The 57,671-nt window shown below is 38.5% G+C and carries 46 protein-coding genes, 10 tRNA genes and 3 pseudogenes (1 of these 59 running past the window's edge); 11 read left to right on the top strand and 48 right to left on the bottom strand.

Annotation, left to right across the window (positions count from 1 at the left end):
- The 22 genes and pseudogenes from L655_RS0110860 to L655_RS0110755 form a co-directional block, all read right to left on the bottom strand.
- A protein-coding gene (locus L655_RS0110860; RefSeq protein WP_024605042.1) for an integrase domain-containing protein crosses the window boundary here: on the bottom strand, positions 1–1,111 show its 5' portion. The gene continues 131 nt to the left of window position 1, outside the view; 1,111 of the gene's 1,242 nt are visible here — the first part of the coding sequence; the start codon lies at positions 1,109–1,111; the stop codon falls past the left edge of the window.
- A 186-nt stretch (positions 1,112–1,297) separates the two neighbouring features.
- Positions 1,298–1,387, bottom strand: a tRNA-Ser gene (locus tag L655_RS0110855).
- Positions 1,388–1,563: 176 nt separating this feature from the next.
- Positions 1,564–2,604 carry a quinolinate synthase NadA gene (nadA, locus tag L655_RS0110850; protein ID WP_002962419.1) on the bottom strand — a complete coding sequence of 347 codons (1,041 nt, stop codon included), beginning with the start codon at positions 2,602–2,604 and terminating at the stop codon, positions 1,564–1,566.
- Positions 2,605–2,745: 141 nt separating this feature from the next.
- Positions 2,746–2,821: transfer RNA gene (locus L655_RS0110845), tRNA-Lys, on the bottom strand.
- Between the two features lie 63 nt (positions 2,822–2,884).
- Positions 2,885–2,960 (bottom strand) — tRNA-Lys (locus tag L655_RS0110840).
- 84 nt (positions 2,961–3,044) lie between these two features.
- Positions 3,045–3,120 (bottom strand) — tRNA-Lys (locus L655_RS0110835).
- 24 nt (positions 3,121–3,144) lie between these two features.
- Positions 3,145–3,220: transfer RNA gene (locus tag L655_RS0110830), tRNA-Lys, on the bottom strand.
- Between the two features lie 83 nt (positions 3,221–3,303).
- Positions 3,304–3,379: transfer RNA gene (locus tag L655_RS0110825), tRNA-Lys, on the bottom strand.
- Between the two features lie 85 nt (positions 3,380–3,464).
- Positions 3,465–3,540, bottom strand: a tRNA-Lys gene (locus L655_RS0110820).
- Positions 3,541–3,624: 84 nt separating this feature from the next.
- Positions 3,625–3,700: transfer RNA gene (locus tag L655_RS0110815), tRNA-Lys, on the bottom strand.
- 70 nt (positions 3,701–3,770) lie between these two features.
- Positions 3,771–3,846: transfer RNA gene (locus tag L655_RS0110810), tRNA-Lys, on the bottom strand.
- Between the two features lie 226 nt (positions 3,847–4,072).
- Positions 4,073–4,792 (bottom strand): tol-pal system protein YbgF, encoded by a 720-nt coding sequence (ybgF, locus tag L655_RS0110805; protein WP_024605041.1) that lies wholly within the window; start codon positions 4,790–4,792, stop codon positions 4,073–4,075.
- 13 nt (positions 4,793–4,805) lie between these two features.
- A complete protein-coding gene (gene pal, locus L655_RS0110800; RefSeq protein WP_002960636.1) occupies positions 4,806–5,348 on the bottom strand; it encodes a peptidoglycan-associated lipoprotein Pal in 543 nt (180 codons plus the stop codon).
- A gap of 34 nt (positions 5,349–5,382) precedes the next feature.
- A complete protein-coding gene (gene tolB, locus L655_RS0110795) occupies positions 5,383–6,741 on the bottom strand; it encodes a Tol-Pal system beta propeller repeat protein TolB (protein WP_024605040.1) in 1,359 nt (452 codons plus the stop codon).
- A 9-nt stretch (positions 6,742–6,750) separates the two neighbouring features.
- A pseudogene (gene tolA / locus L655_RS01000000125475) lies at positions 6,751–7,678 on the bottom strand (cell envelope integrity protein TolA).
- Between the two features lie 4 nt (positions 7,679–7,682).
- Positions 7,683–8,111: a protein TolR gene (gene tolR, locus L655_RS0110785; protein WP_002960641.1), complete on the bottom strand. Its 429-nt coding sequence runs from the start codon at positions 8,109–8,111 to the stop codon at positions 7,683–7,685.
- A complete protein-coding gene (tolQ, locus tag L655_RS0110780; protein WP_002960643.1) occupies positions 8,098–8,802 on the bottom strand; it encodes a protein TolQ in 705 nt (234 codons plus the stop codon). Before tolQ ends, tolR begins: the two co-directional genes overlap by 14 nt.
- A gap of 966 nt (positions 8,803–9,768) precedes the next feature.
- Positions 9,769–10,768: pseudogene (gene ruvB / locus L655_RS01000000125470) on the bottom strand (Holliday junction branch migration DNA helicase RuvB).
- 7 nt (positions 10,769–10,775) lie between these two features.
- Positions 10,776–11,393, bottom strand: a complete 618-nt coding sequence (gene ruvA, locus L655_RS0110770) for a Holliday junction branch migration protein RuvA (protein ID WP_002960647.1) — start codon at positions 11,391–11,393, stop codon at positions 10,776–10,778.
- Between the two features lie 2 nt (positions 11,394–11,395).
- Positions 11,396–11,920, bottom strand: a complete 525-nt coding sequence (ruvC, locus tag L655_RS0110765; RefSeq protein WP_007378888.1) for a crossover junction endodeoxyribonuclease RuvC — start codon at positions 11,918–11,920, stop codon at positions 11,396–11,398.
- Between the two features lie 130 nt (positions 11,921–12,050).
- Positions 12,051–14,552, bottom strand: a complete 2,502-nt coding sequence (locus L655_RS0110760) for an FtsX-like permease family protein (protein ID WP_024605039.1) — start codon at positions 14,550–14,552, stop codon at positions 12,051–12,053.
- Positions 14,542–15,255: an ABC transporter ATP-binding protein gene (locus L655_RS0110755; protein WP_008137049.1), complete on the bottom strand. Its 714-nt coding sequence runs from the start codon at positions 15,253–15,255 to the stop codon at positions 14,542–14,544. Before L655_RS0110755 ends, L655_RS0110760 begins: the two co-directional genes overlap by 11 nt.
- Between L655_RS0110755 and L655_RS0110750 the strand changes: the two genes are divergently transcribed.
- The 4 genes from L655_RS0110750 (at position 15,256) to L655_RS0110730 (ending at position 18,046) form a co-directional block, all read left to right on the top strand.
- The gene (locus L655_RS0110750; protein ID WP_024605038.1) at positions 15,256–15,879 is read left to right on the top strand and encodes an arylesterase; all 624 of its coding nucleotides are present in this window, start codon (positions 15,256–15,258) and stop codon (positions 15,877–15,879) included.
- 111 nt (positions 15,880–15,990) lie between these two features.
- Positions 15,991–16,067: transfer RNA gene (locus L655_RS0110745), tRNA-Pro, on the top strand.
- Positions 16,068–16,671: 604 nt separating this feature from the next.
- The gene (locus L655_RS1000000127975; RefSeq protein WP_024605036.1) at positions 16,672–17,595 is read left to right on the top strand and encodes a YbjQ family protein; all 924 of its coding nucleotides are present in this window, start codon (positions 16,672–16,674) and stop codon (positions 17,593–17,595) included.
- 55 nt (positions 17,596–17,650) lie between these two features.
- A complete protein-coding gene (locus L655_RS0110730; protein ID WP_024605035.1) occupies positions 17,651–18,046 on the top strand; it encodes a hypothetical protein in 396 nt (131 codons plus the stop codon).
- Positions 18,047–18,394: 348 nt separating this feature from the next.
- Here the strand turns inward: L655_RS0110730 and L655_RS0110725 are convergent, their stop codons facing one another.
- The 9 genes from L655_RS0110725 to L655_RS0110680 form a co-directional block, all read right to left on the bottom strand.
- Positions 18,395–19,723, bottom strand: a complete 1,329-nt coding sequence (locus L655_RS0110725) for a VapE domain-containing protein (RefSeq protein ID WP_024605034.1) — start codon at positions 19,721–19,723, stop codon at positions 18,395–18,397.
- Positions 19,720–20,745 (bottom strand): hypothetical protein, encoded by a 1,026-nt coding sequence (locus tag L655_RS0110720; RefSeq protein WP_024605033.1) that lies wholly within the window; start codon positions 20,743–20,745, stop codon positions 19,720–19,722. The genes L655_RS0110725 and L655_RS0110720 overlap by 4 nt, the downstream gene beginning before the upstream one ends.
- Entirely contained in the window at positions 20,738–20,896 is a 159-nt protein-coding gene (locus L655_RS1000000127430) for a hypothetical protein (RefSeq protein ID WP_158000953.1), read from the bottom strand. Before L655_RS1000000127430 ends, L655_RS0110720 begins: the two co-directional genes overlap by 8 nt.
- A 154-nt stretch (positions 20,897–21,050) precedes the next feature.
- Entirely contained in the window at positions 21,051–21,593 is a 543-nt protein-coding gene (locus L655_RS0110705; RefSeq protein ID WP_024605032.1) for a hypothetical protein, read from the bottom strand.
- 2 nt (positions 21,594–21,595) lie between these two features.
- Positions 21,596–21,787: a helix-turn-helix domain-containing protein gene (locus L655_RS0110700; RefSeq protein ID WP_024605031.1), complete on the bottom strand. Its 192-nt coding sequence runs from the start codon at positions 21,785–21,787 to the stop codon at positions 21,596–21,598.
- Positions 21,788–21,867: 80 nt separating this feature from the next.
- Positions 21,868–22,755: a hypothetical protein gene (locus L655_RS0110695; protein WP_024605030.1), complete on the bottom strand. Its 888-nt coding sequence runs from the start codon at positions 22,753–22,755 to the stop codon at positions 21,868–21,870.
- The gene (locus tag L655_RS0110690; RefSeq protein WP_024605029.1) at positions 22,748–24,139 is read right to left on the bottom strand and encodes a tyrosine-type recombinase/integrase; all 1,392 of its coding nucleotides are present in this window, start codon (positions 24,137–24,139) and stop codon (positions 22,748–22,750) included. Before L655_RS0110690 ends, L655_RS0110695 begins: the two co-directional genes overlap by 8 nt.
- A gap of 438 nt (positions 24,140–24,577) precedes the next feature.
- Complete coding sequence (locus tag L655_RS0110685; RefSeq protein ID WP_024605028.1) at positions 24,578–24,826, bottom strand: hypothetical protein; 249 nt, start codon at positions 24,824–24,826, stop codon at positions 24,578–24,580.
- A 92-nt stretch (positions 24,827–24,918) separates the two neighbouring features.
- On the bottom strand, positions 24,919–26,556 hold the full coding sequence (locus L655_RS0110680) for a cyanophycinase (protein WP_024605027.1): 1,638 nt from the start codon (positions 26,554–26,556) through the stop codon (positions 24,919–24,921).
- 262 nt (positions 26,557–26,818) lie between these two features.
- Here L655_RS0110680 and L655_RS01000000125465 point away from each other — a divergent pair.
- The 3 genes and pseudogenes from L655_RS01000000125465 to L655_RS0110665 all read left to right on the top strand — a co-directional run bounded on the left by L655_RS01000000125465 (position 26,819) and on the right by L655_RS0110665 (position 28,818).
- A pseudogene (locus L655_RS01000000125465) lies at positions 26,819–27,405 on the top strand (hypothetical protein).
- A 98-nt stretch (positions 27,406–27,503) separates the two neighbouring features.
- Positions 27,504–28,418 carry a zinc dependent phospholipase C family protein gene (locus L655_RS0110670; protein WP_024605026.1) on the top strand — a complete coding sequence of 305 codons (915 nt, stop codon included), beginning with the start codon at positions 27,504–27,506 and terminating at the stop codon, positions 28,416–28,418.
- A 1-nt stretch (position 28,419) separates the two neighbouring features.
- The gene (locus L655_RS0110665; protein WP_024605025.1) at positions 28,420–28,818 is read left to right on the top strand and encodes a hypothetical protein; all 399 of its coding nucleotides are present in this window, start codon (positions 28,420–28,422) and stop codon (positions 28,816–28,818) included.
- A gap of 23 nt (positions 28,819–28,841) precedes the next feature.
- Here the strand turns inward: L655_RS0110665 and L655_RS1000000126975 are convergent, their stop codons facing one another.
- Both L655_RS1000000126975 and L655_RS0110655 read right to left on the bottom strand, forming a co-directional pair.
- Entirely contained in the window at positions 28,842–31,112 is a 2,271-nt protein-coding gene (locus tag L655_RS1000000126975) for an EAL domain-containing protein (RefSeq protein ID WP_024605024.1), read from the bottom strand.
- Positions 31,113–31,238: 126 nt separating this feature from the next.
- Complete coding sequence (locus L655_RS0110655) at positions 31,239–34,088, bottom strand: UvrD-helicase domain-containing protein (protein WP_024605023.1); 2,850 nt, start codon at positions 34,086–34,088, stop codon at positions 31,239–31,241.
- 282 nt (positions 34,089–34,370) lie between these two features.
- Here L655_RS0110655 and L655_RS0110650 point away from each other — a divergent pair, with 282 nt between their 5' ends.
- The 3 genes from L655_RS0110650 (at position 34,371) to L655_RS0110640 (ending at position 36,711) form a co-directional block, all read left to right on the top strand.
- Positions 34,371–35,108, top strand: coding sequence for a hypothetical protein (locus tag L655_RS0110650; RefSeq protein WP_024605022.1), 738 nt, complete (start codon positions 34,371–34,373; stop codon positions 35,106–35,108).
- Between the two features lie 114 nt (positions 35,109–35,222).
- Positions 35,223–36,146: a M14 family metallocarboxypeptidase gene (locus L655_RS0110645; RefSeq protein ID WP_007580360.1), complete on the top strand. Its 924-nt coding sequence runs from the start codon at positions 35,223–35,225 to the stop codon at positions 36,144–36,146.
- Between the two features lie 145 nt (positions 36,147–36,291).
- Positions 36,292–36,711, top strand: coding sequence for a hypothetical protein (locus L655_RS0110640; RefSeq protein WP_010554021.1), 420 nt, complete (start codon positions 36,292–36,294; stop codon positions 36,709–36,711).
- 25 nt (positions 36,712–36,736) lie between these two features.
- Here the strand turns inward: L655_RS0110640 and ccoG are convergent, their stop codons facing one another.
- The 10 genes from ccoG to L655_RS0110590 all read right to left on the bottom strand — a co-directional run bounded on the left by ccoG (position 36,737) and on the right by L655_RS0110590 (position 50,127).
- Positions 36,737–38,119, bottom strand: a complete 1,383-nt coding sequence (gene ccoG / locus L655_RS0110635; protein ID WP_010554020.1) for a cytochrome c oxidase accessory protein CcoG — start codon at positions 38,117–38,119, stop codon at positions 36,737–36,739.
- Between the two features lie 145 nt (positions 38,120–38,264).
- The gene (locus L655_RS0110630; protein ID WP_024605021.1) at positions 38,265–39,683 is read right to left on the bottom strand and encodes a sigma 54-interacting transcriptional regulator; all 1,419 of its coding nucleotides are present in this window, start codon (positions 39,681–39,683) and stop codon (positions 38,265–38,267) included.
- A 93-nt stretch (positions 39,684–39,776) separates the two neighbouring features.
- The gene (locus tag L655_RS0110625) at positions 39,777–41,081 is read right to left on the bottom strand and encodes an AarF/ABC1/UbiB kinase family protein (protein WP_024605020.1); all 1,305 of its coding nucleotides are present in this window, start codon (positions 41,079–41,081) and stop codon (positions 39,777–39,779) included.
- A 68-nt stretch (positions 41,082–41,149) separates the two neighbouring features.
- Positions 41,150–41,704, bottom strand: a complete 555-nt coding sequence (locus L655_RS0110620) for a DUF1439 domain-containing protein (RefSeq protein WP_002960677.1) — start codon at positions 41,702–41,704, stop codon at positions 41,150–41,152.
- Positions 41,705–42,070: 366 nt separating this feature from the next.
- A complete protein-coding gene (locus L655_RS0110615) occupies positions 42,071–44,752 on the bottom strand; it encodes a DUF349 domain-containing protein (RefSeq protein WP_024605019.1) in 2,682 nt (893 codons plus the stop codon).
- On the bottom strand, positions 44,742–45,023 hold the full coding sequence (locus tag L655_RS0110610; protein WP_007378333.1) for a DUF1315 family protein: 282 nt from the start codon (positions 45,021–45,023) through the stop codon (positions 44,742–44,744). The genes L655_RS0110615 and L655_RS0110610 overlap by 11 nt, the downstream gene beginning before the upstream one ends.
- 1 nt (position 45,024) lies before the next feature.
- Positions 45,025–45,351 carry a hypothetical protein gene (locus tag L655_RS0110605; RefSeq protein ID WP_024605018.1) on the bottom strand — a complete coding sequence of 109 codons (327 nt, stop codon included), beginning with the start codon at positions 45,349–45,351 and terminating at the stop codon, positions 45,025–45,027.
- A gap of 139 nt (positions 45,352–45,490) precedes the next feature.
- Complete coding sequence (locus L655_RS0110600) at positions 45,491–46,993, bottom strand: alanine/glycine:cation symporter family protein (RefSeq protein ID WP_024605017.1); 1,503 nt, start codon at positions 46,991–46,993, stop codon at positions 45,491–45,493.
- Between the two features lie 380 nt (positions 46,994–47,373).
- Positions 47,374–48,501 carry a M14-type cytosolic carboxypeptidase gene (locus tag L655_RS0110595; protein ID WP_024600456.1) on the bottom strand — a complete coding sequence of 376 codons (1,128 nt, stop codon included), beginning with the start codon at positions 48,499–48,501 and terminating at the stop codon, positions 47,374–47,376.
- Positions 48,502–48,684: 183 nt separating this feature from the next.
- The gene (locus L655_RS0110590) at positions 48,685–50,127 is read right to left on the bottom strand and encodes a glyceraldehyde-3-phosphate dehydrogenase (protein WP_024605016.1); all 1,443 of its coding nucleotides are present in this window, start codon (positions 50,125–50,127) and stop codon (positions 48,685–48,687) included.
- A gap of 174 nt (positions 50,128–50,301) precedes the next feature.
- Here L655_RS0110590 and L655_RS0110585 point away from each other — a divergent pair, with 174 nt between their 5' ends.
- Positions 50,302–51,102 (top strand): DUF2989 domain-containing protein, encoded by an 801-nt coding sequence (locus L655_RS0110585; RefSeq protein WP_024605015.1) that lies wholly within the window; start codon positions 50,302–50,304, stop codon positions 51,100–51,102.
- Between the two features lie 86 nt (positions 51,103–51,188).
- Here the strand turns inward: L655_RS0110585 and ihfA are convergent, their stop codons facing one another.
- The 5 genes from ihfA to L655_RS0110560 all read right to left on the bottom strand — a co-directional run bounded on the left by ihfA (position 51,189) and on the right by L655_RS0110560 (position 56,985).
- Complete coding sequence (ihfA, locus tag L655_RS0110580; protein ID WP_002960690.1) at positions 51,189–51,488, bottom strand: integration host factor subunit alpha; 300 nt, start codon at positions 51,486–51,488, stop codon at positions 51,189–51,191.
- A 2-nt stretch (positions 51,489–51,490) separates the two neighbouring features.
- Positions 51,491–53,878, bottom strand: coding sequence for a phenylalanine--tRNA ligase subunit beta (gene pheT, locus L655_RS0110575; protein ID WP_024605014.1), 2,388 nt, complete (start codon positions 53,876–53,878; stop codon positions 51,491–51,493).
- Positions 53,879–53,893: 15 nt separating this feature from the next.
- Positions 53,894–54,874 carry a phenylalanine--tRNA ligase subunit alpha gene (pheS, locus tag L655_RS0110570; protein ID WP_002960692.1) on the bottom strand — a complete coding sequence of 327 codons (981 nt, stop codon included), beginning with the start codon at positions 54,872–54,874 and terminating at the stop codon, positions 53,894–53,896.
- 345 nt (positions 54,875–55,219) lie between these two features.
- Positions 55,220–55,930: a DnaA regulatory inactivator Hda gene (hda, locus tag L655_RS0110565; protein ID WP_024600452.1), complete on the bottom strand. Its 711-nt coding sequence runs from the start codon at positions 55,928–55,930 to the stop codon at positions 55,220–55,222.
- Entirely contained in the window at positions 55,930–56,985 is a 1,056-nt protein-coding gene (locus L655_RS0110560) for a DUF2066 domain-containing protein (RefSeq protein ID WP_010554011.1), read from the bottom strand. The genes hda and L655_RS0110560 overlap by 1 nt, the downstream gene beginning before the upstream one ends.
- Positions 56,986–57,671: the final 686 nt, after the last annotated feature.

Below are 57,671 nucleotides of genomic sequence, written 5' to 3'. Positions count from 1 at the left end.
AACGAACTTGGTTTTTATCTACATGCGCAAGTGCGGCTTCTATCACATCTGGGTTAAACTCATGCTCATTTAATGTTGTACTTCCAAGCGAACGTAAGCCATGACTTACTAACCTACCTTCAAACCCCATACGTTTTAGAGCCATATTAGCTGTTTCATTGTTGATATGATTTCTGGGGTTTCTGTCTGACGGAAAAACAAACTCTCTGTGCCCTGAAATTGGTTTTATTGCCTCCAATAACTCTAAAGCCTGTTTTGATAAAGGAATGACATGCTCTCTGCGTTTTTTCATGCGTTCAGGGGGTATAGTCCAAAGTTTATTACCAAAATCGATTTCATCCCATCGAGTACCGGCAGCTTCACCTGGGCGCGTAAGTGTATGTAACTGCCATTCAATTAAAAAACGAGTTACGCGCTTAATTGATGCTATAGCAAGTGTTTGCATTAATTCAGGCAGCTCCTCTGGTTTTAACGAAGGCATGTTTTGTTTTTGCGGCTTTTTGAAAACCTCACTAATCCCTGCAAGTGGATTAGCATTAATGTAACCACTATTAACTGCGTGTATCATGATCTTTCTTAAATACAGGCATAGCCGCTTAACTGTCTCTAAGGTTCCTTTTGCTTCTATGGGTTTTAAAATCTTAATCACTTGTGGTGCATTGATTTTACCAATGGGGTATTTGCCAATAACCGATAAAATATGCTTGTTTAACGATCGCCAAATATCTTCACCATAGTCTTTGGTTAAACTTTGTTTTTTAACCTCAAACCACTCTAAAGCGACTTTATTTAGCGTTAACTCTTCTTGTGCTCGTTTAAAAGCTAAGGTTTCGTCTCTATGTTCTTTAGGGTCAGTCCCTAGAGCAACCAACTCCCTGGCTTCTTGCGCTAGCTTTCTAGCATTAACAATTGATATATCGGGATACTTACCTAAGCCCATGTTAATACGCTTTTTTGTAATTGGATGATAGTAGTTAAAGTTCCAGAGCTTAGAACCACTCTTTCTAACTTTTACTTGTAGGCCATTACCATCAGATAAAATAAGATCTTTATCCTCTGCTTTTACTTTCTTTAGCGCTGTATCGGTAAGTTGCTTCGCTGATCTTGCCATAAAAAATGAACCCTACTCCAATTTAGTATTCTTTATTATGGCAGTTTATTAAAGGAATACCATATTAGATACTAAAGCTTTGAGCTTGGGTGAAACAGGATGGGACGATATGATACACTAAGTTGTTGATTTTACTTGATTACAGGCACAAAAAAGGACGTCCTGAGACGTCCTAATATTGAATAATGGTGGAGGGAGAGGGATTCGAACCCTCGTTAGGGATAAACCTAAACACACTTTCCAGGCGTGCGCCTTCAGCCACTCAGCCATCCCTCCACGGTGCTGCAATTGTGTAATGCAACAGCGCGCTATAGTATGAAATAGACCCTTAAGGTGCAAGGCATTTTTAAATTTGGGCCTTTAAATGCTTACTAATCAAGCAACACTTACCTATAGGCACAAAAAAACGGCTAAATCTAAGACTTAACCGTTTTTAATTTATACTTTAAAAGTTACTTAGCCATGCTCGCAGTAAACTCAAGCATGCGATTTAAGGATTTAAGAGCGCCTTCGCGTAAATCCATATCAACGAATACTTCTTTGCCTTTAGGACTTATGAGGGCTTCTTCAATCGCTTTTAAGCCATTCATTGCCATCCAAGGGCAATGTGCGCAACTTTTACATGAAGCGCCCTCACCTGCCGTAGGAGCCGCAAAAAACTCTTTATCTGGACATAGTTGCTGCATTTTATAAAAGATGCCGCGATCAGTTGCTACAATAAACTTTTTATTGTCCATTGTTTGCGCTGCTTTGATTAATTGGCTCGTAGATCCAACCGAATCGGCAAGAGCAACTATTTCTGCTGGTGACTCAGGATGAACTAAAACGCCTGCATCTGGGTGTAGCGCTTTCATGTCTTTAAGTGCTTTTGTTTTAAACTCGTCATGTACAATACATGCGCCATTCCACATAAGCATATCAGCACCGGTATTTTTTTGAATATAACTACCAAGGTGCTTATCTGGGCCCCAAATGATTTTTTCGCCTTGCTCATCGAGGTGCTCTACTATTTCAAGTGCACAGGATGAAGTTACAATCCAATCTGCACGTGCTTTAACAGCCGTAGAGGTGTTTGCATATACAACTACTTTACGATCAGGGTGCTGATCGCAAAACGCAGAGAACTCGTCTATCGGGCAACCAATATCTAACGAACATGTTGCTTCAAGCGTTGGCATAACAACCGTTTTATTTGGCGTTAAAATTTTGGCTGTTTCGCCCATAAATTTTACGCCCGCAACAATAATCATATCTGCATCGTGACGTGCGCCAAAACGCGCCATTTCTAGCGAGTCGGCAACGCAGCCGCCGGTTTCTTCAGCAAGTGCTTGAATTTCAGGATCGGTATAATAATGGGCAACAAGTACTGCATTTTTATCTTTTAGTAATTGTTTTATACGCGCTTTATATTCGCCTTGCTCGTCTTGTGTTAACGGTGCTGGCTTAGGGGGAAAAATATAACCTTCAGGCATAATAGTTTGAGCTAGACTCATGTTCTCGACCACTTATCTACAGTGCATTAATTAGGGCGAATTATACGAGAATATGAAAGCAAATAACAGCAAACTAGTAAGGCTGTTTATAAAAAATAAAGTGGGAAATTAAAAAAGAATATAAAAGAAAGTATTAGAGAGTGGTGGGTCATGATGGATTTGAACCATCGACCAATTGATTAAAAGTCAACTGCTCTACCAACTGAGCTAATGACCCGCTCTAATATAAATCTGCTTTGTAAAAAGCTTGCGTAAATCCGCCGATTAAACTGTCATAGAATGGTGGGTTATGATGGATTTGAACCATCGACCAATTGATTAAAAGTCAACTGCTCTACCAACTGAGCTAATAACCCAATCTATGCGCTTATTCAATTATGAATGAAGCTTACGTATATCCGCCGATTGATACCAAACACTATTCACAAGGAATAAAAGAATGGTGGGTCATGATGGATTTGAACCATCGACCAATTGATTAAAAGTCAACTGCTCTACCAACTGAGCTAATGACCCGCTCTTATATAACTTTTCATAGAATGGTGGGTTATGATGGATTTGAACCATCGACCAATTGATTAAAAGTCAACTGCTCTACCAACTGAGCTAATAACCCGCTCTATGCACTTATTCAATTATGAATGAAGCTTACGTAAATCCGCCGATTGATTCCAAACCGTATTCACAAGGAACAAAGAATGGTGGGTCATGATGGATTTGAACCATCGACCAATTGATTAAAAGTCAACTGCTCTACCAACTGAGCTAATGACCCGCTCTATTGTTGCATTTAAATGCAACTTACTACTTTGCGTAAATCCGCCGATTGGAACCAATCATTATTCACAAGGAATAAAGAATGGTGGGTTATGATGGATTTGAACCATCGACCAATTGATTAAAAGTCAACTGCTCTACCAACTGAGCTAATAACCCATTCCAGTTGCTAACTTATTACTAAGTTAAAGCTTACGTAAATCCGCCGATTGATGCCAAACCGTATTCACAAGGAATAAAGAATGGTGGGTCATGATGGATTTGAACCATCGACCAATTGATTAAAAGTCAACTGCTCTACCAACTGAGCTAATGACCCGCTCTGACGTTGCGTTTTATAACAACTTAGTATTGTACGTAAATCCGCCGATAAAAGACCATTCAAATAATGGTGGGTTATGATGGATTTGAACCATCGACCAATTGATTAAAAGTCAACTGCTCTACCAACTGAGCTAATAACCCGCTCTTTTTGTCGCATTTCGAGTGGGGTAACCATTCGTTTGCTGCGGGCGCTTATAATACTTATTTATAAAATGAGTGCAACCGAAATTGTCTCTTTTTTTAAGTTTTTATGTCTAGATGCACAAAATTAAACCGTTTGTGCTCAAACTACATGCAAATCCAAGATTCTTCGAGAGTTTCCATGTAGTTTGCTCGCCTTAACTAGAAATTTAATCGCTAGTGAACTTTAGTTTCCTAAACGATCAGTTGCTAGTTTTGCAGCGGTAGTACTTGGGTATTGATTGATAAGATCGCTCAATATTTTTTGTGCTTGCGCCGCTGAACCTTGATCTTGTAAAAGTGTGCCTAACTTTAGCATTGCATCTGGGCGTTTATTAGAATTTGGAAATTCGTTAACAACCACTTTAAAATGCTCCACCGCTTTTACGCCATCATTTTTAATAGTAAGCAACTGCCCTAACCAATAATGCGCGTTAGACGCATATACAGAGTTTGGATAGGTAGTTAAAAACGTTTGAAATTCAGGAATCGCTTGATCATAACGTTTATCTTTCATTATTAACGCAACAGCACGCTCGTACGCTTCATTTTCAGATAAGTCACTGCTGTAGCTCTGTGCATCGTTTGGCTGCGCCTGATCGACTACTGGAGCTGCTGTTGGCTGTGTATAAGCTTGGCTCACGCGGTTTTCAATCTCTTGATACAACTCACGCTGACGCTGCAGTACTTTTTCAAGTTTGTAGCTTTGCTCTTCAGTTACACCGCGAATTTGACTTACTTCGTCTTGTAACAAGTTAAGTTGTTGCTGTAACTCTACTTGTAAAAAGTTACGCGACTGCATCATATTCTCAAGCGACGCTAATCGCTTCTCAATACTTGATTGTGAACTTGCAGCTTCTGAAACAGGAGCGGGAGCAGCCANTGCCAAAATAATTTTCGGCTTCATAATATCTCTTATCTTAGTAAACTAGTACCGCACGGCGGTTTTTAGCGAAAGCTGATTCAGTGCGAGATTTAACCATTGGCTTCTCTTCACCGTAGCTTACCACTGACATTTGGCTAGCTGAAACACCTAAGCTTAATAGGTATTTTTCAACTGCTTGGCCACGGTGCTCACCTAGTGCAATGTTGTACTCTGGAGTACCGCGCTCATCTGCGTGGCCTTCAATTAGTACTTTAACTGATGGGTTTTGAACTAAAAACTCAGCATGTGCACGAAGTAAATCAGCGTACTTACCTTCAACAGTTGCTTTATCAAAGTCAAAGTAAATTACTTGCTCTTGACGAAGTGCTTCGTACTTTTGACGAAGTTGCTCTTCTGCTTGTTGCTCAGGAGAGATTGTAGCTACTTCAACTGTATCAGTGTTAGTTGATTGCTCAACAACGCCTTGATTTGATTGGTTTGCAGCACCTTCATCAATATCAGAAGATGAGCTACAAGCTGCTAATGTCATTACTGGCACAGCAATTAGCAGGCCTTTAAGTATTTTGTTAAGTTGCATTGAGTAGATTCCTATTTTGAGTAAACCAGTAATATTACTGTAAGTATGGCGACCAAGCTGGTGCCTTTACTTGTCCGTCTAGCACAGGTAACCGTGCTTTAAAGCGGCCGTCCATCGATACTAGCGCAAGTACCTGTTTATTATTATGGAGCGTGCTGTATATAATCATCGAACCATTTGGCGCTATGCTCGGTGATTCATCTAGGCGTGTTCTCGTTAATACTTGAAACGCACCTGTAGCCAGCTCTTTCTTAGCAAGATGGTACTGCCCGTTGGTACGGTTAACCATCACTAATTCTTTTCCATCTGGTGTTATAGAACCAGCAAGGTTCATATCACCATCAAAGGTGAGTCGTTGTGACCTACCTGTTTTTAAATTTAACTTATAAATCTGAGCATTACCACCCCTTTCAGATGTAAACACAATATCTAGGCCATTAGGGTACCAAGATGGCTCAGTATCTATGCTACGATGATTTGTTAAGCGTGTTTCTTTACGTGTAGCAAGGTCAAGCATGTAAACTTCTGTCGCACCCGTCTTATCCTTAGAAAGCACTAATAATAGCTTTTTACCATCTGGCGAAAACTGCGGTGCACCATTAATACCACGGTAGCTTGCTATTATTTCACGCTTACCTGTGTATATATCTTGAATGTAAATTTGGCTTTGACGGTTTTCAAACGTTACATACGCTAGTTTAGTACCATTTGGTGACCATGCTGGCGACATTAATGGTTCTTTTGAACGAAGTAATACCTGTTCGTTAAAACCATCGTAATCGGCAACGACTAGCTGATAAGGTTTAGGCTCGTTATCACGTACTATTACATAAGCAATTTTAGTCAAAAATGCGCCTTTCTCACCAGTCAGTTTTTCATATATAACGTCACTGATTCGATGAGAGTAACGGCGAAAACCGCTTTCACCAATAACACTTTCGCGCGCTTCTAAAATATGATCTTGGCTTTTGATTAACTTACCATTACTCATCATTTGTGTGTTGCCACCAGTAATTTGGCCACGAATCACGTCAACTAACTCATAACGCACTAAGTAACGCCCATCAGTTTGCTGCTCAACTTCGCCCACTAATACAGCCTCCACACCTTTATTAACCCAAGATGCGTAATCAATTTCGCTATCTTTGGTCGGCTGTTGTGGCATTTGCGCTACATCAACAGGTTTAAACTTACCACTGCGCATTAAGTCGGCAGCAATAACACTGCTTAATTTTTCAGGGATTGGACCAACACCTTGGTATTTAAAAGGCACTATAGCAATAGGCCTTGCACCATCTACACCCTCAGTTATTACAATTTCAAGCGCTGCATTAGCAACACCCACAAACCCAAACAGTAAAACTAAACAGGCTATTTTTATTTTGTTGAACATATCATTCCTTTAAAACTCTGGCTTGATTGTTAAATTAATATTCTTAAGTTGTTCGAATACGTCTTTATCTTTAGATACCGGTAATGTGTCAGCCATGCGCACTGCTCTTAATGCAGCTTCACACACTAACTTATCGCCACCTAATGATTTAACTTGCGTTACTAAACCATTAAAGCCTAAACGAATATTGACTCGGCACTGTTGGTTTTTCATTTTTTCATCAATCAATAAGTTTTGTTGAATACGCGCCATAATTAATGCACGGTACTTATCAACTTCGCTCACCACTTGTTGCTGACGTATTTTACTACGGGCAGCCTGCTCTTTTGCAAGTTGCTCTTGTAGCATTTGCTCTTGCATCGCTTGCTGGCGTTTACGTTCTGCCTCGGCTGCACGCTCTTTTGCCTCGATTTCACGTTTTTTACGTTCAGCTTCTGCTTTTTTAAGTGCGTCTTCTTCGGTTTTACGTTTATCAGCAGCAGCTTTAGCTGCACTTTCAGCTTCTTGCTTTTGTTTTTCAGCTTGCTTAGCTTTAGCGCGCTCTTTTTGCTCAATAGCACGTGCTTTTTTAGCTTGTGCTTGAGCCTCGGCTGTTTCTTTTTCTTTAGCTTTGCGTTCTTGCTCTAGCTTTTTAATATGCCTAGATTCAGATTCGCGTTGCTCACGTGCATTTGCCGCCCTGCGTTCTAAATCACGAATACGTTTGTCTTCAGCACTTTTTTTATCTTTTTCTTTCTTTTGAAGCTCAGCAATTTTTTGCTCAACTTGCTTTTGATCAACTGTAACAGCCGNNNNCCGCATTATCTGGGGTGGGTATAGCCGAATTAAGCGTTACTTCCATTACCTTAGGCGCAGGTGGGTGAATGTTTGCAGACGCATACAAAAAACCACCTATGCCTAAATGAAGTACTATCGATTTTACTACTGAACTATTCATACAGCTACTTCCCCTCAAAGGATTCAGTCATTAATCCTACTGATGGTACGCCTGCATTTTTCAAAAAATCCATTAGTAATAATACTTCTTGATACGACACCTTACCAGAACCTTTAATCATTACTGGTACGTCAGGGTTTTTCATTAATTGTAATTTTATAACCGCAGCAACATCAAGTGCTTCCATAGGCTCTTCAGGATCAGTACCTACACTCACGTAATATTTACCTTGTGCATCTATTGAAGCAATAATAGGCGGAGTATCTTTAGTATCAACTAAATCAGACTCTTCCATTTTAGGTAAATCAACTTTTACACCATGCGTAATAAGCGGTGCTGTAGCCATAAATATTATAAGTAGTACCAACATTACATCAATGTAAGGTACTACATTAATCTCTGCGACCGGACGGCGCTTTTTACGCTGATACATTCGCTTGTGCCTCTATTTGTGTAGCTGCTTGACGGTGTAAAATATTAGCAAACTCTTCCATAAAGTTAATATAGTGAGACTCAAGCTTTTCAACACTGTTTGAAAAACGGTTATAAGCAATAACAGCAGGGATCGCCGCAAATAAACCCATAGCAGTCGCAATAAGTGCCTCTGCAATACCTGGTGCTACCATTTGTAATGTAGCTTGCTTAACTTCACCTAGTGCAATAAAGGCATTCATTATACCCCACACTGTACCAAACAAACCGATGTACGGACTTATAGAACCTACTGTTGCTAAAAACGATAGACTAGATTCCATTTTTTCAATTTCACGAGAAAGCGCAACACGCATAGAGCGGTGCGTTCCTTCCATAACAATACTCGCACTTTGAAATGTATTCTTTTTATGGCGAGCAAACTCTTTAAAGCCCGAAGTAAACAAAGCTTCAATGCCTTGAGACTGACCGCTGCGTGACGATATCTCGTTATATAATTTGCTTAAATCAATACCCGACCAAAACTTTTGCTCAAATTTCTTAGCATTTATTAGCGCATCCGATATTGCTTTTTTACGTTGAAATATAATTGTCCACGACATTACAGACATGGCAACTAGCCCTAACATTACTAATTGAACAAGCAAACTTGCTTCTAAAATTAGATCTAAAAAATTAAGCCCTGATCCCACGTTAAACTCCTAAATAATTTCAAAATACTGCAAATTGGTTAATTTGTGTAAATATGACCGCTTACACGGCCAAAAGTTGCATCTAGTGTATCTAGTCCATTTCAAGCTGACAACGGTATTGCTATGAATAGGCAACAAAAAACGTTAAAAAACAGCTTTAGTTGGCATTTCCCTTTGCCTCAGTATTTTATTTAAACTTTTAAACAAACTCGCTAACTGTAAATATGCGTAAATATATACATGAAACGTCTTAAAATGCGCCGTTTATTCAAAATAAGAGCATAAACACTCAAAACCTATAAGCCTCACCTGTACGTAATAGTAAAACTAATACCGAGCTATAACGAAATAAATTACTTAAGTTATAAATTTCATAAACTTATAAATTTAACGATTCATTAACGCACAAGATTCAAACAACAATAAAATTCACTAAATTAGTTTTTCTAATCTGAAAATACAAATTTTCTAGTTTGAACAAAAAAGTAAACTTACGTATTATTCTCCCATACCGAGCTAGCGCACTGAATGAGATAGTTTCATTAAGCCAAGTTCTTAGTAATAGGATATTTTATCGTATTACATTGTTTTACTCTTTGTGGATAAAACCAAATTTAGTAAAACGTAGTTCCCCTGGATTACTTCCTTCAACTTGTTGTTTGCCCGCATTTTTTGCGGGCTTTTTTTTGCCTGCAATTTAGTGCGCTACATATTTTACTTATAAACTAATAATTGCCCTACCTAATTTACAATAAGTAATTCCTTACTAGTTTGAATGGTACGCAGGATAGCTTCGCGAGTCTTAACGCCCTGTGAATTAACAGTTAACTATAAAGCGTATTAGTATTTTGGAATAACATTTGCAACAGAGTGTTGAGGTTTTGAGTATAATAACTTGATACAAAGGGATACTGAGACAATTACCTGCTGCGCAATAAACCACAGCAAGTAATGTATATGATGAGGCTAATCTTTTTTAGGAAGTAAACCAAAGTGATAGTATGCACTGTCAGACACTATGCGCCCACGTGGTGTACGCTGAATAAATCCTTGTTGGATCAAAAATGGTTCTATCACATCTTCTATTGTTTCGCGCTCTTCGCCAATAGCAGCCGCTACATNCTACAGGACCGCCCATAAATTTTTCGATTATGGCGAGTAAATACTTGCGGTCCATATAATCAAAACCACTTTTGTCTACGTCAATCATATCAAGGGCTTGCTTAGCTACATCGGCGTTTACTGTGCCGTCAGATTTTACTTGAGTGTAATCGCGTACACGGCGCAATAAGCGGTTTGCAATACGCGGTGTGCCGCGCGAGCGCTGAGCAATTTCGGTAGCGCCATCATCACACATCTCTAAATCAAGGTAATGTGCAGAGCGCCCTACTATGTGCGATAAATCTTCTACAGAATAAAACTCTAATCGCTGCACAATTCCAAAACGGTCACGCAGTGGCGATGTAAGAGAGCCTGCTCGTGTGGTTGCACCAATAAGTGTAAATGCAGGTAAGTCTAATTTAATAGAACGCGCAGCTGGGCCTTCACCAATCATTATATCAAGCTGGTAGTCTTCCATTGCCGGATAGAGTATTTCTTCAACTTGTGGGCTTAATCTGTGTATTTCATCAATAAACAGTACATCGCCTTCTTCTAAATTGGTAAGTAGTGCGGCTAAATCGCCTGCTTTTTCAAGTACAGGGCCTGATGTTGTTTTAATACTTACGTGTAATTCATTGGCTACAATATTTGCAAGCGTGGTTTTACCAAGCCCAGGTGGGCCAAATATTAATAAATGATCGAGCGCTTCACCACGGGTTCGGGCAGCTTCAATAAAAATTTCCATTTGCTGCTTAACATGAGGCTGGCCTCTATAGTCGGCTAAAAGTTTTGGTCTTATTGCACGATCTATAGAGTCTTCATTTGTTTTTTCAGTCGCATCAATTAAGCGATCCGCTTCAATCATGGGTTACTCACAACATAGATTTTAAAGATTCTCTAATAAGAACCTCAGTAGACATATCGGGTTTACTTATCGATTTTACTGCTTTTTGAGCTTGTGGCAATTTATAACCTAATGCAAGCAGTGCCGATACGGCATCATCCGCTGCATTATTAGCAATTGTCGCATCGCTCATTGGCTCTATTACTGCGCTGTCGCTAAATGGCGTAAATAAATCATTACCCCAATCTTTTAGCCTGTCTTTCATTTCGAGTACTAAACGCTCGGCTGTTTTTTTACCTACACCGGGTAATTTAACAAGCGATGTTGAGTCTTCGTTATTTACACAACTTACAAATTGTTTTGCTGACATGCCCGATAAAATAGCTAAGCCAAGTTTTGGCCCTACGCCATTTGCTTTTAATAGCTCTCTAAACAAGGCACGTTCAACTTTATTGTTAAAACCAAACAATAGTTGAGCATCTTCACGCACTACAAAGTGAGTGTAAACAATCGCATTTTCACCAATTTTTGGTAAATCGTAAAAACAGGTCATTGGCATTTGTACTTCGTAACCTACACCACTTACTTCGAGTAATATTTCTGGTGGTTGTTTTTCGACTAAAATACCATTTAAGCGGCCTATCATAGTTATTTCCTTAAACGTCCTCTAACGGTTTTGCTTGCGCTGCCCGCTAGTTTAATTAAATTTTGTTCTGAATGGGCGTGGCAAATCGCAATAGCGAGTGCATCCGCTGCATCGGCCTGTGGCGTACCGGGTAGTTTTAAAATATTTTTTACCATGTGCTGCACTTGTGTTTTATCTGCGCCACCGTTACCCACTACTGCTTGCTTAATTTGCCTAGCTGAGTATTCAAATACGGGTAAGTCGGCCATCGCAGCGCCAACAATCGCAGCGCCTCTAGCTTGACCTAGTTTTAAAGCTGAATCGGGGTTGTGCGCCATAAATACTTTTTCAATGGCAAAAGTTTCTGGCGAAAACTGCTCAATAAGCTGTGTAATGCCTTGGTAGATCATTTTAAGCCTAATCGGAAAAGGATGATCGGCTAGCTTAATACAGCCACTGCCTAAGTATGTAAATTTAGAACCTTGATGGGCAACAACACCATATCCGGTCAAACGTGAACCAGGATCGATCCCTAAAATGATGGCCAAACAGCGCTCCATTGTTATTATTTTTAAATTACGCCAATAATGCCAGAGCACTGTATAAATTACCAGTACAAAGAAAAACAAAAATGCCCACGTACTAGGTGGGCATTTACAGGAGCATGTTAGTTTAAGCTTACCCTAGGGCACGCACTAATCCTTGGGTGTTTTGTTTAAGTTTTCGGGCAATCATTAAATAACCTAAACCTGCCACAAATACGCCGCCAGCTACCGGCCCAATAATCCATATATGTGGGTGTAACTTACCTGCTAAATCAAACATTTGTTGCTGCACAATTAAAAGCGCTATATCACTAAAAAATGCGGCAACTAAGCCAGCTAAACCGCCTAGTAATAAAAACTCATACAGGGTCGCGTTTTTAATTAATCGGCTTTTAGCGCCAAGCGTTCTAAGTATTACAATTTCTTGCATACGCTCACCTAGACTAGCTTGCACTTGCGATATAAGTACAAGCGCGCCACACAGCACAACAATTGCAAGTACAAAGCCAATGGCGAGCGATACTTGCGAAATAGTTGTTTGTATTTGCTTAACAAAGTTATCAATATCAATCGCTGTAATAGTAGGGTAAGTACGTAATAACTGGCTAAAGTCACGTTTTTGATCTGGATTTATACGTACCGACGAAATATACGTCGCCGGAAAATCTGCAAGTACATCAGGACTTAAAATAATAAAAAAGTTAGGTTTAAGCGTGGCCCAATTTACTTTGCGCACACTGGTGATTTTAGCGTCGAACGACTGCGAACCAATTAAAAATGTAAGCGTATCGCCTATCTCAACATCTAAACGCTCAAGCATCGACTCTTCTACTGAGGCTTCAGCCATCGCATTTTCACCAAACCACGTGCCTTGTGTTACTTCATTTTGATCAGGCACATTTTTAAGCCATGTTAGATTTAGCTCACGACCAATACCTGCACGTGCTTCTTCGTCTTTTTTCTCGTTGTCTTGCAGCGATACAGAACGTGCTACCAACTCGCCGTTCACCGCATTTACGCGCCCACGAATAGTTGGATAAAACTCTGATACCTGAATGTCTTTTTGAGCTAAATATTCATTAATTGGCTCAAGCTCATTTTGCGTAATATTAACTAAAAACGCATTAGGCGCGTCGCTTGGAAGTTGCGACTGCCAATCAGATATCATGTCGTTTTTAAGTACCACTAAAAACAGCAGTAATTTAATCGCTAACGAAAAACTAATTAACTGTACCGCGTTCACATTGGCACGCTTTTGAATAGATGCAATTGCAAGCGACCAACTATTACCTGGCTTTAATCCTAGTTTTCGACCACCACCAAATATTAATTTAGATACTAAAAACAGCACACCAATTAGCGCAAGTGTTGATATAAACAAAATAAGCGTTATTTTTATGTTGTTACTAAATAACCACATTAATAAAAACACGGTTAGCGCACTCATACCTAAATGCACACGACTTACTGCCAACTTGTCGCCTAAGTTACGACGCAGTACTCTAAGCGGTGGAATATCAAATAAATCAAATAACGGTTTAATAGAAAACATAACAGCACAAATTACGCCAGTGCTTATAGCCACCAGCCAAGGTTTAAAGCCACCCAAGGGTAACTCTGTGCCCATACTTTTTGATAAGTAACTTGTTGCTATTTCTTGCAAGCCATAACCAATTAACAGCCCTATACTTACCGCCATTGCACATACAAGCAATAAATGAAGCATGTATATTTTGCGGATCATTGAGCGGCTACCACCTAACGTTTTCATCATCGCTACTGGGTCGTATTGGCGTTCACAATAACGTTTTGCTGAAACAGCTATAGCCACTGCAGCCAAAATAATACCTAGTAAACCAGCAAGTAATAAAAAACTCTCAGCGCGGTTTAAGCTGTTTGAAATGGGTGATTGGCGGTCTTTAACGCCATACCATTGTTGGTTTTCTTTCATTTGTGGTTTAAGCCACTCGTAAAAGCTATTTATATCGGCCTCACTACCTGCATAAAGTTGGCGATAATAAACACGACTACCCGGCTGCACAACTTCAGTTTTTGCCACATCGTCAATATTAATAAGCACACGACGGCTACTTGAAAATACATTAAATGGCGCGTCAGGCTCTTCTACAATAACTTTTGAAACATTAAATAATGCCGCGCCAAGCTCTACTTGCGCGCCTATATCAATATTTAAACTGTAAAATACCGATTCACTTAGCCACACATTACCCGGCGTTGGCCCGCTATTAGCAACTTTAGTTTCACCGGTTAGTGTATCTTTAACTTTTAACTGCCCTTTTAGCGGGTACGCATTAGATGCCGCTTTTACTGAGCTAAACTGCATTTCATCATCGGCAAACAACATAGTGTCGAAATACACCATTTGCGCCGTTTTTAAATTTTGGCTCTGTGCTTGAGTAATAAAAGCGGTGTCCAGAACATGGTCGCTTGCAAGTACACGGTCTGCTGCAATAAAAGCACTGCTTTTTTGCGCAATACTTTGCCCTATTCGCTCAGTAACCATCGACAGTGTAAGCACGGTTAAAACAGCAAGGGCGATAGCTGCGCTTATAACCGTGAGCTCACCACGGCGAAATTCTCGTGAAAATAATTTAAGCGCTAACTTAACCCACATTAGCAACGTCCTCTACTTGGCTTTTTACCAGTAAACCCGCTTCTATTTGAATAATGTGCTCACATTTTTGTGCAAGCCCTTCATCATGAGTTACTAAAATAAGCGTAGTGCCGTGTTGCGTGTTTAAATCAAATAATAAGGATTCAATCATTTTACCGTTTTTGCTGTCTAAATTAGCCGAAGGCTCATCAGCAAATAGTATTTTAGGTGTACCAATAAATGCTCGCGCAATAGCAACACGTTGCTGTTCACCGCCAGAGAGTTGCGACGGATAATGATCAATTCGATGGCTCAAGCCTACTTTTTCAAGCAAAGCAATTGCTTGCTCTTTTGCATCACTTTCACCAGCGAGCTCTGCTGGCAGCATAACGTTTTCAAGTGCTGTTAAGCTTTGTACTAACATAAACGATTGAAACACAAATCCAATTTTAGCCGCGCGCAGTGCAGCACGCTCTTCTTCATCTAAATTGTGTAATGGCTCGCCATCTAAAAATATTTCGCCGCTGCTTGCGGTATCCAGCCCCGCTAATAAACTGAGTAACGTTGATTTACCAGAGCCCGATGTGCCAACTATAGCAACAGACTCGCCATGCTTGACATTAAAGCTGATGTCGCTGAGGATGGGCAGCTCACCTTCAAAGGTAGAGACTACTTTAGACAAACCATTAACCTGAATTATATTTAATTGAGAAAGCGCTGACATATGACTCATTCAATCCTTCGTTTAGTATTCATTTTATTTTTAGTTATCAAACCGCTGAGCGCAGCAGCCGACAACACGATTTTAATACTCGGTGACAGTTTAAGCGCAGCCTACGGACTTCAACAAGAAGAAGGCTGGGTAAAATTGTTACAAGATAAATACGATGACGAACAAGCCGACATTGAACTTATCAACGCCAGTATTAGTGGCGAAACATCTGGTGGAGCCCTACGCCGTTTAGATGCATTGCTTGAGCAATACGAACCCACTCATGTACTTATTGAGCTAGGTGCTAATGACGGTTTACGTGGTTTCCCAGTTAAAAAAATGCAAACTAACTTAACGTCTCTTATTCAAAAAAGCCAAGCAGCTAATGCGATGACCGCCTTAATGGAGGTTTACATTCCCCCTAATTACGGCCCGCGTTACAGTAAAATGTTTACTGACACTTTTTCGCGCGTTAGCGAAGAGACAAATGCGCATTTAATGAACTTTTTTATGCTAAACATTGCCGGCCAACCTGAATTAATGCAAAACGATAGTTTACACCCTAACAAAAAAGCTCAGTTATTAATACGCGATGAGATGTATGACTCGATCAAAAAGTGGTTAAATAAAGACTAGCCAATTAATACACCGCAAGAGTGCCTTTTTAGGTCTCTTGCATAATAAACACCCAAACAAACAATCGCTTATTGATTTTTAAAAAAATACACGTACTATTGCATACAACGTCGGTATGTGGCGCAGCTTGGTAGCGCACTGTCATGGGGTGGCAGGGGTCGAGAGTTCGAATCTCTCCATACCGACCATTTAATTCAATATCTTACCTCAACTTATAAATCTCTCGTTAAAACCTAAACTGCTCCGTGTAGCCAATCTGTAGCCACTCTTTTCTTTTTTATAGTCGGGAATTAAAAAATTTATCTCTTTAATCGTTCGCGCGTACTGGTTGCGAATCTTCCTTTTACGGTGTCTGAAAATACCCTAGAGAAATCTAGCTAATTTGTTATGTTGTTCTAAGCTATTTCTTAGCCCCCATACGCCAGAGAAGCCGTTTCTTTGTAGATACCTGAATAAGCTTTTACTAGTCCAAGTATTACCCCAGCTTGTCTTAATGCCTTTATTATTAAGGTAATTGACTAAAACACGATAACTAGGGTTTTTGTATCGACTGGATTGGTTTATCAACTCCACCAGCGTTATAAAAATTAGCTTATCGTTATTAATTTTATGTGATGTATTCATATATCCCCCAATATGAGTTCTTATTATACCCTTTCTTAGCTTAGTATCATGCGGATATGACCTACTAAAAAGTACATTAAATATCGCTTTATAATATTAAATTTAAATAGCTTGAATTTGCCTCGTTCTTTTGTAATTCTAAAATAATTACAACTACTAAGGACGGTTATGTTTCTATCAGACAACCAACAATCATCTTCTTCAAATACAAAAACAGAATGGACATTAAACGACAAAGGCCTGACGAATAATTTTACAGAAATAACTTATGATATTGACAGCCTAAGCTTTTCACTAAAAAAGGATGGGTATAAAGGGGTTGCATCAATCTTTTATAAGGATAAATTTCTTTGTAATCTATCAACTTTATTTAGTCAATCTGGGATCTATAAAAAGCACGGTATTAAAGAAAGTATAATAATAACCAATAATATTGAGGATAAGCTGACAGATGTACACAATAACGAAATCACTCTGACAAGCACATTACTCAACTTTAATTCAAAAGAATATGGTATTGCAGGCTTGCGAACGGTTAAAGGTACTTCATCATATGACGTTCTGTTTTATGGGAAACACTTAACTGATGTGTCAGAAGCAACAGCTCAAAAATTAGAGAGCACAAAAGACATATACTTAAAGCGTAAGTTGTCTACTTTCCATGAAAAAATGAAAGACAAAAAAACAGTTAGCGAAATCGTAAAAATAAAAGAGAGTCTCACTGCAAAAAATTATAAAATAATTCGAAGCCCGAACGAAGTTATACTCACCACTGAAACAACATCAAATTTAAAAGTGCTTAAAAGATTGGACGTTATAACGGCCGAGTGTGCCTATGGTATGAATATATTTAAAGACCTATTTGCGAGCATAAGTGATATTTTTGGCGGCAGAAATAAAAGTATTCAAAATACATTGAAAGACGCTCGTAAAAACGTTTTAGCTGAATTGCAAAAAGAAGCCTTTTCTTTAGGTGCTAATGCTGTAGTAGGTATAGACTTAGATTACAGTGAAATATCTGGCGGTGGTAAGTTTGGCATGCTGTTTATTGTTGCATCGGGTACTGCGGTGATTATTGAAGATATAGACTAACTATATTTGTATGTTCTATTATATTTAAATAAAAATATCAAACAAGGAAGTTAAAATGTACCTCAAGTTTATTAGCATAAGTACACTACTTTTTTCAGCAAGCTCTCTCGCAAAACCTGTATACCTTGAATGCGAAATTATAGCTGATAAAGAAAAACAAAACTTCACTGTCAAAGTTGATGAAGATCTAGGAAAAGTAACTCACACATTTTCTGTTGGTTACGCATTCAAGTCTGAAGCATTCTTTACCCCTGATAAAATCTCTTATCGTGAATCAAAAACAAGTTATGGTGTAAAAATAGTTCGTATCTTTGATATAAGTAGAGTAAACCTTAATGTAACGCAAACATCTCAAATTTCTTCAGCTAAATTTCCTGATGAAGTACCTGTTAAAACTTTGGTTAGCAATGGTCAATGTAATTTAGTAGATGTTGAAGGGCGTAAGTTTTAATCCTTACTCCTTCGTGCTGTTATGTAAATCACTTAACTTATTGGGTAAAAAATAAAAACCTAACAACTACTAAATAACTGATTATTAATAACTAAAGCATATTTAGGTTAAGTGTTAGGTAAAAACGCTAACTTTATAATATTAGCCTTTTCTATACTCGGTAGTCCTTATTTCTTTTACTGACTACCACGTATTTAATCAGCTATTTTGATTATTTATAGAAAGTTACTTAACTACCTAACTAGAAACAAGTAAAGCCCTTGTTAATAAAGGGCTTTAGCGGGGTTAGGTAAATTTTAAGAGCTTAACTTTACTCAACTAACCTAACAGTTAATATAGAAGAAACGGCTAGTAAATGCTTAATTTATAGCGTGTTTGATTCCCCCCTGCTTTTTTGGCTTGTAAATAGCCATCGCGGCTTAACTGCTTTAGCGCTTTACCGACAACACCGCTTGTATAAGAGTTAAGTTTTTTATCTTCATAAATTAACTCACCAGCGGCAAACCAACCATTTATACACTGCGGCCTGTCTATTTCGTTTGCAAAATCTATCTTGCTGGCTGGTGCTATATAATTGTCGTATATGTAACTATACGCAAAGCCCTTATCTTGGTAGCTGTCATTAAACTTGGCTATTTGCTGTAAATCTTCGTCTTTTAGCATCCAGCCATAACCACTTAAATAGAGGTGTTTTACTTCAAACCAAAACTGTTTAAGTTGTGACTCATCAACCTGTTTTAATGAGCCTGTACCGTCATAGTGCCAGCCTAGTAATTCGTTTAGCTCATCCATGTTAGCGGCTTGTTCCATTTCAATAACAGCAAAGCGGCTTGAGCCTGTTTCATCCTTTAAAAACTCGCTACCGTTAACCGTGGCAATAAAATGTGTTTGCCTTGGTTTTTTAATATCGAGCCTTGCATAAGGTGGGCGAACCGTATCAACCTTATTAGTGATAAACGCTTTCAAACTTCCTTGTGAGTTTTTACTGGTGCGTTCAAGTTCGCCCAGCTCAACAATAAATGAGCGAATACACGACAACACACTGTCTTTATCATCGGGGTTTAAAGCTGCCCCTTCTAAAAACGCATGTGGGATAATCTCAGCAAAGCGAGAAACAAATGCTGTTTTTCTGAAAGATTGATCTCCTTGTAATACTGGTACAAGTTTACTATTAAAATTACTCTCATAAAGAGAAGCCACACAGCCCACCAGCCAGTGCTTTAATATGGTATCGGCTAACGCTTCATGTTTAGCATTTAAACAGCTAATAACCGCACTTACGCGCTCTTTACCGTCCCATTTCTCACCATCTAAGTATAGTTTTATAGGGTGGTATTTAGTTTGCTCACATAATGCAACTAAATGTGTGTTAATTGCCTTTTCAGGTAAACCATAAATATTTGCAGCTGATATAAGTTTACTGTTAATGCTGTCGTACGAGTCGGCTATTAAGCTACCAAAAATATCGCACACCTCATTATTAAAGGTCATCATATTTAACCTAAAATCTAAGCTACAAAAATTAGCTAGATCAGCGAGGTTTTGATTAGTATTTAGTACTCTTACATTGCCTTTATTATCCTCTTTTAAATCGGTAAAGCGTGGCCTATCTAGTACCGTATTTTGAGGCAACTCTATTTCGTAGCTTTTATGCGGGGCTGGTATAGCTATACTCATAATTTAGCCCCCATAAACAACGTTTGAGTGCGTTGGTTTTGCTTATGAATTTTGTACTCTTTTAAGTTGTGTTTGTGCAACTCAGAAAAGTAAGTTTCAGCCACCAGCTTTAATGCTCGTTTATAATCGCCTTGATAGGAACGTATCACCATAAAATCAAACTTATCTATACATAAGCCATTAGCGCAGGGGTCATTTTCATGGTGCGAATAGTACCGCTCTTTTCCATCAGTATTACTTGTTAGTATGTAAACACCTGCCTGTTTGCTGGTGGACTCTGGCGGTAAATACGCCTTAACTTGTGCTTTGTAACCGTATTGAATAAGTAACTCATGCCATGAGTAAGCGCTGTTAACAGCATCGATAATAGATACCTGCTTACCTATTAACTGAGTTTGATAACTTGGCTTAACAGGTAGGCTAGTAGCCTTTTCTAATTCCTGGTTTTGCTCTGCTTCTAAAGCTTGTGCGTCTTTGTAAAGCTGAGAGCTTTCAACATCAAGCGCCCTACCTGCTGCAATTTTAAATTGGTAACTATCGCCTTTTAAGCGGACAGGTAAATACATTATTTGCTGCGGGCGTTTGGCGCAATCATCTGCCATGAACACATAGCTTAAATAGCTTTCCATTGCCGCCCACACCTCATAAGTAATAGAAGCGGCTAGTTCTATATAAACTCTATACCGATTTGTTGTGGTCTGTTGCTGGTGGCTTGCTGTTGTATGGATTATGTATGACTCAATACACATACTTTCTAGCATGTCGGCAATAGTCGCTAACTCTAGGTTAGTATCGTCTAAATCAAGCCTAAGTAGCGTAAAGTTATCATGTAAGAGAATTGACTCTTTTGTTTTATTGGGCGCATCGGTAGCCGCTATAACTGCCGATTTAGCCTTCGCTTCTTTCGGCGTTATTGCATCTAAGTTTTTAGGGCTTTCAATTTTGAGTGTTAGCTCATGCCAATTTATATAAGTAAAATCAGCGGTAACATTGTGACTTTTAGCATGTAAAAAATTAAGCATGACAATTACCTCGTTTTGAAATAGCAGCATTAGTTAATGAGTTTGTATTTATGTAATGGCTGAGCAATTGCTGTTCATTTCGAGTATAATTAAACACGCAACCTGTTGATTTAATCAGCCCTTTAATAAGGGCTTTTTTATTTGTGTTCATAAAGCCCCCGACTTAAACCCACAGTCTATAAAATGTACTATCACTATCATTTGGAAAATAAGAAACATTAATAGGTCGCTAAGCTTTACAGGCGCTTCTGATTTAAGTAACTTAATTAACGCAAGCACGAATTGTTTGTAATTTTTAAAAGGGCTCATTCTTTTGACTCCTTTTTTGGCTGGTGTTTAGTCTGTAAACTTTCATCACCAGTATTTGAACTAGAAGCCTTTACAGTTGGCGCTGTATTGGCTTTTTCATTTTGGGTTTGTTGATTGTAGTAATCATCATTTGCAGCATTGCTCACTAAATTAGCTAATTCTGACTTTGCACTAACTGATTCAATAAAGGCTTTTGATTCTCTAAGTCGACCTTGCTTAGCCAGTTTATGAGAGTCACGTTTGTATTCACTTTTCCTCTCAGCTCTTGCTTTTTCATCATCAAGTTTTGAACCCGATTTATGCCTTGGGTCTAAGCTACGCGCAAAAATAACGCCTTTATCATTTGTATGGTTAATGATGTTCCAGCAATACGTACCCCCTCCCAAGCTTTGCAGCGGGCTACGTTGTCGACCATTAAAGGTGTGGGTTAATTCAGCTTCTGATACCTTATCTCTCTCTAAAAGCAATAAGAGTAATTTGTATGCTTGAGTATTTGGTTTAGGGATATAACAAGGGTTAAAATCATATAAATCTTTCATTGCTATACCTCCTTGCTCGCTAGCCAAGATTGAAGGTCAGAGCGCCTATAGATACAGCAACGGCTACTTATGCGGATTTGTTTAGGGAAGTTTGGATCTTGCTCAGCCAAACGCCACAATGTAGGCTTGCTTACACCGATATAAGCAGCCGCATCTTTTAAACGTAAATTTTCGTTTGAAATTGAATGGTTCATAATAAATCACCTGATTTGTTGTTGTTTCAGGTTTAGTATGATTTAACTAGATATTCAAAATAGGATCAAAAACGCGCGAGTCACAATAAACCTCTTTTTACTGGAAATAACGGAGCATGCTCCATAAAAACAAAGTCCATTTTTTTTATAGGTAACTCAATGACTCTTTTGTCTTCATCATGAGCTTTTTTATTATTTATAATGATGTCATATATTTTGTACTGACTAATTTTTATCGCATTTGTTACCCATTCAGGGTCTTTTATACAATAAAGTAGGTGAGGTACTTTGTTATATCCCGACAACTTTAGGCTCAGATAATAACCCTGTAATAAATGAATAACTTTTTTGACATCTTTAAAATCTCTTAGGTAAGGCTTAGCCATTTCATGCGCATCAATTCTTGCTCCCTGTAAACCTCGCAAACTATTATCCCTCCCACGAACAAAGTCAGCTTCAACATTAGTAAATATATTAGCCATTTTTTTAAACTCACCACTAAATGCGTCATCGGCCTTCAAACCATCTAAGTAATCCTTTTCTCTTTGACAATAAAAAGCAACATTACGAATAATATATTGATCGAAGGTAAAGTACTTTTTTTTATCTAATTTTAAAGCTTCTGTATAATCTTCATAAGCTTGCCAAAGAATCATTACTTTAGTTAGCTTTTTAGTTCCTTTTCTGAGACAAGAGTCGACCCTATCCCACTGTCTATTACTAGTGTGTTCTTCTAAAATAATATTAGATTTTTTTTTGATACGTAGAATGCCTAATTGACAAGCATCAATGAACTTTTCACGATTTATTTTGTTACTCGGATAAATAATCTGAGCTAGATATTCGATATTCATTTGCATTTTTTTCGGTATCAATAATTTTGGATTATAATAAGAAGGTAGAGCTTTATAGCTGTTGAACTTAAGCAAATTGTTATCCAAAAGTAATTTTATAGATTTTTCATCCATAGGTATTCCTTAAGATTGACATACTATTCCAATCACCGTTTATACTTTCTAACATACCAGCCGTGTCTTGTTCATCATGTCTTAAATAATTAGCCGCTATCATCGAACCATCTTTATGCCCAACTAAACCCGCAATGGTTAATACAGGCACACCACGCGCCACCAGCTCAGATATAAAGTTATGGCGGAACGAATAAAAATCTAATCCCTCTAACACTCCACCAAGCGCTTTAACCTGCTTCCAGTGTCTCAGGTGGGCTTTACGCTCTAAAGTTTTGTCAGTGCGATCTGATTTGAATATTAAGCCATGTTTAGCCTGTTCTTGTTGTGCTTCCCAGCTATCGAATACATGCTTTAACTCTCCAGTAACAGGAAATTTAATCTTTCGGCTGTTCTCTGCTTTTTTAGTTTTACTGGGTGTAAAAATTAGTGTGGTTTGGTCGTTGAACTGATTAAACAGTAAGTTTTCCCATTTCAAAGCGTATATGTCAGATGGGCGCATACCCGTTAAACGTGCAATATGGCAAAAAGGAATAAACCAGTGTGGGTAAGTTAAGTTATCTAAATTAATAAGGTGGCTTTTGCCGTGAGCTATGCTTGAGCGCCTCTGACGTTTTAACTTTTCAGAGTAAAGAGCTAAACCTGTGTATATTTGCTGTTTAACTTGATTGCTGAATATATCGCGCTGGTGGCTAAGCTTTTCATTATGCGCCTCTAGCTCATCTTGCTCTTTAATAGTTAAAGCTGGCAAGGTAATGCTTTTAATTGGATTAACTTTAAGAATAGGCTCACTTACACCTTTTAATGGTTGAGCAGCATAATTAAGCATAGCTTTGAACGCGCCAAAATCGCGAACTAAGGTAGAGCGCTTTATGCCTTTAGCCCTGCGTTTGTTATACCAATGTAAAATATCAGCGCTATTTAGCTTATCCATTTCACGGTTAAACAAGTGATCAAAATTATGTTTAATTACTTTTAATGTACCTGCGCCATACCGGTAGTTATCTAATTTATGCGGGGTATAGATTGCCTCAAAAAACTCACCTACTTTTAAATATACATTGGCTGCTTTTAGCTGTTCTTCTTCGCGTTGTGATTGCGCTAAGCCTTCTTTGTATGAAAGCGGATCGATGCCCTCTCTTAATTTAGCCTTCCATGAAATAGCCTCCGCTGCCGCTTGGCTTGGTTTTATGTTCGCGTCTGCTATTGTGGCTGTTCTGCGCTTTCCAAGTAAATCAGTGTAACGCAATCTCCATGCGCCACCATGAGAAAGCTTAAGATAGAAAAACCCTGAAATTTTGTTGCATCCTAACTGTTGTCGCGGTTTTGCACTTTTTTTAAATGTCGATAGTTTAGCTTGTGTTATTGAAGTTAAATCTGCCATATTGAACCCGAGCGTGTAGCCAATGTGTAGCCAGTACAACTTAATTTTTAGAAACTTGCTGAAATCACGAGAAGCTAAAATCAATTATAAACAAGAGTTTAAGATTGAATTTAACTTTAAATACAACAGCTAAAACCGTCATGGGGTGGCAGGGGTCGAGAGTTCGAATCTCTCCATACCGACCAATTAATACCTCTCTATCAAAAAGTTAAACTTCTCTTCAAAATATAGCCAAAACTTACCTGTGGCACTATCTTATTTATCAAAGCGCACTTAATAAAAAAGAATTTACCTATTAAACTTTGTGGTTTTTGAGTGGATTGTATTGAATTGTTATTAACTTGAAGTGGTCTTTGTGGAATCTATATGAAGCAATTTAATTTCAATTTATTGAAATTAAAATAAAAAAGCGCTCTAAGCGCTTTTTTTATTAAAGTACTAGTGCTTGCGCCCTACACCATTACGTACCAAGTCTTGCCCTGTTTGGAATACATCTTCTGTAATACCGCGCGCTAAAAGTAATTTTTGTTGGTCGTCAAACACGGCTACAAAACGACTACCATCACTATTGTTTGTTGCCATACCAACGCCCGAAACACCCTTAAGGCCAAGACCGCCGTTTTCTACATTTAATAAAAAGCTTTCTAATTCGGCTAGACTAGAAATTACATCATTTTCTTTATTCATTTTAACACTCTTTTAGTAAGGCTTTTAAATCATTATGGTGGCTATTTTATAGAGAAGAGCCAAAAACTTAAACCCTTGGCTCAGGTTAGTCACTAAATCGACTTTATAGCTAACTCTAAATTGCTTAGCGCACAACCAAACTCTTTTGCATTTACGCGATGATACTGTGTGTCACTCGTTGCTGTAAGGCTAATTATAAACTCGTCTTGTTGGGCTACCGCACTTTGCTCTTGGCTTAAACACATAGCTTGAGTAAGTGAACGCAGTTTTGAATTTGTTAAAATTGAGCCAAAACGCTGCACTGGCAGTGGAGGTATTTTTATAGCGGGTAACGCTTCATCTATTGTGCGTGCGCTTAAGGTAAACGTATTATTGGTAATTTCAATTACACTGCTTGTAGGCCAGTACGAATAGCTATAGCTCTTACTCCCAGGTTGGGCTTTACCTTGGTTAGCCAAATGCACTACACCACTTTTGCCTATTACGGTTATTAAACTACCTTCTGGCGATTTAATAACAACTAAGGCTGTATTTTCATCAATACCAAATCCATGTTGAATCTCTGTTTTAGTATTTTTCACTTCGTTTTTATTTAGCGCTGCTGCAAGCCTAAATGTACGGTTTTGTTCGCTAAATTGAGTATCTAGTACACCAAAGTTAAAACTGCCCAGCCCACCAGCATTAGTGTTATTTTCACTTTTACGAAGTGCCTCAAGGCTTGTCGTATTTGTAAGCATGCCCGTCACTTTACTTTGGATTGCAGCACCGGCTCCTTCACCTACAATTACTGGGCGAGTTTGCAATGCTTGCGTCCACGGGTATGGGTTATTGTTTTGATCAAATAATACCTTATGAGTTAATGCTGCATTACCGCTATTAAACATCACACCGGTACTATTTTTAATAAGTGATACAAGTGCATTAGGGCCATTTTTACATAAAGCGTATTCGGCCTTTGTGCGATTGGGATAAATCACTTCACGGTTATACACATTCATTAATGTATTTCTAAGCGCAGGTAATTCATCGCACGAGTTACTCGTAATCGCTTTAGCAAGTGCTGGCGTTAGTGCTAACCATTGAGTGTTTATATTTGATTGTGCCAAAAGACTTTGCGCTACATCTGCCGACTCATAAGGGTCGCGGCTCNAAGCCGTAATAGCAAGCATGGTGGGTTTTGCGTTATTAACTTTTAAACTGCCCGACACAAATTGTAAAATACTATTAGTCGCAACCTCATTATTAAAATCGGTATTTACTTGCTCTTTTAAACGCTCACCGTTTTTATTAAGTAGCGGTACTTCTAGCATATCAAATACAAAGTTGTACTCTTGCTGAGTTAGACTTTCTAATTGCTGATTATTTATATCGCGCCACTGCCAGAGTAAATCAGTTTTTGATACGCTATTTGACGATTTACTTTGTATGGCTTTAAGTGTTTTTAATACAGCCGTTTTTGCCTCAACATTATTATTAGGCCAATGCTGCGCGATGTTTTTTATTTGAGAGCTGCTAAGTGTATATAAATTATGTGACTTACCATCAATAACAGCCTCTTTTTGGCAATTATTAAGCTTGGCGCTAGTACAGGTAGTAAGCTCTGACCCCACTAAAATTAAAGTTTGGCTTTGCTCTTGAGCCACTGCATTTATTGAAAATCCTGCACCGACCAATGCCACTACCATACCCAGTAACTTCGGCTCTTGATCACGTAAAAATGCACATATCATAATGTAAACTCTAATATAAATAATAAAACTAATGTGCTGTAGTTTAACAGCTAGCCACTTGCGCCTAAATATATTTTTATAAATGTTAAATAATTCAAGTCTCTGAAAAACGTTCGGGTTGAGCACTGCATTTAAATACATTGTTTAGTTTACCCCTCTGTCTTTGTAAATATTATCTAAACAAATTTAAACGGAGCATTTATTGACCAATTTCATTGTTTAAATTACGGTGGTGAATCATTTTATGTAACTGGAGTGAAATATGGACTTCTCTAATGAAGAGGTAAATTTTTTTGCTGAGTTATTTAAGCCTAATAAAAAGTCACATGCTCACAACAGTCACGTTTTAACGTTACAAAGTTCAGTACCAGCCAATATTGCTCACTTACTTAGTAGTGCTAATTTAACCCTGCTCGCAGAAGTTGCACACTATCAGTTATGGTTTCCGTTGGACTTAAAAATTGATAGCGCCGGTATAATCAAACCTATTTTAAACGCCCTGAAGTAATAGACACACAAGGCACACTGCGCAGTTGGCGCTGGAGTGAGCTAAATATTAAAAGCCAAGGGTTTAAAATTGAATCAATATCAAACACGGGGATGTTTTTAAAACCCCTCCGAAAAGGTAACCATTTAAATAAATCGCAGCACATGGAATTTATTTTGCCTAACAAACAAAGTATTTCGATGGAAATAGAACCCGTAAGGCAAAGCACACAAGGTATAGCCGCTAAAATAACGCAAATCCATAGCGGTCAAGAGCAACTAAGAGCTTACCTATTTGAAGAGCATAAACGTCAACATGCTAAATTATACGAGAATGGCCAATTAGTTGAGCAGCTAATTTAATAGGTGTTTACCCCGCTATACTTGCATTTAGTTGGCTTTATTTAACCCCCTCTCAATGTTAATCTGTACCCTTATTAATAAATCATAAGGATATGACAATGCCAGGTGCTTTTGCGCACATCACTGCTGTTAATATTGCAACGCAAACCAAATCACTCGCTAAAATGGATATGCCTAAAAAAGCAAAGCTTATTTTAAGCCAACGCCAAGCATACCTTGAACTAGGCTGTGTAGCCCCCGATTATCCTTACTTAGCTGTAGCGCAGCCTAGCCAAAATGCGTGGGCCGACCTAATGCACTATGAGCACACAGGCGATTTACTTAAAGCCATGATTGAATACTGTAAAACACTTGAAGGTGAAGCATTTGAAAAGTGTTTTGCCTGGTTATGCGGTTATATGGCCCATGTTGCTGCAGATATAACAGTGCATCCGGTTGTTGAATTAAAAGTAGGCCCTTACGCGCAAAACCAAACGGCGCACCGTACCTGCGAAATGAATCAAGACGCGTTTATTTGGCAACGTTTAAACTTAGGTGAGTTAGGTTATGCTGACCGCGTGCAACAAAATATTGGATCTTGTACTAACAAAGACGATAATTTTGATACCGATATTGCAAAAATTTGGCGACATGCTTTATTAACGGTTCACCCAAGCTACGCAGCACAACACGCTCCTAACTTTAATTCATGGCATAACGGTTTTCAGCTTGTAGTAAATAATGTTGAAGAAAGCTATCGATTATTTGCCTGTGCACGCCATGTTGCTGCTGATTTAGGCTTGTTTTATCCTCGCCCAAACGAAGTAGACCCCACTTTTATTGAACAACTAAAAACGCCGCACGAGCCTATGCATTACAACGATATTTTTGACTTTGCCGTTAGTAACATTCAGCACTACATAACCATTATTGCCAATGCCATATTTTTAGTTACTGATTACAGTGCAATTAAAAATTGGAACCTAGATACAGGCTACGATGAACACAACACGATGACGGTATGGAGCAAATAAAATGAAACACTTACTTTGTATAAGCCTCATAGTATTACTTAGCGGTTGCTACACTCCTAAAAACAACAATCCAGAAGTGATGGCCGACTTAGCCTCACAATTAAAAGATATTGCTGCAGCCGTTGATGGCACACTAAAATTTAGTGAAACACCCTATTCAACAACTGATGAATTGTTAAAAGCTGCTGTTAATAACGATTTAAGCAAACTTGCACCCTTTGGGGAATACACGCTTATTGTAAACGTACAAGATGATAACGCAGTGCTACTTTTATGTGATGCCAATACTGCTTTAATTGAAGATGCAGGCTGTACTGCTCAATCAGATATACAGCATTGGGGAGCAGGAGTTATTCATCAGTGCAAAATAACTATAAACGCCCAACAGCTCTGTAACTAGGTAGTAAAATACCTGCTATACATTTAAAGTTGAGCCGTCATCTCTTTGGGGTTAAACACTAAGCCATGGAGGCTAACATGCTCTGCAAAATTTTCGGCTGACATTGGTTTCGCAAAGTAAAAGCCCTGAAATTCTTTACACCCCATTTGCGCCATTATTGCTACTTGCTCTTGGGTTTCTACTCCTTCGGCTACACACTTAATATCAAGCTCTTCACACATAACGTGCACCGCTTTAACTAAACTTTTTTGACGCGTAGAACTTGTTACTTGACTGATTAATGAGCGATCTAACTTAAGTTTGTTAATAGGGTAATCGGCAAGGCGTGCAATATTAGAATACCCCACTCCAAAATCATCAACCGAAATAGTAAAACCCCACGATTGCAGTGTTTGCATAAGCTTTAGCGAATGCGCTTGGTTTGCCTCAAGAGAGGTTTCAGTCAGTTCTAACTCTATTTGAGGTGGCTTTACGTTGAAGTCGGCAAGGTATTTAACCAGTTTTGACATAAAATCGGTTTGGCTAAAATCAATTAGAGATATATTTATTGCCACCGGCACACTCGGTAAACCCGCCTTAGTCCAATTGGCAATTTGAGCGCAGACTTTTTGAATAATCAGATCGGTTAACCTACTGACCATTCTGTATTCTTCAGCAATAGGAATAAATACCACTGGCGACACATTACCTAGTATAGGACTGTTCCAACGCGCTAAAGCTTCAAGCCCTATACATTTACCCGTTGCATCTACTTTAGGTTGATAGTGTACCGACAAATCGCCCTGCTGAAGCGCTTCGTCTAATAACATCGAAATTTCGTATTTTTCGATAAAAGCTTGTGATTGCTTTTCGTTATAACCACTTAGAGGCATATTACAGTTTGCAACTTTAAGTGCTTCGCACGCATTACTAAGTACTGTTGTGCTGTTTTTTCCGTGATCAGGATACTTTGCAAAACCAAATAAAAATGATTGCTGACACTTAGTGCCAAACACATTATAAGTTTTATCTAATGTATTTTTTATTTGCATTAATAGCTTATCTTCAAGCTCGTTTTGCGAGTTTGCGCCAATTATAAAAGCAAGCTTTCCTACTCCTATATGGGCACACAACAACGGCCCATCTGCCATCGCCTTTAAACGCTTATACGCGTTAATAAGTAATGCTTGAGAGTCGGCTTTAGTGAGCTTTAAATTTAAGTATTCACTATTTGCACTTTGGGTAACAACGATAAAAAAACCTTTTTGGTATTTGCTTGTTAATCTGTTGCATTGCAGCTCAAACCATTCTCTATTGGGGAGTTTTGTTTGCGAGTCTCTAAAGCGTAAACGTTTATTTTCTTGTTCCATCATCGATAAGTTTTGTTTAATGAGCTGCTCTTGCGTGCAATCGTAAAAGTCGTATACACGGTAGTTTGTACTCATTGTTATTTGCTGGTAGCAGGCTTTAAAATAGCTTTTTTTGTACTTCACAATTTTATTTTGAGCATTAGGGGCGTCAAAAACTAAAGTAGGAAATAAATGAGAAAGGTTAACGCATTCTTCTTTTAATTCTTTTTTTATACCAAACATATCAATAGCGTGTTGATTAAAATCAGTAATGACAAGGTTTTCGTCAACAATAATTTTGGCTTTATTTGATTCGGTGAACAAGCTTCGATAAAGCTCATTTTTATCTTTAAGGTGTGTATTAGCGCTTATCATTGTTTTGTTTAAACGCTTAGCAGCCACAATTGTGCGTGCCACAGCAAGGGGAATACAAATGTTAAAAAATAAGAATATAAGCCCTGTAATGTATAAGCTGGCATCGGGAAGTTGTTGAGCAATGCCAGTTAAGCCCGATACATCAACGTTATTGATAATCATATAAAACGGTACAATATTTAATACGCCATAAGCAAGGGCTGTTCTATAACCAAGGAGCATAAGTGCGATTATTGGGCAGGAATACATATACATAGAGCCCACTTTAGCAAGCTCTAGGTCTGTTAAAAATAAGTTCATTGACACGCTAGCAGCTACAATGGCTATTAAAAGTACATGAGCGCTGAAGTGATAAAAACGCTTACTTGCTATAAGCAAACCGCATACAGTCGCAAAAAAACTGCTTGTTAATACAACAATATAAATTAAGTTAAACTCAATAGCGCTTGCGTACGTGTGGCACACCACAGCAAAACATAACACCATTACTAATGATAGAATAATGCGCAGTGCACTTACTCGCCAATTAGCAACCTGATCAGGGGCTGAATAGTGATCGTTTAATAAAAAGAACCTATTGAAAAAATGCATAATAAACAACAGTTAAAGCTCATTCTTCTATTAGACATTGATAACTTGTTAAAATCAATCAAATGAATATAATTTCTATTTACATTGTTCTATAAAATAGACAGGTGTAAACCTGCTCGTTAGCCGTTAAACATTCATTTTTCGAGTGTTTTTACAGTTATCCTCTTTAAGCGCGAAACCACTGCATCCTAAAAATTCACCGTGCTTAGATTTTCGTTTACGCATTTCGCGACCACACTTTTCACAAATTGGATGCTGCGTTTTACACTCTGTATTCACACATTGTGAATACGTGCTTTTATCAACCGATGGGCTACTACAGCTTTTACACACTCGTAGTTTAGTTTCGCAAATCTGCGTATTAGTACAGCTATAATAATCACCATACTGACCCGTTTTTGGCACAATTAATCCGTCGCTGCACGTATTACACTCTCTTTGCTTTAGTTGCGACTTGTTAAACAACGTGGAGCCGATTTGAATAGGATAATCGTCATTTACTAGTTCTTTTACAAACGCTGAGCATGCATAAGGGTCTGCAATTAAATACGCTTTATTTTTTGCGCGCGTAATACCTACATAAAGCAAACGCCTTTCTTCTGAGTGAGTGAATTCATCTTGCTCTGGTAATAACGACTCCACCAGCACGTTATTTTGATTATCGCTAGGAAACCCTAATTTACCTTGTTCAAAACCAATAATAATACAGTAATCGGCTTCAAGCCCCTTAGCGCTATGCAATGTCCAAAAATAAAGAGGGTTTGTATGCTTTTTATCTTTTAAATGCTGCTGCACGCTATTTAACATGTATCGGTATCGACTAAGTATGGCAATACTCGCTGATGCATCGTTTTTTTGAATAGTGCTTATGCTCTGCTGTACTTTTATTTCTATCGATTTAGTGCCTTGGTATAAATCGTCTAACAAAATAACTTGTGGTGTGGTTACTTGCGTATGTGTGCTGATCTGCTTTTTATATTGCTCAGGGTTTTGCATTACAAAGCGCCCCGCTACATCACTAATACTATTGTTATATCTAAATGTTTTTTGCAACATAGTAAGTGAGTGGCTGCCCACTAATTCATTAAAGCGTGTAGTAAGCGCTAAATTACCACCCGAGAACCGATAAATTGCTTGCCAGTCATCACCTACCGCAGTAAAGCGTATTCCGTTACCATATTTTAATATCGCATTTAAAAAGCCCATACGCGCACTTGATATATCTTGAAACTCATCAACTAAAATGTGGCTCCACGGAATATTAAAGTCTCCGCTTACTATCGCCTTTGTCGCTTGAATAATCATGTCGTCAAAATCAATGGCATTTTGCGTGCTTAGTTCATTTATATAGGCGTCATGAATTTGCACTAACAAGTTTGCATATTGTTGATAGTTTTTAATACCACTTTGCTTGATGCGCTGCGCTATTTGCTTATTACTTAGTTGCTCCACTCGAATAGCTTGTAAGCATTTTATGTACTTATCAATGCCTTGCTGTAACTGCCCTGGGTTATTTAAAGTATGAAATATTTCGTCGTTACTCATAGGTGTTAATTCAACATTATGCTGCTTTAATTGCTTTGCGAGAGTTTGCTCTAGCTTTCCTTCTACCCAGTTGTAATGAAAGGTCTCGAGTAAAGTGGTGCCATTTTTTTTATGTAACTTACGCTTAAGTGCAATTTGCTCGTTATAGTGTTTTTTATCTATATCGGCACGAGTATTCCCTTGCCTATCAATGCCAAAGTGCTCTAAGTAAATATCGTATTGAGGTATATAAAAGTCTGGTTGGTATTGCCCACTTAGCTCTGCGCCTTGATTAAAGTGATAATTCACCTCATAACTGTGCGCCACGCAATTCAAATGTAGCCAGTTTGAAATAAGCACTTCCTGATAACTTTTTACTTTATGACCCGCAAGGCTACGGTATTCGTTATCGCGTACGTATCGCTCGTACTGTGCATTATCTTTAAAGCTAAATATATCAATCGGCTCATGGAGTAAATCTACAAATGCTTTTAAAAACTGTGGCTCGGTTTGTATTTTTTTACTTACCCACCCAGTTAACCAACTATTTAATTGAACTGGGTCGGTTGCAAATTTTGACAACTCGATTGGCTTTTTAGCACTTTGTAATAATTTAAGCCCAAGCGCATGAAACGTTAAAATAGTGGGTACTTTGGTATGCAAGTTTGCATGCGTGGCGCGTTTAATAAAGCGCTCTTTAAGCTCCTTTGCTGCTGTTTTATTATAGGCCAGCACCAAAATTTGCTCAGGCTTGGCAATATTGCATGCTATTAAATCTAAAGACTTTGCTACCATCACAGATGTTTTACCTGTGCCTGCTGCCGCTAATACTAAATTTTTATCGTTATCGCGTATTACCGCTAAGCGCTGCTCTGTTGTTAATGGATTTGACTCTACTTGATTAAAAAAGTCATTTTTAAGAGTTAGTTGTTTTTTTTCATATTTATGGCGCAACTGTGCAATTGCATCGTGAGTATTGGGTGTAGTGCTCAGTATATTTAAAAATTTAATACTACTTGGCGATAAGTGCTGTTGCCACACACTTGTACTTTTAGCGTACTGCTTGGTAAGCAAAAATACATCATTATTAAGTGTTTTTATGGAACTATCACGTAAAAACTCATCTAAAGCATAGCGCTTGAGCGAAATCTTTGCGTTATTTACCTTTTGCTCAAGCAGGGCTGAAAACCGCGTGTTAAGGGCCGTATTTAAAGCGTTCGCTTGTGATTTGTTTAAAAAGCTAATTGATGTATTACTACTGTCGCACAAATTAATTTTGCCGCTAAATAAACGGTTTTTAAATATTGAGTAATTATAAAAGTCTTTAATTAAAAATGTCCATGCGGGAGCACCTCTAAAATGCACAACAAGGCGCTCTTGTTCAATAGCTACGTGTTTAATACGGGTAAAAAAACGGCCTAGCCAACTTGGAGTAGCAATATACTGCGCCATAATACTCAATATGAAGATATGCTTTACCTTAATTGTAACATACTCTTTTGTAATACATTTAGCGCTAAATCGATGCTTACTTAGTAAACAATTTCATTGGTAAGTTAGTTTTTAAACCTGGTGGTTAATACTTTATTTACAACCATTAACAAATTTAAACATTTATAGATAGCTTGTTGTGTAACAATGCACATATACAAACTTACACTTCATATAATTGTTAGGTATATCCCCAATTAAACAATTATTTACAGCCTAATTAAGTGGTTTAAAGGAGCTAACATGCTTAAAAAATGCATTACCACAACGGCTTTAATTTTAGCATTATGCGCTTGCACGTCAGAAACAGAGTCGGATTTAGTAAAAACACAAGGTATTTGGGCAGGTTTTGAACTAGTTTCTGACGGTAACCGCACGCGTGTTAACGCAGAACTAAATGCAGGCGATGCTAATGGCTCTAACATTGTTTTAAGCGATAGCGACTCATTACAAGCTGTTGTTAATAGCACTGCTATTGTACTTACAAAAGATACCGACTTTTTAGACGTTGATTACCAAGCGTATATAAATGCCACTGACGATAACCAACAGTTTGATATAAAATTTAAACGAGACGATGGCATAAATGCTAATTCGAGCGTGGAGTTGCCTTTAAATTTTATTATTTTAACCCCGAGTAACAATCAAAATTTTGATATTAATAGTCCCCTTACAGTTCAGCTAGATGGCACTGATCCTAATAGTACTAGCCAAGTAGAACTTAGCAGTAGCTGCACTAACAATAATAATGAAACACTTTTACAATCAACGCTTTTTGCGCTTAACACTTCGCGCCTTGAAATAAATCTGCAAAGTTTAGATATGTTTAGCAGCTCGCAAGTAGATCAAGGTAAAACGTGTGATTTAACAATTAGTGTGAAACGCGATCGATTCGGTAGTATTTCGGGTGAATACGCAAACCAAAGCTATATTAAATCCCAGCAATCGCGCGCTATAAAAAATATGACTTTAACGTTTTAATTTGCACGCTAATTTACTCAGCGTTAAGCTACGCCTTTATTAAGTAACTCTACCAATTGTAATTGCCCTCCTTATTTATAGGAAAGCTAATAACAATTGATATAAAGGTTTATTATGACTAACAGCACATACCCTATTGGCACACCTGGCAAAAAATGGAATGACAACGATAAAGCCCAGTGGTTAACACGCCAAAACATTAAACGCAGTTACCAAAACGAAGTCGTAACGCTAATTAATGACCTTAAGAGCACCTTAGATATAGAGCAATACGGCGAGCTTAATTACACCGCTGGCACTTACCCATTATATATATTAAAAACGCCTAACTTTAATGCTAATAAACCAACTGTTTTAATCACCGGTGGTGTACATGGCTACGAAACCAGTGGCGTACATGGCGCACTTAGGTTTGCTAAAACATCGGCTATGCAATATTGCGAACAGTTTAATATTATTGTTGCCCCCTGCATTAGTCCTTGGGGATATGAGACTATAAACCGCTGGAACCCAGACGCTATTGATCCTAATCGCTCATTTTACGAGGGCAGCCCAGCTCAAGAATCAGCCGCTATTATGGCGTTTGTAAAATCATTAGGTACTGACTTAATCGCTCATATTGATTTACACGAAACAACAGATAGCGATAACAGTGAATTTAGACCCGCACTCGCTGCGCGTGAAGGCACTACAAATACTAACTGGAACATACCTGACGGGTTTTATTTAGTTGCAGATACCAAAAAGCCTGAGCCGGAGTTTCAAAAAGTCATTATAGAAAGCGTTGCAAAGGTAACTCATATTGCACCGAGCGATGAAAATAACCAGCTAATAGGCGTACCTCAAGAGCAATTTGGCGTGATTAACTATGCAGCACGCGATTTAGGTTTATGTATGGGCTTTACTGATGCACCCTATGTAACTACTACAGAAGTGTACCCAGATAGCCCAACAGCCACCGATGAAGAATGTATTTTGGCACAAGTAGCCGTTATAACGAGCGCGCTAAATTACATTACAACCTCTACAAAAGATTAACCACTGTTCAAGAGCGGGTACTCATTAAATTAAGTACCCGCCAAAAAAAAGAAACAACCTGATAACAAAAGACAACCCAAAAGAACTGGTTTTATTGGATTTAAAGGTATAAGGTTAGCCTTCCCTCAAATTCAAGGAGTATACATTGGGGTTTAAAAACAAATATGGACAGGTAAGCCTCTATACTGAAAATAACGTTGTTATCGCTCACTTTTCGGGATACATCACCTCAGGGCTTCTTCGTGCGTTTAAAATTGAACTATGCGAAAAAATAAAGTCACTCAAAAATCAGCCTTGGGCCTATATTAGTGATTCTTTTGATGTTTTGGCTGCAACGCCTGAGGCAGAAAAAGAAATGATAGATATTAGCCATTTAATGAAAGCAAACAACTGCCTAAGTAGCGCGTTTGTACTCACATCAGCTATCGCTATAAATCAAATGAAGCGCATTTTAGAGTGTGCAAAAAGAAACGTTAATTTTAGTGAGTGCATATTTACCGATTTAGATAGCGCTAAACAGTTTGTTTCTCACAACTTAAAAAGTAAGCAAGGCCAACTGATATAAAATAATTGACCTTGCTTTATCAATCTTAGTTTTTGTAAAACTGACTATCTTTGGTTATCGTAATGCTGCCGTTTTCTTGCGCTGTTACAATAAATTGTAACTTACTCACTTTACGCTCAATATTGTAACCATCGGCTGTTACAGTAACGGGGACTCTTTTCATCGCACCCGGTTGTACAAGCGTAGATCTCGGACTTGAGAGCGTTGCTCCTGGTAAACCCTCTATGGCAATACTGTAATGCAGTGCTTGCTGCGTTTTATTAATAATAGTAAGTGTATAAGGGTTTTCTACAAGGCCCTCGTAGTTAACTCTATAAAGCGCATTCCTATCGCGTAGTACTGAGGCTTCTATTGGTGTACGTTGCAGCATCCATGCAAACATCGAAATGATTAACAAAGCCGTTAATGCGCCGTACCCTACTAGCTTTAACCTAAATGGATTGGTTTTTTTACCTTCCATTTGTTTTTCGCTAGCGTATTTAATTAAGCCTTTTTCGTAACCAAATTTTTCCATGGTATCGTCGCAGGCATCAATACATAAGCCACAGTTTATACATTCATATTGCAACCCATTTCGAATGTCTATTCCTGCAGGGCATACCTCTACACATAAGTTACAGTCTACACAGTCACCTAAGTTAAGCTCTTTTGGATCAGCTTTGCGTTTACGTGGTCCTCGGCTTTCACCTCGCTCGCTATCATATGTAACAAGTAACGTATCTTTATCAAACATAACAGCCTGAAAACGAGAATAAGGGCAAGCAATTGTGCACATTTTCTCGCGTAAAAACCCTGCATTTCCATAAGTACAAAAAGCGAATAAAAACACCCAAAAGCTGGTTATACCTGACCACTCAAACGTAAGCATTTCCATATACAAACTTTTTGCTGGAATAAAATACGCCATAAACGAGGTGGCGGTTAAAACTGAAATAACAATCCATGCACTGTGCTTAGTTATTTTTTTACGCCAAGTGCTTAGCGTCCACTGTGATTTATCTAATTTAATTCGCTGATTTCGAGTGCCTTCTATGCGTTGCTCTACCCACGAAAACATGAGCATCCATATAGTTTGCGGGCACGTATAACCACACCAAACCCGACCAAGCCAGTTAGTTACAAAAAATAATGCAAAAGCCCCCACCATAAATAGTAGGGCTAAAATCATAAAATCTTGAGGAAGGAGTGTTAGACCAAAAATAGTAAAAGTTTGCGTTGCCACATCAAGCAGCACAGCTTGTTGTCCGTTATATTGGATCCACGGTATTGCAATAAAAGTTAGCATTAACAGCCAACCTAAATTACGGCGTATGCGCTGAAAAAATCCTTTTTGCTCGCGGATATAAATTGGCCCTTCGGTGTTATAGGGCTTAATGATCATGTCTTCTTCTTTAATATCAAACTTCATAGTACTTGCTTCATAATGACGGGTATCATGCAAGTATTTGCAACTTTCAGACCAAGCTGAAACTTTACTTAAATCATTGATATTAAACATTTTGTTTCAACGAAGTAAAATAAAATTCGCGATATTAAACGCGCTGCGCGATATATCACGAATTTTTAGAAATCCCTAACTTTCGCATTTTTGAGCGTAGTGTACTCTCAGGTAAGCCCAATTTAACTGCTGCCCCTTTATCACCCGATATTTGCCAGTGCGATAACGCGAGAACAGAGGTTATATGCTGCTTTTGGGCTTCATCAAGCGTAAGTGAAGGGTTAATAACTACTTCACCACCCGCTTGCAAAGGCTGACTTAGCTGAAGTATCGCTTGATTAGATAAAATAGCTTCGCGTTCAAGTACATTTTGCAGCTCTCTAATATTGCCTGGCCAATTGTAGGCTTGCAGCTGCGTAATTGCTTTTTTACTTAGCCCTTTTAAGTGTTTACCCAGTCGTTTATTTATCTGCGCAATTAAATTAGCGCATAAATAAGGAATATCTTCTTTTCGATCTTTAAGGGCGGGTACTTTTATAGGAAATACATTAAGCCGATAGTACAAATCAATTCTAAACGTGCCTTTTTGTACCATTTCCCACAGGTCGCGGTTAGTCGCTGCAATCACTCTAATATTTACTTTTAGCGTATTGCTGCCACCTACACGTTCAAACTCTTGTTCTTGCAGGACTCTAAGTAGTTTACTTTGCGCCTCAAGGGGAAGCTCTGCTATTTCATCTAAAAACAAGGTGCCTTTATCAGCAAGTTCAAAACGCCCTTTACGGCGTTCATTTGCACCTGTAAACGCGCCTTTTTCATGGCCAAACAATTCCGACTCTAGCAAACTTGGGGTAAATGCGGCGCAATTTACTTTTATAAAGGCTTGTTCGCTACGCTTGCTTAGTCGATACAAATTACGGGCTACTAATTCTTTACCCGTGCCATTTTCGCCAAGTATAAGCACTGTGCTGTCGGTTTCACTCACCAGTTTTATTTGATCTAACATGGTTTGAAATATATGACTTTGTCCAACTAGCCCTGAGTCTTGCCAATCTTCGTTAAGTTCTGCAATTAAGTAGTTGTTTTCATCTTTGAGCTGCTCACTTAAATGATTTACTTGCTCAAGTGCCTCTTGCAAAGCATTTTGTGTTTGTTGTTGCAGTGATATATCGCGAAATACCGCTACAGCACCAATTAACTCATCATTTTTATAAACAGGTGTTGAGGTGTATTCCACTGCAAATGAGCTACCGTCTTTACGCCAAAAAACTTCATTTTTAACTTCACGACGTTTTCCGTCAAACATGGTGCAATATATTTGGCATTCATCAGCGGGATAAGGTGTGCCATCAGCATGAGTATGGTGATGATATTGGTGTATTTTTTTACCTAATAACTCGTCTGCTCGCCAGCCTGTCATGCGCTCAGCGGCAGGATTAACAAACACCGCATTACCCGACAGGTCAAAACCGTATATGCCCTCACCTACTGCGTTTAGCAATAATTTAGGATCGTTTAAAAATTGTTTTATCATAAATGCACCTCGCGAAATATCGCGAGCATTATGGCAATTTTATACATTAAGTGCACTCATTACTTAAAATGCACTTACGTGTAAATTAAAACGCTATAAATAGTGCTTAAATAGCGTTTTTACATCTATTTTTGCACCTAGCCTTGCGGCAATTAAATAAAGTCCTGCAAGTTTTCGGTGAATAAACAGCGCATCAACGGGCGGTGTATGCCATTGCTGAGATTGCCCACTAAGAGCAAGCCCTGCATTTTTAATTTTGAGCGCGAGTTCGCTGTTTTTAAAATCAAATTTTCCTTCTGCTCTTAGTGGCTCGCACGCCATTAAGAATAAATCAATGACGTTGTTTTTATACTCATCAACTAAGTCATTTTTAAAATAACCAATATGTGAAGCCGCTTTAAGTACACCTTCTCTGTTGTTTTCACTACCCGCTTTAAATAAAGCTAAATACGCTAAACTAAGCTCTGTTGATATTTCTCGGGTTGCACCAAAATCAAATAAAACAATTTTTTGTGTATCAAGCTGATAATGAAAATTGGCAAAGTTAGGGTCGGTTTGAATTAATTTAAATTCAAACATTTCTTTAAAAAACAAATCAATAAGTTGCTCTGCAACAAAGCTTTTTTGACTATCAGGTAGCTGTGTAATGCTCTCAATGGGCTCTGCTTTTATATATTCCATAGTAAGTACTTGTTGTGTGCTGTGCTCTGGATATACGTTAGGCACTTTAAAGTGGGGATTAGTTGCTAGTGCATTTTTATAACGTATTAAGTACTGAGCCTCCCGCTTATAATCAGCCTCGGCTAATAACTGCGCTTTAGCCTCACTAATAAGTGGTTTAATATTAAGATCTTTTGGCAATAATCGAGAAATCGTTAATAAAGAAATAACGTTATCGACATCACTTACTACACTTTTTGCAATACCAGGGTATTGAATTTTAACAGCCAGTTGCTCACCATTCTCCTTGTAAGCTAAATGAACTTGCCCTATAGAAGCCGCTGCAAAAGGTCTTAATTCAATATGAGAAAAACGCGCTAGCCACTCATCCCCCCATTGCTCTTTTAACACTTCAACAAGCTGCTTATGAGGCATTGGATTCGCGTCTGAGCGCAGTAAAGCAAGTAACTGAGACAATTCAGGACTAAGTAAATCACCGGCATCCATTGAAAGCAATTGCCCGAGCTTCATTGCGGCGCCACGTAAATGAGATAGCTGTATAGCTAGTTTTTCAATGTTTTTAGGTTGTAGCAGTAAGCTTTTATTGTCCCAACCTTTACCTGTTAGCGCGCTCTTAGCGCCATCAACTAACATGTTGGTAGCAACACCTGTGGCAAGTGAGCCTAATTTTGCAAAGCGAGAAAGCCTAGAAGTGGGAACAGTACGAGGAGCCGCCATAATATTAAAACCTAATTAGCCTGAAAGTCAGGCTAATTAATACGTATATTATAAGTAGGTAGATCTACTTATAGACGAGGTACTAGCTTAATTGCACCTTCAACCACTTTCATATCAAGTGGAAGCTTACTAAGTAGCATCATTTTAGGGTCATCCATATTTAGAGTATAAACAGGGTTAACCGCTAAAAAAGCATTAATCACATCCATTGCTTGGCTATCAAGTGCACCTAAATTACCTTTGAAACCACCGGCATCAACACTCGAATCAAGTAATTTAATATTACGTAAAAACACCGCTTTTTTCTCACTGTCGTAAAATGGGCTACCTTCAATTTGTAGCTTTAAACGCACTGGGTATTTAAGTGCGAATGCATTAATTTCAGCGCTTGAATCAGCACCAAGAACAACAACGTCGCGGTTATCAGGCCCAATATTTACGCTCAAATCATTTACATCAAACTGAACTGGCAAACCCATTAAGCTTACTTTTTCACTTAACTTTGGTAATTGCTTACCCAGTACAGACTCAACCTCAGAGTTAGTAAATGAATATACTGATATGCCTTGCGTGGTATTACAGGCAGTTAAAAATAACGCTGCAATAATAACTAAAATTCTCATGAGAACCCTTTTGTTTATAAATTAGTGGTACATAAAAAAGCCGCTATTAAAGCGGCTTATTAAAATAGTAACCAGCATATATTACGCTGGTTCTAGGGCGTGTTGACCTTTGTGGATTGAAATTTGTTCAATCTAGGGTCGATTTAATCGCGGCGTGAGGTTTGTAACCTAGCGGGCTAAGTCAAAACCGAGCAACAAAGAGTTAATCGTCCCTAGAAAGAACCCAAAGGGCAGCGCATGTTTGGCATTTATGCTGCGTTATCGCCTATTTATGGGAAATAACCACACTACATAGACTCTGCCTTGCCTAAATACCAAACAGTCTGCTGCAAATTCAACCACGAAAGGTCAACACGCCCTAGTGTATTAAGCTGCAAGTGTCGCTTTAAGTCGCGTTAGTGTGTCAGGTTCAACTGAACCGCTACTGAGCGCTAATAACTGTTTTAAATAATAGTTTAAATCAGCATGTTCGCCACGATGTTTGTCATCTAACATGGCTACTTGTTCTGCCATTCTAAGTGACTTATCAGTTGAACTTACGTTCGCTAATATTTCCATGCGCGTAATAAGTTGATCTGTATTTAATGCTGTTTTAAGTGGTGCTTGATACTGACTTGGTAACGCTTCATTGTTTTCAAGTGCTGTAATTAACGCATCTAAATTAGCTTGCTCAGATTTACTTGTAAGCAATGCAAGTTTATCTTCAATAGCAGCTAGTAGCTTAGTAACCTTTGGCGCTAACGATCTAAATTGCGTGTACCCTTTCACTTTTGTTTCTAGGTCGTGCAACTGCGCTCTTTGATTAACATCACTAAGTGCTGCTTCAAGCTCAGCAAGTTCTGCAATTGCTTGTTTATCTGACTCGTTTTGCTCGAGTTTTTGCTGCTCAAACTCACTACTACGCTTAGTAAATGTTTCATCGTTATACTGACGAAACTTTTGCCATAACGCATTTTCAGCTTTTAAACCAGCAAAGCCAATGGTTTGCCATTGCTGCTGCATTTGCTTCAACTCTTGGCAAGCAGCGGCTAAATCATCGCTTTGTGATAATTGCTGCGCTTTTTCTACTAGTTCATTTTTAAGTGCTGCATTACTTTTATGAAATGCGTTTAATAAAGCCAGTACTTGTTGTTGCTCATTTTTATAACGATCGTTTAGTGTACGGTATGTTTTAGGGTCAACTTTACCCACACTGCGCCACGCTTTATTTAAACGATTGTATTGGCTTTCATATTGCTTCCAATCAAAGTCATCCTCAGCAGTAGGCTGCAAATGGAGCGCATGCATGTCGTTAATAATACTTTCACGTTGTGCTTTTGAGGCCTCGCGTTGTACTTCTTGCTCTGCGAAGTAACTACGGCAAGGCGCAAATAACAACTCGATTTGTTCATCAAACTGCACACCTTGTTGCTTTTCTTCATCTGTATCTAAACGACCTAACTCATTCCAGCGTTTACGTAGCGCTTTTACTTGCTCTGCGCGTTGTTGTGGGTCTGTACACTCTTCGCTTACTAATGCACTTACTTCTTCTAATAAAGCTTTACGCTTTGGTGCTGCAGCGTATTTTTGCCAATCTTTCGCATCTGCAAGTTGCGCTTCAAGGTCTGCTTTTATGTTCACAAGTGGCTGCTGGTATTGCTCAGTAAGTGTATCAAATAACTCTTCAAAGCCTTTAAACACGCCAAAAGCAACATTAAAACGACCTTCCTCAATTAGGCGCTTAACATCACGAGCTTTGCGCTTTGCTTGGCTTTGGTTTTTTTCAAGTGGCTTAACTAGCTCATTCATTGGTGCTAAAAATTGCTTTTTATGCCCATTTAACTGTGTTTTAAAGGTACTTTGCAGTGCGCCATCTAAAATATTCAAATGATTACGCGCTGCTTTAAAGCCATTATTAAATTCAGTTAGAGTTGCATCGTATTGTGCTAAATCTTCTGCTGGCTTAATTTCGCATAATGCTGCAAAAGCGAGTTTGTACTCTTTAATAGCCGTTGTTAGCTCGGGTAATTTAGCAACTTGAGTAAATAGTTTTTCTAACTTGCTTACAGCGAGTTTTGATTGTGCATTATTAGCAAGTTCTGTTTCGCTAATAGCTTGCTTAGCTTGCGCTACTTTTGCATCAAGCCAATCTTGTTGAATTTGCTCTGGAGTTTCAAGACCAAGCTGTAAGGCATTTTCAATTTCTTCACCCAAAGCTTCAAGTGTTGCAAGTGCTAATAATTGACGCTGTTGTTGCGCTAATTGCTGCTGCTCTTTGTCATGTACTGCTTTTAGCTGTTCAATGTGTACATCTAACTTAGTGGTAATCGAAGTGTATTTTTCATCAAGAAGCTTTACACGCTCATCACTTAACCATTTAAGCTCAAGTGCTTGCCACTGGACCATTAATTCGCCGGCTTGTGGATTTACAACACCAAAATCTGTTTTTTCGCGTAAGGCATTTAACTTAGCTAAAATAACACGTGTTGCACTTTCAACCTGAAGTGGCATTTCAATTGCTAAACGCTCATTTTCAATATGCGTTTCAAGTGCTGCTTTTGCATCACCTTTTGCATGTTTTACTAATGGCTTAATTAATTGATGGGTAATAACAAGTTCAACTAACTGAGTTTGTAGCTCTTCGCTACCTTCTTTAAATGCTTTTTCTACTAATTTTGGATTTGCTAAACGTTTTAATAATTTAACGCGTACTTGCAGTTCTTTTTCTGCAAATGCTAACTTTTCGAGTGTTTTAACAGGTGCAAAACGCTCTATGTATTCACTTTTGATTTGCGCTGTTAATGTACTTTCGCTATTTAAAACAGCATTAGATATTTGCAGCTCTGCTATATCTTTTAATGCTTGATCTTGTTTATACGCTTTCCACCATAGCGGCAAATTGTTTACCTTTTGCAGCGCTTTACGGCGAATTTCAGCTGAGCTATCTTCAAGTGCTAACGTGTTTAATATGGTTGCATCACGTTCAATGTCTAATTTTTCGATAGCATCAAGACGTACTTGTTGCTTTGGGTGTTTCCACTTAGGTGTAAAAAGGTGCTTAAAGATCATGTTCACTAAACCTAGCTATTTCGTTGTCTGATTTGAATTCTTTTTGTAGTTGAGCTTTTGTCTTTTGGATCATTTCACCATTAGCACCAATCGTAAATTGCTCGTTTGATTGAGCCACCTTTGCTTGATACAACATAACCAACTGCACTGTTTGTTGCTTTTGTTCATCTGATAAAACGGTACCGTCTGGCCACTTGCCAGTAGAAGCACCGTATTGTAAGCGTTCGAATAATTCGGGAGTAATATTTTGTACAAGATTGTCGATGTTCATGTCATTTTTTCTTTTTTAGAGTCACTAAAATAATACGATTTACAAGGTACCAAATACAGCCTATGCCTATTGCGGCAGTGTAAGCATACCACTGAAGTGTTTCTTCTTGCGGTTGTAAAAAGTACAAGCAGAAAAAACCACCTAAAAATAAGATAAGCGCCAAAAAGGAGTGATTTATAAACATCTGCTTTTTTTTAATTCGCTGTTCGCGCTGAAGTTGTAAAACTTGCTCGTCGTTTAGCTCTGCAATGTTGCTTTCGCAATGCGGACATTGCTTATGTTTATCTGAAATTGATTTTGCACATTTTGGGCAACGAATAATCGCCATACTTCTCTCCATACTACGCATAAAAAAAGCGCCTTTCGGCGCCTTTATTGTACTTGTTTTATTTCTCGTTGTCTTTTTTGAATTCAAACCAACAACTGATTTAGGGGCTATAATTTTCTAAGTTGCCCACTAAGTTTAATTACTCAGCGTCTTTTGACTGTTTCTCTAGACGCTTTTCCCAAAACGAGGCGTTTTTAATCCCTAATTTAACTGGGTCAAATATGATTTTTCCGCCTTTTTTCTTCTGATCTTCATAATCGCTCAAACATAGTAAAGCAGGCTTAGCTACAAAGAAAATAGCTAAGATACCCAATATGTTAATCCAGGCCATTAAACCAACGCCAATATCTCCAATAGTCCAGATATAACCTGAATTATTAACCATACCGTATGCAACCATAAACATAATCACGAACTTCACGAGGACAAGTGGGATATTGCCTTTAAAATAACGATTTAAGTAAGCAATATTAGTTTCTGCAATAAAGTAATAAGCGAGTATTGTGGTAAAGGCAAAGAAGAATAATGCAATACCGACAAATGCTTGTCCAAAGCTGCCAAATACACTAAATAAAGCCATTTGAGTAAAGGCTGCTGAACCGACCTCAGTCGCTGCATCAACATTTTGTACAATGAACTGCCCTGCTGGTAACTCACCCACAACATTGTATTGCTGCGTTATTAAAATCATGAGTGCTGTTGCAGTACATACAAAAATGGTATCAACATAAACAGAGAAAGCTTGCACTAAACCCTGTTGAGCAGGGTGATCAACCTCTGCTGCTGCGGCTGCATGAGGCCCACTACCTTGCCCTGCTTCATTAGAATATATACCACGCTTAACGCCCCAACCAATAGCGGCACCAAAACCGGCCTGCGCAGTAAATGCATCACTAATAATTAAATAGAATATATCGCCTACTTTATCTAAATTTAAAAATACCACGATTAATGCCAGTACTATGTAACCAAGCGCCATAAATGGCACTACTATTTGCGTAAAGTTCGCAATACGTTTTATACCGCCAAAAATAATAAACGCTAAAACAATAAGGATTATTGCCAAAGCGACTAACTTAAAGCTACCTACATCACCAAAACTAGTCGAGACCATATTGCCATCGCCAAATACTTGGGTAAACGCATTACCTACCGCATTCGCTTGTACACCAGGCAGAAAAACACCACATGCAATAATTGCCGAAACAGCAAATAAGACAGCCAACCATTTTTGTCCTAAACAACGGTCAAAATAATAGGCTGGGCCACCACGATATTGCCCGTCTTCTTCTGTTTTATAAATTTGGCCTAAAGTAGATTCTGCGTAAGCAGTACTTGCACCTAGAAAAGCAACAACCCACATCCAAAAAATAGCACCTGGCCCACCAAAACCGATAGCTGCTGCCACACCTGCGATATTACCAACGCCTACGCGTCCAGACAACGATACTGCAAGGGCTTGAAAAGATGAAATACCTTTATCAGACGTGTTAGGACTAAATAATAACTTACACATTTCTTTAAAATGTCTAACTTGAGCAAATCTAGTTAGTACTGAATAAAACAAGCCTGCGCCTAGGCATAAATAGATGAGTGCATTACTCCAAACAACATCATTAACAGCGCTTACAAAAGCTTCCATGGATATCCTCTATAGTTATATTTATTATTTTTTAATTACGAGACTCTGTTTTAGCTACTACGCTACATAAGCTTTACGAAATAAGATTTCACCTCTTCCGCCCCGACTCATGATTTAATTAATATTAACTTAAGTACCCCAAGGTTGTTAACACTTAATTTTCAAAATATATAATTACACACTTGGCAAAAGGCACTACATCTGTAGTATTTAAATGAAAGTAGATTGATTTGTACCGATACGGTGATGATACGCAGCGAAGAAGCGTTGAAAACGTTTTAAGAATAAAGCTGCTATATGATTATTATTTTTTTATACAAAGGGTTTTATTAAAAGCAAAAAGGGTATCAAAACTATTGATACCCTTTTAGATAAGCGTTTTATCTTAAATCATCAACAACATTAACAATAGCCGCTAATGTATCTTGACCAAATTGATAAGAACGACGGTCTGACCAGCCATAGTCTGGATCAGGTAAATCGTTGTTGTCTTTAAATGGCATTTCAATTGTGTACGTTAATGCTTTGAATTCTTCAGCAGTAGCTGATGAACCTACCGTAAGGTTAGCTTGACCTGGCTCATCTTTTGGATAGCCATGCTCATCTTGAAACTCTGGAGTAATAGTCAAAAGCGCAGCTTTAAAGCTATCTTCAAGGCCTTTAAGACGAGCATCGTAACTTGGAATACCTTCACTGCCTGCCACAAAGTTATAAGGTATAGCTTCATCACCGTGTATGTCTAAGTGCATATCTAAGCCAGCTTCGCGCATTTTATTAAGCACTAAGTAAACCTCGGGGCTATTTTCCATACTTGGTGTTTGCCATTCACGGTTTAAGTTAACGCCTTTAGCATTAGTACGAAGATGTCCGCGTGCGCTGCCATCTGGATTCATATTTGGCACAACGTAAAACACTGCTTTTGATAGAAGCGCAGCTGCATGTGGATCCTCGTCATCAAGAAGTTTGTGCAGTAGACCTTCAACATACCACTCTGCCATTGTTTCACCTGGATGTTGACGTGCTGTGATCCAGATGTTTTTCTTATCTTCACTTGGCTCACCAATTTTAAGCACACTCATATCGCGGCCATCGAGTGTTTCACCAAGCGTTATTAATTGGCAAGCACCTTGGCTTTGTGCCCAAGACAATAAATCTAAATGGCGGTCGTAACTGTATGGTGCAAAGTAAGCAAAATAAACACTGCCGCACTCTGGTTCAATTTCAAAGCTTAATGTGCCATTTTCATAGCTTGATGGTACGCGAAACCATGTTTGACGGTCATATGATGCAACAGCTTGATACCCTTCCCAACCATCTGGGTAAGCTGATTTATCAAGCTCATTAATATTTAACTTATGCAATTGGTAAGGTGTTGTTTCAAGACGAAAGTGAAACCACTGATAAAATTCAGACTGGTGATCTTTATTAATTTCTAATTGAATATTTAAAGGATCGGTGGCTTCAATAACTTTGATATTACCACTGTCGAAATTGCTGCTGATTTTCATGGAAAAACCTTTAGGTTGAATAAGTTTATCTGTTTATTAATTCACAGAACTGACATTATTTTGTAAATAGTAAAACGAATGTGCATTTTCTTAATTAAAGCCTATCACAAGGCATACACTTTAAAAATAATACACGACCAAAAAAGCCAGCAACATGCTGGCTTTTAAGTCACTGCAAATAAATTAGCGAGGTAAGCTTGGGAATGACACTTCGGCCATATCGCGCATACAACGAACTACTTGGCAGCTGTAACCAAACTCATTGTCGTACCATACATACAAAACGATACGGTTATCTTCAACAATCGTTGCTTGTGAATCAACAACACCTGCGTAACGGCTACCTACTAAATCGGTAGATACAATTTCCGTTGATGCGGTGTAATCAATTTGGTCACGTAAGTCTGAATGAAGTGCAGTATCGCGTAAAAATGCGTTTAGCTCTTCAACTGATGTGCTTGTTGCTAAGTTAAGATTTAAAATAGCTAGCGACACATTAGGTGTAGGTACGCGGATTGCGTTACCTGTTAATTTGCCTTCAAGCTCTGGTAATGCTTTTGAAACCGCTTTTGCAGCCCCTGTTTCAGTAATTACCATGTTAAGTGCTGCGGCACGGCCACGGCGCTCTGCTTTGTGGTAGTTATCAATAAGGTTTTGATCGTTCGTGTACGAGTGTACAGTTTCAACATGACCATTATTAATACCAAACTTATCGTTTAGTGCTTTAAGCGTTGGTGTAATTGCATTAGTTGTACAGCTTGCTGCACAAACGATTTTATCTTCAGGTAAAATATCTTTGTTATTAACACCATATACGATGTTTTTGATATTACCTTTTGCAGGAGCTGTTAATAATACTTTTGCAGCGCCCTTACACTCTAGATGCTGGCCAAGGCCCGCTTCGTCTTTCCAAATACCGGTGTTATCAACAATTAATGCATTGTCGATACCGTATTGAGTGTAATCAATTTCGCTAGGAGAGTTAGCGTAAATAACTTGAATGTAGCTACCGTTAGCTTTAATTGCATTACGCTCTTTATCAATAGTGATTGAACCATTGAAAGGACCGTGAATTGAATCACGACGCAGTAAGCTTGCGCGCTTTTCAAGATCCCCATCTTTACCGCCACGCACAACAATAGCCCGCAAACGTAAATCTGCATATGGACCTGATTTTTCAATTAATAAACGCGCTAGTAAACGACCAATACGACCAAAACCATACAATACAACATCGCGTGGTTCTTTCGCTGGTAAGTCAGCTATTTCTGCAAGTTCATCTTTTACAAACTCTTCTACTGAACGACCTTTTGCGGCTTCAGTGAACAAATAACTATATGCAAGCTTACCAATATCAATACGTGCTGAGTTTAATTCCATTTTGCTGATAGCTTCTAAAAATGGGAAGCTTTCGCGCAAACGTAATTTAGTGCCTTCAAACTGAGCAACGGTTTTGTGAGATTTGATAATATCGATAGTACTGGCATTTACGAGAGGACGGCCATATACAGCGATTTCGATACCACGATTACGGTAAAGCTTACCAATAATTGGTTGCATGCTTTCTGCGTAATCTTGGCGCTCTTGCCAACTATTTGTGTATTCTAACTCGTGAGATGAGGTCATTTTATTTACCTAAGTTTATCATTTTGAACGGATAGCCTTTAAAAATGCACTATATTTTGAGAGTAATGCACTTCAGGCAGGGCTATTCTAATTTAATCTGAAGTTATTCTCTACTGTTAGGCGTTAAATGATTGCGTTAGAATAGCAAGGTAGATATTCATTTGGGGTTAAGGGATGCTTAAAAAAGCAAGTGTACTATTGGGTTTGCTAACGTTGACAGGGTGTGAAGAACCGTTGACACTCGCACAAGTGTGCAAAGAAACACCTGGCTTTTGTAGCGACTTAAACAAAGACAGCCACTGCAAGGATGAGCGTTCTGATGTGATTATCAAACGTTACATAGAATACAAAGACCCTACTGATGAAAATAAATACCAATTACTCAAGGACTTTGAATCCTATAACCAATGTATAACTGTGGCCGCTAAAATTGAACATATTAAGTTAAAAGCTAAAAAAACGTCACGTATTGACGGTCAATTAACGAGCATTAAAGAAATGACTCGCTTATATCAAGATACCCAAAATACAAACCATCCAGGTTTGCTCTACTACCAATGGTCACGAAATAATAACCAAAGTGCACTGACTAAATTATTAGCGATAGAAAATGACAAAAGTGTAACGCAAAGTGCCGAAATGCAATTTTTTCTAGCATCATACTATATTAAATTTGATGATGAAAAAACCATCGATTTGCTTTATAAGACTTTAGAACTCAATAAAAAAGACAACGTACCGAATCCTGAAGTGTATACATCACTTATTAGTCTTTTTTATAAACATGATAAATTTAAGCATGCATATATATTTTCTAAAGTAGCGCAAATGTCGGGGATTGAAAATATTGACGTGTTTGAAATTGAGCAGCAATTAATAACGAATGGTAAAAGCTTAGACAGCCTAGATGTACTTGCAGAGCAAACATTTCAGCAAATAATGGCAGGTGATTTTGTATCTCCTCGAGAGTTTTAAAAAAGTTTTCTAACGGTACAACTAAATAACTCCGCTAGAGCGGAGTTATTTTAGACAATAAAAAAGGCAGCTTACGCTGCCTTTTTTTATTTTGCTTTGCTTGTGCCCACCTCTACGCGGGTTTTAAGCTTTTGACCTGGTCGAAAAGTCACCACGCGACGTGCCGAAATAGGAATATCTTCGCCTGTTTTCGGATTGCGGCCTGGTCTTTCTTTTTTGTCTCGAAGATCAAAGTTACCAAATCCAGAGAGCTTAACCTGCTCGCCTTTTTCTAGCGCTGAGCGGATTTCTTCAAAAAACGCTTCAACTAAATCTTTGGCATCTTTTTTATTGATCCCGAGCTTTTCAAATAGGTGTTCAGCTATGTCGGCTTTAGTAAGCGCCATATCTAGTCCCTCAACGATGCATTAAACTGTTCGGCCAATTCGGCCACCACGTTATCAACTACTAGATTGATATCTTTCTCTTCGAGTGTTCTATCAACCGCTTGCAGTGTTAGAGCAATCGCCAAACTCTTATAATTTGGCTCAATACCTTTGCCCTTATACACATCGAATAAGTTTAGGTCAACCAATTGATTTCCGCCAACTTTTTCGATCACGCTTAAAATGTCGCCAGATTTAACGCTGTCTGCCACTAAAATCGCGATGTCGCGGCGATTTGAAGGGAATTTAGACACCCCTTCGGCTTGCGGTAAATTTCTTTTTTCTATTGCTGACATTTCAATTTCAAAAACAAAAGTTGCGTTGTTGATATCTAACGACTTTTGAGCTTGAGGATGTAAAGCACCAAAAAAACCAACCTTTTTACCATCAACATATATTACTGCTGATTGACCAGGGTGAAGTCCATCTGACTGCTCGGCTTTAATTTCAAAGCGAGTAATGTCATTGGTAATTGCAAGTAAGGCTTCAACATCACCTTTTAAATCGTAAAAATCAACATTGCGTTTTTCTTCAACCCAATGTTCACCATTTACAAGACCCGTAATAACACCGCCAATAACCGGTACTTGGTAAACACCATTTTCTGCACTTTCGTCGCTTATAAATTTAAGACCATGTTCGAATAAACGAATACGAGGCTGTTGGCGATTTTGGTTATACGCTACAGACGCTAATAAACCCGGCATTAAACTTACACGCATTGCTGACATTTCAATTGAAATAGGATGCGGTAATACCATTGCTTTACACTCTGGGTGTAAAATAGCTTGTGCTTTAGGGTCTACAAAGCTGTACGTAATTGCTTCTTGGTAACCACGAGTCACTAACGTATTGCGGAACTTGCTAAGCGCAATAGTTGCTTCGTTATGTGTCGTCATTTTAAGTTTTGCAGTTGGTGCAACATTTGGAATGCTGTTGTAACCGTAAACACGTGCTACTTCTTCAATTAAATCTTCTTCGATGCGAATATCAAAACGGTAGCTTGGTACGTCCGCACTCCAGCTTTCATTTTCTACTTTAACATCAAGACCTAAACGCGTAAGAATATCTGTTACTTTAGCATCTTCAATATGATGACCAATAACACGGTTTAAACGTGCACGACGAAGACGTACTTCAGTCACTTTTGGTAGTTTATCAGCCGCAACAGCTTCAACTACTGGACCTGCTTGACCACCCACAATTTCAAGAAGAAGTGCTGTTGCACGTTCCATTGCATCGTGTTGTAGAGCAAAATCAACACCGCGTTCATAACGGTGTGAAGCATCAGTGTGTAAACCGTAGCTACGTGCTTGTCCTGCAATTGCTACAGGATTAAAAAATGCGCTTTCAAGTAATATATCAGATGTTTTATCTGTAACACCTGATTGCTCCCCACCAAAAATACCCGCAATTGCAAGTGCTTTATTATGATCGGCTATCACAAGTGTTGTGTCGTTTAATTTAGCGGTGTTACCATCTAATAAAACAAGTTCTTCGCCTGCGTTTGCACTACGAACTTTAATACCACCTTCAATCGCATTTAAATCAAACGCGTGCATTGGGTGACCAAGTTCAAGTAATACATAGTTAGTAACATCAACTACAGGATCGATAGAACGTACGCCACTACGACGTAATTTTTCAACCATCCAAAGTGGTGTTTCAGCATCAAGGTTAATGTCCTTTATCACACGGCCAAGGTAACGAGGACATGCATCTTCGTTAACTAGCTCAATTGATACTTTGTCATCAATTGTTGGCGTAACCGCTGGGATATCTAATACATTTACGTCAATGCTATTTAAAACACCTACTTCGCGTGCTAGACCTTTTATACCTAAGCAGTCACCACGGTTTGGTGTTAAATCAACATCAATAATATTATCATCAAGACCTAGGTAGTCACGTAAATCAGTGCCTACTGGTGCATCGCTTGGCAATTCCATAATGCCGTCGCCTTCTTCGCTAATACCTAGCTCAACAAAAGCACATAGCATTCCGTTTGAAGGTTGGCCGCGTAGTTTGGCTTTTTTAATTTTAAAGTCACCAGGAAGTACAGCGCCCACAGTTGCAACAGCAACTTTAATACCTAAACGACAATTTGGTGCACCACACACGATATCAAGTAGCTCATCGCCACCTACGTTAATTTTGGTAACACGAAGTTTATCTGCATCAGGGTGTTGACCACATTCAACAACTTCACCAACAACTACGCCATTAAATTTGGCAGCAGCAGGCTCAACACCATCAACTTCTAAACCAGCCATTGAAAGCTGTTCCGAAAGAGCTTGCGTATCAATAGCAGGATTAACCCACTCTCTTAACCACTTTTCACTAAATTTCATTTTATTGTTTCACTCTTAACGGAACTGGTTCAGGAATTTTAAGTCATTTTCGAAAAATGCACGCAAATCGTTTACGCCATAGCGCAACATAGTTAAACGCTCTACACCCATGCCAAAGGCAAAGCCGGTGTATTTTTCTGGGTCAATGCCCACAGACTTAAGTACATTAGGATGTACCATGCCGCAGCCTAGTACTTCTAACCACTTACCGTCTTTACCCATAACATCTACTTCAGCTGAAGGTTCTGTAAACGGGAAGAATGAAGGACGGAAACGAATTTCCATATCTTCTTCAAAGAAGTTACGTAAAAAATCATGCAAAATACCTTTTAACTCAGTAAAGCTAACATCGGTATCAACCATTAAACCTTCAACCTGGTGGAACATTGGTGTATGTGTTTGGTCGTAATCGTTACGGTATACACGTCCAGGTGAAATAATGCGCAGTGGTGGCTGCTCAGTTTCCATAGTACGAATTTGCACGCCACTAGTTTGTGTGCGTAGTACTAATTTAGGATTGAAATAAAAGGTATCGTGATCAGCACGTGCTGGATGGTGCTCAGGGATATTTAGCGCATCAAAGTTATGAAAATCGTCTTCGATTTCTGGACCAGATTTAACTTCAAAACCTAACTCACCAAAAAAGCTTTCTATACGCTCAATAGTGCGCGTAACAGGGTGTAAACCGCCGGTAGGCATAACACGCCCTGGCAGAGTTACATCTATAGTTTCAGCAGCTAGCTTTTCTTCAAGTGCTTTACTTGCAAGCAATTCACGCTTTTCGTTAATAGCAGCTTGCACATCCTGTTTAGCTTGGTTTATAACTTGGCCTGCTTCTTTACGTTCTTCAGGTGCTATTTTACCTAACGTTTTAAGTAAGCTAGTGATTTCGCCTTTTTTACCAAGGTAATTAACCCTGATATCTTCTAACTGCGCTATTTCACTGGCACTGGCTACCGCCTCAAGTGCTTGCGCTAATATGTTTTCTAAGTTCATTCGATACCTGATCTTTCACAGAAGGTGATTGCTTAAGAGCGTGTTGGCCTTTCAAGATTGCTTTTCAACTGTGTGGTTGGCTATTAAATAAGGTTAAGCATTGGGCTGTAGTTTCCTACATAAGTCATGCAATAACCCTAAATAAAGACCAAACACGTGTTGTTCGAAGTGTTTATCTTGAAGGCTATTTTCTTTGTTGTTCGGGTTTTGCATATAAATACTATGCTAAAGTCCTCACGACGCGATTAAAGCACTCTTAAGTTAAACAAATTCCAATCAGGAAAGGTAAACACGCTCTGATAATAGCTTATGATAACTGAAAGAAGGGTCTAGATTCTAGACCTACTACAGCTTTAACGTTGATTTTATAAAAGGAATAGTTAATTTTCGCTGTGCTGCCATAGATGCATGATCTAATTTGTCGAGTACATCTAATAAAGCACGCATATCACGGCTTAAACGGGTTAGTAAAAAGCGTGCACACTCATCACTTAATTCAAGACCGCGCATATGAGCGCGCTTAACAAGTGCTTGTGCTTTATCGTCATCACTCATAGAACGAATTTGAAAGGTTGTCCCCCACGTTAAACGAGACTCTAAGTCAGGCAGCGAGATATTGAGCATGCTAGGAAGTAAATCGGCAGTTACTACTAACATTTTTCCGGGTTCGTTAAACCTGTTAAAAAAGTTAAATAGTGCTTTTTCCCATGCATCATTCCCTGCAACTAAATGCACGTCATCAATACATAGAACATCAAGCGCTTCTAAACCGTCTAATACCATAGGTCCAAAGTCAACCACTTCGCGCATAGACAGCAGCATATTAGATAAGCCACGCTCTTGTGCTTTAATGCAGGTTGCATACAAAAGGTGAGACTTACCCGAATCACCTAACCCACATAAATAAGTATACTGAAACTTTTTAGCTAACTTCGAAAAGCTATCTTTTAAATGGTTAACCTCTAACGAATCTTCCCCACCAAAGTACGATGCAAATGTTTCGTCATCCGGCAAGGTAACCGGTAATGCCATTTGCATCGGCTCAGAAGTTAGCATTATGGCGTTATCCATTGATACTCTAAGCTGTTTTTATCAACAACATGATAAAAAGCGCGTGGGTCCTCATAATCTTTAAATGAGGAGTCCAGCCCTAGCCCTTTTTTAAGATCACTTAGATTACCAGTGTGATTTAGTTTAAATTCTACAAACTCTGGTGTTTTACGAACAATTTTAACTTGCGTAACAACGCTTAAGTTCAATAATCTTTGTTTTGCTAATTCAACATCAACAAAACTTTGCGTGCCTTTTAATGTTAGCGTGGCTGCGGCTTGTTCATAATAAGCATTTGGATCAATAGCGTACTCGCTAGCAAGGCCTCGAGCTAAGGTATCAATCATTTGGCTCACTATTTGCTGCTTATCGCCCGTTAATCTATTTGAATCAAATTGATCATCATTAGTAAAACGCCAATCTAAAATCCAATTTTCGCTATCTGCTTCTTTATACATTCTTGCTGTAATACTTCGCTCAGCACTGTAGCGCCTAGAGGCCTCTTCTACTGGTTCCGAAAAGTTACCCCATACCTCAGGAATACCTACTAAACGTCTATCTTGTAAGTCAAGTAATGGCACAACGACAGGTAGACCACGGCGTCCTGCTTTGTCATAAATTAACTGCTCTAATTGCGGGTAACTTTCTTGTGTTACTAATTCTCTGCGCCAATTGTCCTCAATACCTAACCATATTGCGACTAACGGGCGTTGCACTCCCCATAAAGGTAAGTTTAACTCTTTGATTAACGCATTGATCTTTCGAGCTTCAAATTTAACAACGAGTTTCAATTGTCCATTTGCTCTCTCGTCATATTCAAACTTAAGCATATAATCAGAAATATCTTTAGTGCGTTGCTGTGCTAATTTATTTTGATCCGCAGTTTCATCACCGCTTACTTTAACTAAAACATTGAGCAAAGCTTTACGACTCGCAGCTAATCGAGTGTCTCGTGTTTTGTCATCCACTTTTAAAATATCTTGATATAGATCAGTTACTTCAACTGCCGACGCAGAAAAACAAAATAAAATGGATATGGCGCTAATTAATAATCTATACACAGGCTGTTAGTTCTTGGTTTTAAACTGATTTGATCCTAAATCAAAGACAGTAACAAAGCAAAATTAAATTTGTTATCTAAGGAAATGAAAGTAATTAGCTTTTATAGAAAGTAAAAAAGATTAAATATGAATAAGATAGTTGAGTGAGTTGTACGCTATTCACCTAAATTAACTTTACTACACTTTTAAAACGCGAACCTTTCGGGTTTAGTTAGATCATTAAGGTCTTTAATGTAAGTACTTGATGATGTTACGGTTTAGATTTTTCGTTATTCGCTCGCATTTAACCTTTCTTCTACTGTAAAAAAAGCCCGACTCTTTCGATTAGGGCTTTCTACAATGTGAAGTCGGTGCGCTACGCAGTAGAATGTCGTAGTGCCTACAGCGGTAAAAAGTCACCTAGCAAATGCTACATACTTATCGGCGTGCAGAGATATTGAGTGATTTTGGTGTGATTAAACATAATTTTAGCGTCAGGAGTCGCTGCGCTCGCCCGACCTACATGATGAATGTTGATATGAGTGTGTGTTAATTGCGCGTATTTTACTTTTTTGCAGACGTAAAAAAGCCCGAATCGTTAGATTCGGGCTCTCTACAATTTGAAGCCTGGTAATGTCCTACTTTCACATAGCAAATGCTACACTATCATCGGCGCTGTTTCGTTTCACTACTGAGTTCGGCATGGA

Origin of the sequence: Pseudoalteromonas sp. TAE79 (assembly GCF_000498015.1) — a bacterium.
Taxonomy (GTDB): domain Bacteria; phylum Pseudomonadota; class Gammaproteobacteria; order Enterobacterales; family Alteromonadaceae; genus Pseudoalteromonas.
The sequence above is the reverse complement of the archived record's forward strand: the minus strand, read 5'-3'. Positions and strand labels throughout refer to the sequence as shown.

Coding starts and splice junctions, on each gene's coding strand:
- L655_RS0110625 (WP_024605020.1), bottom strand. CDS start 41,081: ATGGCGGCTCCTCGTACTGTTCCCACTTCTAGGCTTTCTCGCTTTGCA.
- ihfA (WP_002960690.1), bottom strand. CDS start 51,488: ATGGCGCTTACTAAAGCCGACATAGCTGAACACCTATTTGAAAAGCTC.
- L655_RS0110615 (WP_024605019.1), bottom strand. CDS start 44,752: ATGATCTTTAAGCACCTTTTTACACCTAAGTGGAAACACCCAAAGCAA.
- pheT (WP_024605014.1), bottom strand. CDS start 53,878: ATGAAATTTAGTGAAAAGTGGTTAAGAGAGTGGGTTAATCCTGCTATT.
- L655_RS0110700 (WP_024605031.1), bottom strand. CDS start 21,787: ATGAACCATTCAATTTCAAACGAAAATTTACGTTTAAAAGATGCGGCT.
- L655_RS0110670 (WP_024605026.1), top strand. CDS start 27,504: ATGCCAGGTGCTTTTGCGCACATCACTGCTGTTAATATTGCAACGCAA.
- L655_RS0110665 (WP_024605025.1), top strand. CDS start 28,420: ATGAAACACTTACTTTGTATAAGCCTCATAGTATTACTTAGCGGTTGC.
- ruvA (WP_002960647.1), bottom strand. CDS start 11,393: ATGATAGGCCGCTTAAATGGTATTTTAGTCGAAAAACAACCACCAGAA.
- L655_RS0110630 (WP_024605021.1), bottom strand. CDS start 39,683: ATGATAAAACAATTTTTAAACGATCCTAAATTATTGCTAAACGCAGTA.
- L655_RS0110590 (WP_024605016.1), bottom strand. CDS start 50,127: ATGACCTCATCTCACGAGTTAGAATACACAAATAGTTGGCAAGAGCGC.
- L655_RS0110760 (WP_024605039.1), bottom strand. CDS start 14,552: ATGTGGGTTAAGTTAGCGCTTAAATTATTTTCACGAGAATTTCGCCGT.
- L655_RS0110750 (WP_024605038.1), top strand. CDS start 15,256: ATGACTCATTCAATCCTTCGTTTAGTATTCATTTTATTTTTAGTTATC.
- L655_RS0110585 (WP_024605015.1), top strand. CDS start 50,302: ATGCTTAAAAAAGCAAGTGTACTATTGGGTTTGCTAACGTTGACAGGG.
- L655_RS0110620 (WP_002960677.1), bottom strand. CDS start 41,704: ATGAGAATTTTAGTTATTATTGCAGCGTTATTTTTAACTGCCTGTAAT.
- L655_RS0110720 (WP_024605033.1), bottom strand. CDS start 20,745: ATGCTTAATTTTTTACATGCTAAAAGTCACAATGTTACCGCTGATTTT.
- L655_RS0110600 (WP_024605017.1), bottom strand. CDS start 46,993: ATGGAAGCTTTTGTAAGCGCTGTTAATGATGTTGTTTGGAGTAATGCA.
- pal (WP_002960636.1), bottom strand. CDS start 5,348: ATGCAACTTAACAAAATACTTAAAGGCCTGCTAATTGCTGTGCCAGTA.
- L655_RS0110725 (WP_024605034.1), bottom strand. CDS start 19,723: ATGAGTATAGCTATACCAGCCCCGCATAAAAGCTACGAAATAGAGTTG.
- L655_RS0110705 (WP_024605032.1), bottom strand. CDS start 21,593: ATGAAAGATTTATATGATTTTAACCCTTGTTATATCCCTAAACCAAAT.
- L655_RS0110730 (WP_024605035.1), top strand. CDS start 17,651: ATGTACCTCAAGTTTATTAGCATAAGTACACTACTTTTTTCAGCAAGC.
- L655_RS0110690 (WP_024605029.1), bottom strand. CDS start 24,139: ATGGCAGATTTAACTTCAATAACACAAGCTAAACTATCGACATTTAAA.
- L655_RS0110645 (WP_007580360.1), top strand. CDS start 35,223: ATGACTAACAGCACATACCCTATTGGCACACCTGGCAAAAAATGGAAT.
- L655_RS0110610 (WP_007378333.1), bottom strand. CDS start 45,023: ATGAACATCGACAATCTTGTACAAAATATTACTCCCGAATTATTCGAA.
- L655_RS1000000126975 (WP_024605024.1), bottom strand. CDS start 31,112: ATGCATTTTTTCAATAGGTTCTTTTTATTAAACGATCACTATTCAGCC.
- L655_RS0110595 (WP_024600456.1), bottom strand. CDS start 48,501: ATGAAAATCAGCAGCAATTTCGACAGTGGTAATATCAAAGTTATTGAA.
- L655_RS0110605 (WP_024605018.1), bottom strand. CDS start 45,351: ATGGCGATTATTCGTTGCCCAAAATGTGCAAAATCAATTTCAGATAAA.
- ccoG (WP_010554020.1), bottom strand. CDS start 38,119: ATGAAGTTTGATATTAAAGAAGAAGACATGATCATTAAGCCCTATAAC.
- hda (WP_024600452.1), bottom strand. CDS start 55,930: ATGCTAACTTCTGAGCCGATGCAAATGGCATTACCGGTTACCTTGCCG.
- pheS (WP_002960692.1), bottom strand. CDS start 54,874: ATGAACTTAGAAAACATATTAGCGCAAGCACTTGAGGCGGTAGCCAGT.
- L655_RS0110655 (WP_024605023.1), bottom strand. CDS start 34,088: ATGGCGCAGTATATTGCTACTCCAAGTTGGCTAGGCCGTTTTTTTACC.
- tolB (WP_024605040.1), bottom strand. CDS start 6,741: ATGTTCAACAAAATAAAAATAGCCTGTTTAGTTTTACTGTTTGGGTTT.
- L655_RS1000000127975 (WP_024605036.1), top strand. CDS start 16,672: ATGTTTCTATCAGACAACCAACAATCATCTTCTTCAAATACAAAAACA.
- L655_RS0110755 (WP_008137049.1), bottom strand. CDS start 15,255: ATGTCAGCGCTTTCTCAATTAAATATAATTCAGGTTAATGGTTTGTCT.
- nadA (WP_002962419.1), bottom strand. CDS start 2,604: ATGAGTCTAGCTCAAACTATTATGCCTGAAGGTTATATTTTTCCCCCT.
- L655_RS1000000127430 (WP_158000953.1), bottom strand. CDS start 20,896: ATGAACACAAATAAAAAAGCCCTTATTAAAGGGCTGATTAAATCAACA.
- L655_RS0110685 (WP_024605028.1), bottom strand. CDS start 24,826: ATGAATAAAGAAAATGATGTAATTTCTAGTCTAGCCGAATTAGAAAGC.
- tolR (WP_002960641.1), bottom strand. CDS start 8,111: ATGTATCAGCGTAAAAAGCGCCGTCCGGTCGCAGAGATTAATGTAGTA.
- L655_RS0110650 (WP_024605022.1), top strand. CDS start 34,371: ATGCTTAAAAAATGCATTACCACAACGGCTTTAATTTTAGCATTATGC.
- L655_RS0110695 (WP_024605030.1), bottom strand. CDS start 22,755: ATGGATGAAAAATCTATAAAATTACTTTTGGATAACAATTTGCTTAAG.